53 protein-coding genes and 4 tRNA genes (1 of these 57 running past the window's edge) are annotated in these 57498 nt (G+C 56.9%); 17 read left to right on the forward strand and 40 right to left on the reverse strand.

Annotation, left to right across the window (positions count from 1 at the left end; translation table 11 throughout):
• Positions 1 to 97 (forward strand): IS1 family transposase (locus tag FHC51_RS04560; RefSeq protein ID WP_000851394.1); only part of this gene is annotated, 97 nt, incomplete at its 5' end.
• 231 nt (positions 98 to 328) lie between these two features.
• A complete protein-coding gene (locus FHC51_RS04565; protein WP_220436651.1) occupies positions 329 to 739 on the forward strand; it encodes a Shiga toxin A subunit in 411 nt (136 codons plus the stop codon).
• A gap of 64 nt (positions 740 to 803) precedes the next feature.
• On the opposite strand, the gene metE is transcribed toward FHC51_RS04565, so the two are convergent.
• Positions 804 to 3065 (reverse strand): 5-methyltetrahydropteroyltriglutamate--homocysteine S-methyltransferase, encoded by a 2262-nt coding sequence (gene metE, locus FHC51_RS04570; protein WP_220434987.1) that lies wholly within the window; start codon positions 3063 to 3065, stop codon positions 804 to 806.
• A gap of 117 nt (positions 3066 to 3182) precedes the next feature.
• Here metE and metR point away from each other — a divergent pair, with 117 nt between their 5' ends.
• Positions 3183 to 4136, forward strand: coding sequence for an HTH-type transcriptional regulator MetR (gene metR / locus FHC51_RS04575; RefSeq protein WP_156240006.1), 954 nt, complete (start codon positions 3183 to 3185; stop codon positions 4134 to 4136).
• Here the strand turns inward: metR and FHC51_RS04580 are convergent.
• The 3 genes from FHC51_RS04580 to pldB all read right to left on the reverse strand — a co-directional run bounded on the left by FHC51_RS04580 (position 4024) and on the right by pldB (position 6824).
• Complete coding sequence (locus tag FHC51_RS04580) at positions 4024 to 4923, reverse strand: carboxylate/amino acid/amine transporter (RefSeq protein WP_220434988.1); 900 nt, start codon at positions 4921 to 4923, stop codon at positions 4024 to 4026. The two genes, metR and FHC51_RS04580, sit on opposite strands and share 113 nt — an antisense overlap.
• A gap of 82 nt (positions 4924 to 5005) precedes the next feature.
• Positions 5006 to 5806: a sugar/pyridoxal phosphate phosphatase YigL gene (yigL, locus tag FHC51_RS04585; protein ID WP_103177433.1), complete on the reverse strand. Its 801-nt coding sequence runs from the start codon at positions 5804 to 5806 to the stop codon at positions 5006 to 5008.
• A 25-nt stretch (positions 5807 to 5831) separates the two neighbouring features.
• Entirely contained in the window at positions 5832 to 6824 is a 993-nt protein-coding gene (gene pldB, locus FHC51_RS04590; protein WP_114316427.1) for a lysophospholipase L2, read from the reverse strand.
• A 109-nt stretch (positions 6825 to 6933) separates the two neighbouring features.
• Here pldB and rhtB point away from each other — a divergent pair, with 109 nt between their 5' ends.
• Positions 6934 to 7554 carry a homoserine/homoserine lactone efflux protein gene (gene rhtB / locus FHC51_RS04595; protein ID WP_114388245.1) on the forward strand — a complete coding sequence of 207 codons (621 nt, stop codon included), beginning with the start codon at positions 6934 to 6936 and terminating at the stop codon, positions 7552 to 7554.
• Here rhtB and rhtC read toward each other — a convergent pair.
• From rhtC to pldA, 3 genes are all read right to left on the reverse strand, one after another.
• Complete coding sequence (gene rhtC / locus FHC51_RS04600) at positions 7551 to 8171, reverse strand: threonine export protein RhtC (protein WP_103177436.1); 621 nt, start codon at positions 8169 to 8171, stop codon at positions 7551 to 7553. The two genes, rhtB and rhtC, sit on opposite strands and share 4 nt — an antisense overlap.
• A 61-nt stretch (positions 8172 to 8232) precedes the next feature.
• The gene (gene recQ, locus FHC51_RS04605) at positions 8233 to 10062 is read right to left on the reverse strand and encodes an ATP-dependent DNA helicase RecQ (protein ID WP_220434989.1); all 1830 of its coding nucleotides are present in this window, start codon (positions 10060 to 10062) and stop codon (positions 8233 to 8235) included.
• A gap of 91 nt (positions 10063 to 10153) precedes the next feature.
• Positions 10154 to 11014, reverse strand: coding sequence for a phospholipase A (pldA, locus tag FHC51_RS04610; protein WP_103825340.1), 861 nt, complete (start codon positions 11012 to 11014; stop codon positions 10154 to 10156).
• 156 nt (positions 11015 to 11170) lie between these two features.
• On the opposite strand from pldA, the gene yigI reads away from it, so the two are divergent.
• A complete protein-coding gene (yigI, locus tag FHC51_RS04615) occupies positions 11171 to 11638 on the forward strand; it encodes an acyl-CoA thioesterase YigI (protein ID WP_103177439.1) in 468 nt (155 codons plus the stop codon).
• Between the two features lie 51 nt (positions 11639 to 11689).
• A complete protein-coding gene (gene rarD / locus FHC51_RS04620; protein WP_114316424.1) occupies positions 11690 to 12586 on the forward strand; it encodes an EamA family transporter RarD in 897 nt (298 codons plus the stop codon).
• Between the two features lie 86 nt (positions 12587 to 12672).
• On the opposite strand, the gene corA is transcribed toward rarD, so the two are convergent.
• The 8 genes from corA to FHC51_RS04660 all read right to left on the reverse strand — a co-directional run bounded on the left by corA (position 12673) and on the right by FHC51_RS04660 (position 19627).
• Entirely contained in the window at positions 12673 to 13623 is a 951-nt protein-coding gene (gene corA / locus FHC51_RS04625) for a magnesium/cobalt transporter CorA (RefSeq protein ID WP_039031208.1), read from the reverse strand.
• A 148-nt stretch (positions 13624 to 13771) separates the two neighbouring features.
• Positions 13772 to 13828: a YsgD/CorL family protein gene (gene ysgD, locus FHC51_RS04630; RefSeq protein WP_212743980.1), complete on the reverse strand. Its 57-nt coding sequence runs from the start codon at positions 13826 to 13828 to the stop codon at positions 13772 to 13774.
• Positions 13829 to 13977: 149 nt separating this feature from the next.
• Positions 13978 to 16140 carry a DNA helicase II gene (gene uvrD, locus FHC51_RS04635; RefSeq protein WP_156240009.1) on the reverse strand — a complete coding sequence of 721 codons (2163 nt, stop codon included), beginning with the start codon at positions 16138 to 16140 and terminating at the stop codon, positions 13978 to 13980.
• 107 nt (positions 16141 to 16247) lie between these two features.
• Positions 16248 to 16964 carry a 5-amino-6-(5-phospho-D-ribitylamino)uracil phosphatase YigB gene (yigB, locus tag FHC51_RS04640; protein ID WP_220434990.1) on the reverse strand — a complete coding sequence of 239 codons (717 nt, stop codon included), beginning with the start codon at positions 16962 to 16964 and terminating at the stop codon, positions 16248 to 16250.
• Positions 16964 to 17866, reverse strand: coding sequence for a tyrosine recombinase XerC (xerC, locus tag FHC51_RS04645; protein WP_114316422.1), 903 nt, complete (start codon positions 17864 to 17866; stop codon positions 16964 to 16966). The genes yigB and xerC overlap by 1 nt, the downstream gene beginning before the upstream one ends.
• Positions 17863 to 18570: a DUF484 domain-containing protein gene (locus FHC51_RS04650; RefSeq protein ID WP_103825334.1), complete on the reverse strand. Its 708-nt coding sequence runs from the start codon at positions 18568 to 18570 to the stop codon at positions 17863 to 17865. Before FHC51_RS04650 ends, xerC begins: the two co-directional genes overlap by 4 nt.
• On the reverse strand, positions 18567 to 19391 hold the full coding sequence (gene dapF / locus FHC51_RS04655) for a diaminopimelate epimerase (RefSeq protein WP_114388254.1): 825 nt from the start codon (positions 19389 to 19391) through the stop codon (positions 18567 to 18569). Before dapF ends, FHC51_RS04650 begins: the two co-directional genes overlap by 4 nt.
• Positions 19392 to 19423: 32 nt before the next feature.
• Positions 19424 to 19627, reverse strand: coding sequence for a lipoprotein (locus FHC51_RS04660; RefSeq protein WP_103177446.1), 204 nt, complete (start codon positions 19625 to 19627; stop codon positions 19424 to 19426).
• Positions 19628 to 19763: 136 nt separating this feature from the next.
• Here FHC51_RS04660 and cyaY point away from each other — a divergent pair, with 136 nt between their 5' ends.
• Positions 19764 to 20084 carry an iron donor protein CyaY gene (gene cyaY / locus FHC51_RS04665; protein WP_103177447.1) on the forward strand — a complete coding sequence of 107 codons (321 nt, stop codon included), beginning with the start codon at positions 19764 to 19766 and terminating at the stop codon, positions 20082 to 20084.
• 91 nt (positions 20085 to 20175) lie between these two features.
• On the opposite strand, the gene cyaA is transcribed toward cyaY, so the two are convergent.
• Positions 20176 to 22722, reverse strand: a complete 2547-nt coding sequence (cyaA, locus tag FHC51_RS04670) for a class I adenylate cyclase (RefSeq protein WP_103177448.1) — start codon at positions 22720 to 22722, stop codon at positions 20176 to 20178.
• Positions 22723 to 23067: 345 nt separating this feature from the next.
• Between cyaA and hemC the strand changes: the two genes are divergently transcribed.
• From hemC to FHC51_RS04695, 5 genes are all read left to right on the forward strand, one after another.
• Positions 23068 to 24009 carry a hydroxymethylbilane synthase gene (gene hemC, locus FHC51_RS04675; protein WP_220434991.1) on the forward strand — a complete coding sequence of 314 codons (942 nt, stop codon included), beginning with the start codon at positions 23068 to 23070 and terminating at the stop codon, positions 24007 to 24009.
• Complete coding sequence (gene hemD, locus FHC51_RS04680; RefSeq protein WP_220434992.1) at positions 24006 to 24746, forward strand: uroporphyrinogen-III synthase; 741 nt, start codon at positions 24006 to 24008, stop codon at positions 24744 to 24746. Before hemC ends, hemD begins: the two co-directional genes overlap by 4 nt.
• Before the next feature lie 21 nt (positions 24747 to 24767).
• Complete coding sequence (gene hemX, locus FHC51_RS04685) at positions 24768 to 25946, forward strand: uroporphyrinogen-III C-methyltransferase (protein ID WP_220434993.1); 1179 nt, start codon at positions 24768 to 24770, stop codon at positions 25944 to 25946.
• Between the two features lie 2 nt (positions 25947 to 25948).
• Positions 25949 to 27148 (forward strand): protoheme IX biogenesis protein HemY, encoded by a 1200-nt coding sequence (gene hemY, locus FHC51_RS04690; protein ID WP_103825327.1) that lies wholly within the window; start codon positions 25949 to 25951, stop codon positions 27146 to 27148.
• A gap of 159 nt (positions 27149 to 27307) precedes the next feature.
• Complete coding sequence (locus tag FHC51_RS04695) at positions 27308 to 28513, forward strand: MFS transporter (protein WP_220434994.1); 1206 nt, start codon at positions 27308 to 27310, stop codon at positions 28511 to 28513.
• A 501-nt stretch (positions 28514 to 29014) separates the two neighbouring features.
• Here FHC51_RS04695 and FHC51_RS04700 read toward each other — a convergent pair.
• The 17 genes from FHC51_RS04700 to trxA form a co-directional block, all read right to left on the reverse strand.
• Positions 29015 to 29091, reverse strand: a tRNA-Pro gene (locus tag FHC51_RS04700).
• Between the two features lie 43 nt (positions 29092 to 29134).
• Positions 29135 to 29220 (reverse strand) — tRNA-Leu (locus FHC51_RS04705).
• A gap of 21 nt (positions 29221 to 29241) precedes the next feature.
• A tRNA-His gene (locus FHC51_RS04710) sits at positions 29242 to 29317 on the reverse strand.
• A gap of 74 nt (positions 29318 to 29391) precedes the next feature.
• Positions 29392 to 29468, reverse strand: a tRNA-Arg gene (locus tag FHC51_RS04715).
• 105 nt (positions 29469 to 29573) lie between these two features.
• Positions 29574 to 30956, reverse strand: coding sequence for an amino acid permease (locus FHC51_RS04720; protein ID WP_220434995.1), 1383 nt, complete (start codon positions 30954 to 30956; stop codon positions 29574 to 29576).
• A 266-nt stretch (positions 30957 to 31222) separates the two neighbouring features.
• Complete coding sequence (gene wecG, locus FHC51_RS04725) at positions 31223 to 31963, reverse strand: lipopolysaccharide N-acetylmannosaminouronosyltransferase (protein WP_220434996.1); 741 nt, start codon at positions 31961 to 31963, stop codon at positions 31223 to 31225.
• A gap of 12 nt (positions 31964 to 31975) precedes the next feature.
• Complete coding sequence (gene wzyE, locus FHC51_RS04730; protein ID WP_220434997.1) at positions 31976 to 33328, reverse strand: ECA oligosaccharide polymerase; 1353 nt, start codon at positions 33326 to 33328, stop codon at positions 31976 to 31978.
• Positions 33325 to 34404, reverse strand: coding sequence for a TDP-N-acetylfucosamine:lipid II N-acetylfucosaminyltransferase (locus FHC51_RS04735; RefSeq protein ID WP_220434998.1), 1080 nt, complete (start codon positions 34402 to 34404; stop codon positions 33325 to 33327). Before FHC51_RS04735 ends, wzyE begins: the two co-directional genes overlap by 4 nt.
• Complete coding sequence (gene wzxE, locus FHC51_RS04740) at positions 34401 to 35651, reverse strand: lipid III flippase WzxE (RefSeq protein WP_220434999.1); 1251 nt, start codon at positions 35649 to 35651, stop codon at positions 34401 to 34403. The genes FHC51_RS04735 and wzxE overlap by 4 nt, the downstream gene beginning before the upstream one ends.
• A 1-nt stretch (position 35652) precedes the next feature.
• Positions 35653 to 36783: a dTDP-4-amino-4,6-dideoxygalactose transaminase gene (gene rffA, locus FHC51_RS04745; RefSeq protein WP_220435000.1), complete on the reverse strand. Its 1131-nt coding sequence runs from the start codon at positions 36781 to 36783 to the stop codon at positions 35653 to 35655.
• A 4-nt stretch (positions 36784 to 36787) separates the two neighbouring features.
• Positions 36788 to 37465: a dTDP-4-amino-4,6-dideoxy-D-galactose acyltransferase gene (gene rffC / locus FHC51_RS04750; RefSeq protein WP_220435001.1), complete on the reverse strand. Its 678-nt coding sequence runs from the start codon at positions 37463 to 37465 to the stop codon at positions 36788 to 36790.
• Positions 37462 to 38724 carry a UDP-N-acetyl-D-mannosamine dehydrogenase gene (gene wecC / locus FHC51_RS04755; protein ID WP_220435002.1) on the reverse strand — a complete coding sequence of 421 codons (1263 nt, stop codon included), beginning with the start codon at positions 38722 to 38724 and terminating at the stop codon, positions 37462 to 37464. The genes rffC and wecC overlap by 4 nt, the downstream gene beginning before the upstream one ends.
• A complete protein-coding gene (wecB, locus tag FHC51_RS04760; protein ID WP_114316407.1) occupies positions 38721 to 39851 on the reverse strand; it encodes a non-hydrolyzing UDP-N-acetylglucosamine 2-epimerase in 1131 nt (376 codons plus the stop codon). Before wecB ends, wecC begins: the two co-directional genes overlap by 4 nt.
• 57 nt (positions 39852 to 39908) lie before the next feature.
• Positions 39909 to 40955, reverse strand: a complete 1047-nt coding sequence (wzzE, locus tag FHC51_RS04765) for an ECA polysaccharide chain length modulation protein (protein WP_114316406.1) — start codon at positions 40953 to 40955, stop codon at positions 39909 to 39911.
• Positions 40956 to 40967: 12 nt separating this feature from the next.
• A complete protein-coding gene (wecA, locus tag FHC51_RS04770) occupies positions 40968 to 42071 on the reverse strand; it encodes a UDP-N-acetylglucosamine--undecaprenyl-phosphate N-acetylglucosaminephosphotransferase (protein ID WP_114388280.1) in 1104 nt (367 codons plus the stop codon).
• Between the two features lie 240 nt (positions 42072 to 42311).
• Complete coding sequence (rho, locus tag FHC51_RS04775; RefSeq protein WP_001054528.1) at positions 42312 to 43571, reverse strand: transcription termination factor Rho; 1260 nt, start codon at positions 43569 to 43571, stop codon at positions 42312 to 42314.
• A 337-nt stretch (positions 43572 to 43908) separates the two neighbouring features.
• Positions 43909 to 44238, reverse strand: a complete 330-nt coding sequence (trxA, locus tag FHC51_RS04780) for a thioredoxin TrxA (RefSeq protein WP_006179218.1) — start codon at positions 44236 to 44238, stop codon at positions 43909 to 43911.
• Positions 44239 to 44382: 144 nt separating this feature from the next.
• Between trxA and rhlB the strand changes: the two genes are divergently transcribed.
• Both rhlB and gppA read left to right on the forward strand, forming a co-directional pair.
• On the forward strand, positions 44383 to 45648 hold the full coding sequence (gene rhlB / locus FHC51_RS04785) for an ATP-dependent RNA helicase RhlB (RefSeq protein WP_103825314.1): 1266 nt from the start codon (positions 44383 to 44385) through the stop codon (positions 45646 to 45648).
• Between the two features lie 4 nt (positions 45649 to 45652).
• Positions 45653 to 47137, forward strand: a complete 1485-nt coding sequence (gene gppA / locus FHC51_RS04790; RefSeq protein ID WP_220435003.1) for a guanosine-5'-triphosphate,3'-diphosphate diphosphatase — start codon at positions 45653 to 45655, stop codon at positions 47135 to 47137.
• Positions 47138 to 47182: 45 nt separating this feature from the next.
• On the opposite strand, the gene rep is transcribed toward gppA, so the two are convergent.
• Positions 47183 to 49204: a DNA helicase Rep gene (rep, locus tag FHC51_RS04795; protein ID WP_220435004.1), complete on the reverse strand. Its 2022-nt coding sequence runs from the start codon at positions 49202 to 49204 to the stop codon at positions 47183 to 47185.
• 112 nt (positions 49205 to 49316) lie between these two features.
• Between rep and ppiC (FHC51_RS04800) the strand changes: the two genes are divergently transcribed.
• On the forward strand, positions 49317 to 49598 hold the full coding sequence (gene ppiC, locus FHC51_RS04800) for a peptidylprolyl isomerase PpiC (protein WP_103825311.1): 282 nt from the start codon (positions 49317 to 49319) through the stop codon (positions 49596 to 49598).
• 49 nt (positions 49599 to 49647) lie between these two features.
• Positions 49648 to 49929, forward strand: coding sequence for a peptidylprolyl isomerase PpiC (gene ppiC / locus FHC51_RS04805; RefSeq protein ID WP_004886861.1), 282 nt, complete (start codon positions 49648 to 49650; stop codon positions 49927 to 49929).
• 86 nt (positions 49930 to 50015) lie between these two features.
• Here ppiC (FHC51_RS04805) and ilvC read toward each other — a convergent pair whose 3' ends face one another.
• Positions 50016 to 51491 (reverse strand): ketol-acid reductoisomerase, encoded by a 1476-nt coding sequence (gene ilvC / locus FHC51_RS04810; RefSeq protein WP_114316402.1) that lies wholly within the window; start codon positions 51489 to 51491, stop codon positions 50016 to 50018.
• A 151-nt stretch (positions 51492 to 51642) separates the two neighbouring features.
• Here ilvC and ilvY point away from each other — a divergent pair, with 151 nt between their 5' ends.
• On the forward strand, positions 51643 to 52533 hold the full coding sequence (gene ilvY / locus FHC51_RS04815; protein ID WP_220435005.1) for an HTH-type transcriptional activator IlvY: 891 nt from the start codon (positions 51643 to 51645) through the stop codon (positions 52531 to 52533).
• A 38-nt stretch (positions 52534 to 52571) separates the two neighbouring features.
• Here the strand turns inward: ilvY and ilvA are convergent, their stop codons facing one another.
• The 5 genes in view from ilvA to ilvG are tightly spaced (at most 60 nt apart) and all read right to left on the reverse strand, a layout consistent with a single transcriptional unit that may run on beyond the window.
• A complete protein-coding gene (ilvA, locus tag FHC51_RS04820; RefSeq protein WP_220436652.1) occupies positions 52572 to 54116 on the reverse strand; it encodes a threonine ammonia-lyase, biosynthetic in 1545 nt (514 codons plus the stop codon).
• Between the two features lie 2 nt (positions 54117 to 54118).
• Positions 54119 to 55969, reverse strand: coding sequence for a dihydroxy-acid dehydratase (ilvD, locus tag FHC51_RS04825; RefSeq protein WP_103177471.1), 1851 nt, complete (start codon positions 55967 to 55969; stop codon positions 54119 to 54121).
• Positions 55970 to 56029: 60 nt separating this feature from the next.
• Entirely contained in the window at positions 56030 to 56959 is a 930-nt protein-coding gene (ilvE, locus tag FHC51_RS04830; protein ID WP_103825309.1) for a branched-chain-amino-acid transaminase, read from the reverse strand.
• Between the two features lie 17 nt (positions 56960 to 56976).
• Positions 56977 to 57246, reverse strand: a complete 270-nt coding sequence (gene ilvM / locus FHC51_RS04835) for an acetolactate synthase 2 small subunit (RefSeq protein ID WP_103177473.1) — start codon at positions 57244 to 57246, stop codon at positions 56977 to 56979.
• Positions 57243 to 57498: the 3' portion of an acetolactate synthase 2 catalytic subunit gene (gene ilvG, locus FHC51_RS04840; RefSeq protein WP_220435006.1), read on the reverse strand. 1391 nt of this gene lie beyond the right edge of the window; the window shows 256 of its 1647 coding nt (coding positions 1392-1647); its start codon lies beyond the right edge, outside the window; it ends in the stop codon at positions 57243 to 57245. The genes ilvM and ilvG overlap by 4 nt, the downstream gene beginning before the upstream one ends.

Below are 57498 nucleotides of genomic sequence, written 5' to 3' on the forward strand. Positions count from 1 at the left end.
GGCAAGGCTGGGACGGAAGTCACTGTCGTTCTCAAAATCGGTGGAGCTGCATGACAAGGTCATCGGGCATTATCTGAACATAAAACACTATCAGTAAGTTGGAGTCATTACCAGCATGGACAATGAGATTAACTCCCTACGCCGGGAACGATATGTGCGGTCGGGATGGCTTCATGATACATGGGGAAAGTTCATTGCACCCGGGAGAGGCATCCGACGGATGTATCATCCTAAATTTATCCAGTCGTAAAATCATTGCTGCAAGCAGTGATAAAATACTCGTTGTGGAGGATTAATGTTTAATAAAAAATCTTTCTACATATTAATTATGTATCCTTTTCTTGCGCACGCGAATAATAATGGATGTGCTATTGTCGGTGCGTCAATGGAGACCGCTTTATTCAATGCCATTTCGCGAGACTTACAAATCGATACGTCGACTATTCAGCGGAACAAAACAACCATTAAAATCATTGACCTTTCTCCTGTATCAAAACTGTACGCGCAATCATTAGCAAAAATCGATTATGAAATGGCTGTGGCACAGGGTAAAGCGACAATACCCGAGGGTGCTTACATGGACAGTTATTATGAAAATAATACTCAATCCCTGACGGTAAAATACACATACATCAACAAGGAGAAAAAGGAAGATATATTCATTACTTCTGGCCTTATAAATGACGATGAGTGCTCAGTCAGGTTTAATGGGTATATGGTAATAGCAAGAGAGTTTTAATTATTCAGGAAGGTCGTACGTAGGCCGGGCAAGCCTCACGCCGCCCGGCAATCGTGTACCAGGGTTAACCCTGACGCAGGTTCTGCGCCGCTTTCACCATGTTCGCCAGCGCGCTTCGGGTCTCAGGCCAGCCGCGGGTTTTCAGGCCGCAGTCCGGGTTCACCCACAGGCGCTCAGCCGGAATACGCTGGGCCGCTTTTTGCAGCAGGCTTTCAATCCACTCCACGCTCGGGACGTTCGGGGAGTGAATGTCATAGACGCCCGGCCCGATCTCGTTCGGGTAGTCGAACTCTTCAAACGACTCCAGCAGCTCCATATCCGAGCGTGAGGTTTCGATGGTGATCACGTCGGCATCCAGCGCGGCGATGGCGTCCATAATGTCGTTGAACTCGCAGTAACACATATGGGTGTGGATCTGGGTCTCATCCTTCGCCACCGCGGCGTTGATGCGGAACGCTTCCACGCCCCACGCCAGGTAGGCATCCCAGTCGCTGCGACGCAATGGCAGGCCCTCGCGCAACGCCGGTTCGTCAATCTGGATGATGCCGATGCCTGCGGCTTCCAGATCCGCCACTTCATCACGCAGCGCCAGCGCGATCTGCTTCGCAATGGTCTCACGGGACACATCTTCACGCGGGAAGGACCAGCAGAGAATGGTCACCGGCCCGGTCAGCATGCCTTTTACCGGTTTGTCGGTCAGGGACTGGGCGTACTTCGCCCACTCGACGGTGATCGCTTCCGGTCGGCTGACGTCACCGATCACCACCGGCGGCTTCACGCAGCGGGAGCCATAGCTCTGCACCCAACCGTTCTGGGTAAAGACGAAACCGTCCAGATGCTCACCAAAATACTCCACCATGTCGTTACGCTCGGCTTCGCCGTGGACCAGCACATCCAGCCCCAGGCGCTCCTGCTCCACAATCGCCTGCTTGATATGTTCGGCGATGCCGGTGCGGTAGTTGCCTGCATCCAGATTGCCCTTTTTGAAGTCCAGACGCAGGCCGCGGATCTCGGTGGTCTGCGGGAAGGAGCCGATAGTGGTGGTCGGCCAGGCCGGGAGCTTAAAGCGGGCACGCTGGGCTTCAGCACGCACCTCATAAGGACTCTGACGCTGGCTCTCCTTCGCGGTGATGGCGGCCAGACGTTTCTCTACCGCCGGGTTATGCACGCGGGTAGAGTGGCGGCGGGCCTGAATTGGCGCGCTCCATGCGGAAATCGCCGCCGTATCGCCGCTGTTCAGCGCATCGCGCAGCAGGGCCAGCTCTTCGCATTTTTGCAGGGCGAAGGCAAACCAGCTCTTCACTTCGGCATCCAGACGGGTTTCGACGCTGAGGTCGATGGGACTGTGCAGCAGGGAGCAGGATGAGGCGATCCACAGATCGCGTTTGCCGACGATGTCTTTAATCTGACCATATTTTTCTGTCAGATCGGCGCGCCAGACGTTGCGACCGTTCACCAGCCCGGCCGAGAGCAGCCAGTCGGACGGCAGACGGGAATGGAGTTCTGCCACGTCATCTTTACCGTGGACCAGATCCACGTGCAACCCCTGCACTGACAGGGCGGTGATGGTATCAAGGTTTGGCGTTACCCCTTCAAAATAGGTGGTCAGCAGCAGCTTAACCTGCCCCGCGAGCGCGTCGTATGCCGGTTTGAAGGTATCCAGCCACGCCTGCGGCAGCTCCAGCACCAGCGCCGGTTCGTCGATCTGTACCCACTCAACGCCGCGTTTCGCCAGTTCGCCCAGCACCTGCTGGTACACCGGCAGGATCTCATTCAGCAGGCTCAGGCGATCAAACTGTTCGCCCTTCACTTTACCCAGCCACAGGTACGTTACCGGCCCCAGCAGAACAGGTTTCACCTGATGGCCGAGGGCCAGGGCTTCGTCCACTTCCTCCAGCAGCTGGGTCCAGGTCAGTTTGAACTGCTGGCCCTTCACGAACTCCGGCACCATATAGTGATAGTTGGTGTTAAACCATTTGGTCATTTCCGCCGCTGCCGCGGGTTCACCGGTCGGCGCACGGCCACGGCCAATGCGGAACAGGGTGTCGATATCTACCGATCCATCTTTGCTCTGATGACGAGCCGGCACGTTGCCAAGCAGCAGGCTGGTGGTCAGAACATGGTCGTACCAGGCGAAATCGCCCACCGGCAGCAGGTCAATGCCCGCCTGCTTCTGCTGATCCCAGTGGCGGGAACGGAGTTCACGTCCCACCGCCAGCAGTTCATCACGGGTGGCATTACCCGCCCAGTAGCTTTCGAGCGCTTTTTTCAGCTCGCGGCGCAGGCCGACGCGCGGGAAACCGAGGGTATGGTTGCGAATTGTCATGATGTGCCCCTTATGGAATTTTCAGTATTTAGCCGTCCAGATGTTTACACTTCCATAATGTGTAGGTACTGTATATTCCTCAAGCGCAAATTGTTCATGGCGAAGTGAAGGACATTCATGATCGAGATAAAACACCTGAAAACGCTCCAGGCGTTGCGGAACTGCGGCTCTCTTGCGGCGGCGGCGGCGGCGCTGCACCAGACGCAATCCGCCCTTTCCCACCAGTTCAGCGATCTGGAACAGCGCCTTGGCTTTCGTCTGTTTGTGCGTAAGAGTCAGCCGCTACGCTTCACGCCACAGGGTGAGATCCTGCTGCAGCTGGCGAATCAGGTGTTGCCGCAGATCGCCAGCGCGTTGCAGGCCTGCCATGAGCCTCAGCAAACCCGGCTGCGCATCGCCATTGAGTGCCACAGCTGTATCCAGTGGCTGACCCCCGCGCTTGAGAACTTCCGCCAGAGATGGCCGCAGGTGGAGATGGACTTTAAATCCGGCGTGACCTTTGACCCGCAGCCGTCACTCCAGCAGGGCGAGCTGGATCTGGTCATGACCTCGGATATTCTGCCGCGCAGTGGCCTGCACTATTCGCCAATGTTTGATTTTGAAGTACGCCTGGTGCTGGCCCCGGATCATCCGCTGGCTGCCAGAACGCGCATAACGCCGGAAGATCTGGCGACCGAAACGCTGCTGATCTACCCGGTCCAGCGCAGTCGTCTGGATATCTGGCGTCACTTCCTGCAACCGGCGGGTATCAGCCCGCAGCTGAAAAGCGTGGACAATACCCTGCTGTTAATTCAGATGGTGGCAGCGCGCATGGGGATTGCCGCATTACCACACTGGGTGGTGGAGAGTTTTGAACGCCAGGGCCTGGTGGTGACCAGAACCCTGGGTGAGGGATTGTGGAGCCGGTTGTACGCCGCCGTGCGCGATGGCGAGCAGCGTCAACCGGTTACCGAGGCCTTTATTCGCTCAGCGCGGAATCACGCTTGCGATCATCTGCCGTTTGTCCGGAGCGCGGAGCGACCCAACGGCGATGCACCCACAGTGAAGCCAGGATCACCGTCCCCCCAATAATGAAGCTCGGCCAGTGCGGTTGTTCCTGCCAGATGGCGAGGTTCACCAGCAGGCCTGCCGGGACGTGAACGTTGTTCATGATCCCAAGCGTCCCGGCGTCCACCTGCGTGGCGCCGTAGTTCCACATGAAGTAACCCAGCCCGGATGCCACCACTCCCAGCCAGACCAGCACGCTCCACTGCAGCGTCGTGGTCGGCAGTTTTTGTGGATTCCCCAACATAAACCATGCCGCCACTGCCACAATCGCTGCCCCCATATAAAACCAGGCAAAGGCGTTGTGCTGCGGCATCGGACGGGTTTCCATCAAACGCTTATACCCCACCATGCCGATGGCAAAGCTGATGTTGGCGAGCTGGACGAACATCAGCCCGGTCCAGAAGTGATCGCTCACTTTGTCGTAGCGAATGATCGCCGCGCCTACCACCGCCAGCGCCGCGCTCAGCAGATAGCCCCAGCGCAAACGGCGTTTGCTCAGCAGGTCATAGATCAGCGTGATATAGAGCGGCGTGAGCACGGTAAACAGCAGGAATTCCGACACCGACAGGTAGACGTAAGCGCGGAAGCTGAACAGGTACATGATGCCAAGCTGCATCGCACCCACCAGCATGTACAGCAGAAGGGTTTTCAGCGTTTGTCCGCGCGTACGCAGGAACGGCAGGAACACCAGCGCCGCCAGCCCTACGCGCATCAGCACCGAGAAATAGCTGTCGACATGTCCGGCGAGATATTCACCGATCAGGCTAAAAGAGAAGGCCCACAGAATAGTGGTGATAATGAGTAGCGCCACAATGCTTGTCTCTTGAAAAGATGGACAGGCATTGTAGCGAACTCCGCGGTTGACAACTGAACGTTAAACAACCAAATGAAGATTATTCAAGGAACAGCTTACGCAGATATTTTGGTACCGCGTTATCACCGTTGGTGCCGATCACTTCCAGCTCCGGGTGCAGATCTTTCAGGCGCTGGTGGGCGTTTTCCATGATGCAGCCCTTGCCCGCCATGGAGAGCATTTCGGCGTCGTTCATGCCGTCGCCAAAGGCGATGCAGTCCTTAAGATCAAAGCCCAGGCGTTTGGCTACCGCTTCCAGGGCGTGCCCCTTGGAGACGCCGCCCGCCATCACTTCCAGGCAGGTCAGCGTGGAGAAGCTGACGTTAACCCGATCGCCCCAACGGGCGTTAATCGCCTGCTCCAGCGGCAGCAGCGCTTCGTGGCTGTCGGTGGTAAAGAACACCTTGCTGATGCCTTCCGGCTCCAGCAGGCCCGGCTCATACAGCGAATAGTTAAATACCGCCTCTTTAAAGAAGCGCATCTCGTCCGGGCGGTGACGGTTCATAAACCACTCGTCATCGCGATAGACGTTGGTGATGATGTCGGGGTTGTTGTGCATGATCCCGAACAGATCGGTGGCGATGTCGCGATCGAGGTTATGGGTGAAGATCAGATTACCGTCCAGATCGTGCACGCGGGCGCCGTTGGAGGTGATCATGTAGGATTTGATCTCCAGATTATCGCGGATCTGCCCCACATCAACGTGGTGGCGGCCGGTGGCGAAGACAAAGTTCACGCCACGGGCAGTCAGGAGTTTTAAGGTCTCTTTCGCGTAGGGCGATAAAGTGTGATCGGGGGAGAGCAGCGTGCCATCTAAATCAGACGCGACAACCTGGTACATAGAAAAATTTAACCTCTGGTGAATATCAGTTATGCCTGTCGAAAAAGTCGACGATGGCGTGGAGTGCGACTGAGCGCATGGCGTCCTTTTCGAAAAGGATCTCATGGTACGCGCCGTTTATGACCAGCGGTTTACCCCCTTCGCAAGGGTGACCGGCTGCGGCTCGCAGTTCACAGAAGCGGTCGTGCATGCGGTTATCCACTACCCGCTCCTCTTCAGCCTGAAGGATGAGCGTGGGCGTATCGTCCTGACCGGCACCCGCCAATACCTCTTCACCCGCCAGAATACCTTCGCGAACCCAGTGCCAGGTGGGGCCGCCAACGCGCAAGCGCGGTTCATCGGCATAGAAGCGCAGGTTGCGGCGATAACGCTGCTGGCTGTGGGTTAAGACGTTGATGGCAAAAGGCAAAGCCCGCCAGCGTCCTGTTCCGATGGCGTAGCCTTCACGAATGCGCTGATGGCCCTCAGCCCAGTCGAGAAGATGGCGCACCATCCAGTCCGGAAAACGTATCACAATGCCATACATCGGCGCGGTAAGCGCAATGGCATCGCACTGGTGATCGTAGCGCTGCAAAAAGAGCGTAGAAATGGCGCCGCCCATGGAGTGCGCAAGAATATAGCGCTTGCGCCACGGGCCGGGCTGCACTTCCTGCTGCCAGAATGCGGCCAGATCGTCGACGTAATCGCTGAAGTTTTCCACGTGACCACGATGGGTATCCGGCAACATCCGACCGGAAAGCCCCTGCCCGCGATGGTCGATAATTAACACATCAAAACCCAGATGGAACAGATCGTACGCCAGCTCGGCATATTTGATGTAGCTTTCGATACGCCCGGGGCAGACGACAATCACCCGGTCATTTTTTTCATCACGGAAACGAACGAAGCGTACCGGGATATCCCCGACGCCCGTAAACTCATCTTCCTCGCGCTGGCGCCAGAAATCGGTCAACGGTCCCATGGAGAAAGCAGCAAATGCCTTTTCTCGCGTTTCCCAGTCCTTATTCAGCTGAAACATCGGGTTTACGCCCCTGTAAGCCAAGGAATATCGTTTTTTTGTGACAGGTCGTAAAATGACGCAACATTAGCGTATTGTGGCATAAAAATAGACGATTCGGGAGTTTCAAATGACCTTTGAGTGGTGGTTCGCCTACCTGCTGACATCCATTATCCTCAGCCTTTCACCGGGCTCAGGGGCGATCAATACCATGACCACCGCCATGAACCACGGCTATCGCGGCGCAGCGGCGTCGATTGCCGGCTTGCAAACCGGGCTGGCTATTCACATTGTGCTGGTCGGCGTGGGGCTCGGCACGCTCTTCTCCCGTTCGGTGCTGGCCTTCGAAGTGCTGAAATGGGCCGGGGCAGCCTATCTGATCTGGCTGGGTATTCAGCAGTGGCGCGCCGCAGGGTCCCTTGACCTCAACACGCTCGCCCAGACGCAAAGCAGGGGAAAACTGTTTAAGCGGGCGGTGTTTGTGAACCTGACCAACCCAAAGAGCATCGTCTTCCTGGCGGCCCTGTTTCCGCAGTTTATCGTGCCGCATCAGCCCCAGATCATGCAGTACGTGGTGCTTGGCGTGACCACCATTGTGGTCGATATCATTGTGATGATTGGCTATGCGACGCTGGCTACGCGGATTGCGGCATGGATTAAAGGGCCTCGTCAGATGAAGGCCCTGAATAAAGTGTTCGGTTCGCTGTTTATGCTGGTGGGTGCGCTGCTGGCATCAGCAAGGCACGCTTAACGCGACAGGATCAGGTGAATGCCGAAGCCGGCGAATAACGCGCCGGCAACGCCGTCAATCCACTTCGCCAGACGTTGGTAGCCGCGTCGCATGGAGGGTAACGCAAACAGGCTTGCTACCACGGTGAACCAGGCAAACGTCTCCAGGACGATCAGCAGGAAGATGCCCCAGCGCGCCCCGGCACCGACATCCTCACCCACGAACAGTGAAAATACCGAACCAAAATAAATAATGGCTTTTGGATTAGCCAGGTTCGTCAGCAGCCCTTTCACAAAGCTGCGTCCGCTGGCCGCCAGCTCCATTTTAGGCTCAGACGCTTCGTTATCCTCTTTTTTGAACGCCCCGCGCAGCATCTGATAGCCCATCCAGCACAGATAGAGACCGCCGCCGACCATGATGATGTTATGCAGCCAGGCCATCTTAGCGAGGATCAGGTTCAGGCCCAGCAGTGCCAGGGCAGCCCAGACCATAACGCCAAGGGTAATGCCCAGCACGCCCATCATCGCCTCTTTGCGCGAACGGCTCACCGCCGTTTGGGAAACAAAGAAAAAGTCGGGGCCAGGGCTCATCAGCGCCACAATATGCACCAGCGCCACGGTCAGAAACAGGGTTAACATAATTAACTCGCGGGGAAATAGTTCAGGGAGCAATCATCCTGGCACTTTTTTGCCGGGCTGACTACTCCTCATCATCACCATCGGTATGAGAACGAATAAGCGCCATAAACTCTTTGCCGAAGCGCTCCAGTTTGCGGGTGCCCACGCCGTTGACGCTGAGCATTTCGCTGGCGCTAAGCGGCATCTGCTCGGCCATCTCAATCAGCGTGGCATCGTTGAACACTACATAAGGCGGGATATTCTCTTCATCCGCGATGGCTTTGCGCAGCTTACGCAGCTTGGCAAATAGCTTACGGTCATAGTTGCCGCCGTAGGATTTCTGCATCACACGCGGTTTCAGCGCCACCACGCGCGGCACGGCGAGCTGCAATTCCACTTCGCCGCGCAGCACCGGACGGGCGGCTTCGGTGAGCTGCAGCGCGGAGTGCTGGGCAATGTTCTGGGTGGCAAAGCCCAGGTGGATCAGCTGACGGATAACACTCACCCAGTGCTCATGGCTCTGATCGCGGCCAATGCCATACACCGGCAGCTTGTCATGGCCCATCTCGCGGATGCGCTGATTGTTGGCGCCGCGCAGCACTTCCACCACGTAGCCCATGCCGAAGCGTTGATTGACGCGGCCAATGGTGGAGAGCGCCTTGCGCGCGTCCATAAGCCCGTCGTACTGCTTCGGCGGGTCGAGACAGATATCGCAGTTGCCGCACGACTCCTGACGTCCCTCGCCAAAATAGTTCAGCAGCACCAGACGGCGGCAGGTTTGCGCTTCGGCAAAGGCGCCCATCGCGTTGAGCTTATGACGCTCGATATCCTGCAACTGCCCCTGGGGTTTCTCTTCCAGGCAGCGACGCAGCCAGGCCATATCCGCCGGATCGTAGAAGAGCATCGCCTCGGCGGGCAGGCCATCACGCCCGGCGCGGCCTGTCTCCTGGTAGTAGGATTCGATATTGCGCGGAATGTCGAAATGCACCACAAAGCGCACGTTCGGCTTGTTGATACCCATACCGAAGGCGACAGTCGCCACCACAATTTGCAGATCGTCGCGCTGGAATTTCTCCTGCACGTCGGCACGGATGTGGTTTTCCAGCCCCGCATGATAGGCGGCGGCGCTGAAGCCGCGGCTTTGCAGACGGGCGGCGGTGTCTTCGACCTTCGCCCGGCTGTTGCAGTAGATAATGCCGGATTTGCCGCGCTGCTCCTGCACATAGCGCAGCAGCTGATCCAGCGGCTTAAATTTCTCCATCAGCATATAGCGGATGTTCGGGCGGTCGAAGCTGCTGACCTGAACCAGCGGGTCGTTGAGCCCCAGCAGACGCACAATATCCTGCCGGGTGGTGTCGTCGGCGGTAGCGGTAAGGGCCATAAACGGCACCGACGGGAAGCGCTGACGCAGCTGACCGAGGGCGGCATACTCCGGACGGAAATCATGCCCCCACTGGGAGATACAGTGCGCTTCGTCTACCGCCAGCAGCACCGGGTTCCAGTGCGCCAGATGCTCAAGGAAGTTATCCAGCATCAGGCGTTCCGGGGCGATATAGAGCAGACGAACCTGCCCGGTGCGGCACCCGGCCATCACCTCCTGCTGCTGCTCGCGGGTCTGGGTAGAGTTGAGGCAGGCCGCCGCCACGCCGTTCGCCAGCAGCTGGTCGACCTGGTCTTTCATCAGCGAGATCAGCGGTGACACCACCACCGTCAGGCCATTCAGTACCAGCGCGGGAACCTGATAGCACAGCGATTTACCGCCGCCTGTCGGCATGACCACCAGACAGTCACGCCCCTCAAGGGCCGTGTTGATGATGGTTTCCTGGCCCGGGCGGAACTGGTGATAGCCAAAGGTTTCATGCAAAACCTGTTTAGCCAGCGACTCCTGATTAACGACTTCCGCCTGCACCACATCAACCCCATTTGCCCGAAATTAAAACAGGCGCTATTTTCAGCGCCTGCGAGAGAAACTTCAACGTTTAAGAGAAAAACATTCGAGGAGGCTAGAAAAGATCGTTCAGCATCACGCCCACACCCACGCGGGTCTGGTTGAAGTTGTAGTCGATGAGAGATTCGCCATAGCCGCTGTAGACCTGGGTATACAGACGAACATGTTTGGTCAGCGGGTAGCTGACGCCCATCTCTGCACCACCATAGCCGGTGTTCCAGTTGTACTGCCCCTTCACGCTGAGCACCGCTTCACCCAGCTGATAGCCCACCCGCAGCTGGTAGTAGCCCATGTATTTGGTGATATCCGGATTATCGTCGGTGTTACCCACCACATACCAGGGTTTCACCTCCACCAGCCAGTTGCCGTTCTGCGCCATCAGGCGGCTATAGATACGGTTCCAGCTGCGCGAGGTGGGGTCGGAGCGCCCGTTGGATTGATGGTTGTAGCCAAACTCCACGTCCCGCAGCGTCCAGCCCGCCAGCGAGTAGTCGGTGGCAAACCCGAGAAAGAGCTGGGGCTCGTAGTTGGTCTCGCGGAACGGTGACGATTCATCGCTGTTAGATAACTGCCACCATGACTTCTGCGTGTAAGAGCCACCCAGAATCGAATTTGGCCCCAGAATACCGCGCCACAGCGGGAAGGCGAGACTCAGCTGGAATTTCACCTCATCTTTCTGCGAATCGTCGGCCCAGTCATAAGTTTTGATCGCCTCTTTATTGAGGTCGCTGGTCACGGTATAGATCAGGTAATTGCTGTCATAAGGATAGAGCGTAAAAGGATTATCGTGCTCCTCCAACAGGTTAGCGATGATGCTGCCCCGCACGGCAGGCACCTCCTGAGTTGTCGCGTCCTGCGCAAATGCCGAAAGAGGCAGCGCAGCCGCCGCCATGAGTACGGCCTGATATGTCCGCATCGGTGATGCTCTCCTGCAAAGCGTTTTAATGAGAAATATTTTGATCCCTTTTAGCATATTTAATGGTGAGTGGCTTCACCTGTGCTCCGAATCTGGCAATTCAATTTGATGGGGCATAAAATCAACATTCTTTTAACAATAAGGATGTGACGTGTTATGTCTGCCACGCTTACTGCCGAAGAAGCGCTGAAGCTTGTCGGCGAGATTTTTGTCTACCACATGCCGTTCAACCGTGCTCTGGGGCTGGAGCTAGAGCGCTACGAAAAAGATTTCGCCCAACTGAGCTTTAACAACCAGCCAATGATGGTCGGTAACTGGGCACAAAGCATACTGCATGGCGGCGTTATTGCCTCCGCCCTCGACGTTGCAGCCGGTCTGGTCTGCGTTGGTAGCACCCTGACCCGCCACGACACCATTAACGAAGATGAGCTGCGTCAGCGCCTGTCGCGAATGGGAACCATCGATCTGCGCGTCGATTATCTGCGCCCGGGTCGCGGCAATCGCTTCACCGCCAGCAGCAGCCTGCTGCGTGCGGGCAATAAAGTCGCCGTCGCCCGCGTGGAGTTACATAACGAAGAGCAGCTCTATATCGCCAGCGCAACTGCCACATATATGGTGGGTTGAGACGGTAAAATCGGGTAAAATTGCGTGACATATTTGTAACGGATTTTCCTGATGGATGCTAAACAGACGCGGCAAGGCGTTTTACTCGCGCTTGCCGCTTATTTTATTTGGGGTATCGCGCCCGCGTACTTCAAGCTGATTCACTACGTTCCTGCCGATGAAATTCTCACTCACCGCGTAATCTGGTCGTTTTTCTTTATGGTGGCGCTGATGAGCGTAAGCCGTCAGTGGTCAGGGGTTAAAACGCTTCTGCAAACGCCTAAGAAAATTTTCCTGCTGGCGCTCTCCGCCGTACTGATTGGCGGCAACTGGCTACTGTTCATCTGGGCGGTAAACAACCAGCATATGCTGGAGGCGAGCCTCGGCTATTTCATTAACCCGCTGGTGAATATCGTGCTGGGGATGTTGTTCCTCGGCGAGCGCTTCCGCCGGATGCAGTGGCTGGCGGTGCTTCTGGCCTTTTGTGGCGTGCTGGTTCAGCTGTGGACCTTTGGCTCGCTGCCGATCATCGCTCTGGGGCTGGCGTTCAGCTTCGCCTTTTATGGTCTGGTGCGTAAAAAAATCGCCGTCGAAGCGCAAACCGGGATGCTGTTTGAAACCCTGTGGCTGCTGCCGGTGGCCGCCATTTATCTGTTTGCTATCGCCGACAGCAGCACCAGCCACATGGGCAGCAACCCGTGGACGCTGAATGTGATGCTGATGGCGGCTGGCGTCGTCACCACTATCCCGCTGCTCTGCTTTACCGGTGCGGCAACGCGCCTGCGCCTGTCAACGCTGGGCTTCTTCCAGTATATCGGCCCGACGCTGATGTTCCTGCTGGCGGTGCTGTTCTACGGCGAAGTGCCGGGGGCTGATAAGATGGTGACCTTTGCGTTTATCTGGGTGGCGCTGGCGGTGTTTGTGGCGGATGCGATTTATACCCAGCGCAGGACGCGCAGAGGACTATAGTATTGCCCTCACCCTAACCCTCTCTCACAGGGAGAGGGAATACGATCGTAGGCCGGGTAAGGCGTAGCCGCCACCCGGCACAACTCTCAAAGCCAGTTACGGCGCTTGAAGTAGAGATACGGCGCCAGCCCGGCAAGCACCATAAAGACAATCGCCCCCGGGTAGCCAAAGCTCCATTTCAGCTCCGGCATAAACTCGAAGTTCATTCCATAGCTGGACGCCACTAATGTAGGCGGCAGGAAGACCACCGACACCACCGAGAAGATCTTGATGATGCGGTTCTGCTCGATGTTGATAAAGCCCATCGCCGCCTGCATCAGGAAGTTCACCTTCTGGAACAGGGATTCGTTGTGCGGCAGCAGGGATTCGATATCGCGCAGGATCTCACGCGCCTGCTCCAGCTGCCCACCCGGCAGACGCGCCTTGCGCACCAGGAAGTTGAGCGCGCGCTGGGTATCCATCAGACACAGCCGGACTTTCCAGCCGATATCTTCCAGCTCTGCCAGCGTTGACAGCGCTTCATCGTACTCATCGCCCTGATGCCCTTCCATGATCACCCGGCTCAGCTCTTCCAGGTCGCTGTAGATGTTCTCAATCTCATCCGCCAGCTGTTCGATTTTGGTTTCAAACAGGTCGAGCAGCAGCTCGTAGGCGTTACCGTCCACCATCGCCTGGTTACGGGCGCGCATACGGTAGAGGCGGAACGCAGGCAGCTCACGCTCACGCAGGGTAAACAAGCGGCCATCGCGGATGGTGAATGCGACGGTGGAGTTACCGGCGTGATCTTCTGCATCTTCAAAGAAGAAGAAGGAGTGAATATGCAGGCCATCTTCGTCTTCAAAGAAACGGGCCGATGCTTCGATATCTTCCAGTTCCGGGCGGGTGGCCAGGCTTTGTCCGAGCTCAGATTGTACGCGCAGGCGTTCGTCGTCATCCGGTTCGACCAGATCCACCCAAACGGCATCAATGAGGGGTTGTGACTCTTCAGCTTCAAGCCGAATCAGTCGGTTTTTTTCCAGTTGAAATGCGCTCAGCATGACCGGGACTCCCAATGCAAAAAATATCGGACAGTTCGGTGGGCACACAGAAACAATTTGGGTTTCAGACCATTAAACAGCCTGACTCAGCGCGACGGGAAGAATTGTCGCTGACAACCACTAAGGCCATCAGCGTGAGGAGATAGCCTTAGGAGTTGTTCCTGGATGACAGGGAATTGAGCCAGTATCTACTGGGTGTGTCCAAGGCGAATGTCCTCTTAGCGTAATCGTGCGCGCATGTTACGCCAGCAGTAACGGCGGCGTCAACTCGCAACGGAACGCTGAAGGGTAATAAATAGCCTTATACATATAAGGCTAGCAGATAGTTACAAAATAGTGATATTTTTCTGAAAGTTACACGGTTTCCAGCTTGGCGTAAGCGGCCACCAGCCATTTGATGCCCTGCCCCTGGAACGCCACCTGCAGACGGCTGTGCTCGCCGCTACCCTCCAGATTGACGATGGTGCCTTCGCCAAATTTGGCATGACGTACACGCTGGCCCAGCTTAAAGCCGCTGTCGCTTTCCGAGACCGGCGTCCCCAAACGCTGATGGCTCACAGGGCGGCTGATGCTGGCGCGCAGGCGTACCTCTTCCACGCACTCCTCCGGCAGCTCGCCGACAAAGCGTGACGGGCGGTGATAGACCTCTTTGCCGTACAGACGGCGGGTTTCGGCATAGGTCAGGGTCAGCTTTTGCATTGCGCGGGTCACGCCCACATAGGCCAGACGACGCTCCTCCTCCAGACGTCCGCCCTCATCCAGCGACATCTGGCTCGGGAACATCCCCTCTTCCATGCCGACGATAAATACCTGCGGGAACTCCAGACCTTTGGCCGAGTGGAGGGTCATCAGCTGCACCGCGTCCTGCCAGGTGTCGGCCTGCCCTTCGCCCGCCTCCAGCGCGGCATGGGACAGGAACGCCTGCAGCGGCATCAGGTCTTCATCTTCTTCGTTGTAGCTGAACTGACGCGTGGCGGTCACCAGCTCCTCTAAGTTCTCAATACGGGTCTGGCCCTTCTCGCCTTTCTCCTGCTCATACATCATGCGCAGGCCGGAGTCTTTGATCACCCGGTCGGTCTGAACGTGCAACGGCATGTCGGCGGTTTCCTGGGCCAGAGCTTCGATAAGCTCCAGGAAGCGCTGCAGCGCGCTGGCTGCGCGTCCGGCAAGCGCCCGCTCCTGCAGCAGCTCGCGACACGCCTGCCACAGCGTCAGCTGGCGATCCCGGGAGGTCTGACGCACCACGTCCAGGGTACGATCGCCGATGCCGCGGGTTGGCGTGTTAACCACGCGCTCGAAGGCTGCGTCGTCGTTGCGATTGGCGATCAGACGCAGATAGGAGAGCGCGTCTTTGATCTCCTGACGTTCGAAGAAGCGCATGCCGCCGTAGATGCGGTAGGGCATGCTGGCCTGTAGCAGCGCCTCTTCCAGCACACGCGACTGGGCGTTGCTGCGATAGAGAATGGCGCACTGCTCCAGCGCCCCGCCGTTGTCCTGCCAGGTTTTGATCCGGTTGACCACAAAGCGGGCTTCATCCAGCTCGTTAAAGGCGCAGTAGAGAGAGATCGGCTCGCCGTCGATGCCCTCGGTCCAGAGCTTTTTGCCCAGGCGGCCATTGTTATTTTCAATCAGGGCGTTGGCGGCGCTCAGAATGTTGTTGGTGGAGCGGTAGTTCTGTTCCAGGCGAATGGTCTCTGCGCCCGGGAAATCCTTCAGGAAGCGCTGGATGTTCTCGACCTGCGCGCCGCGCCAGCCGTAGATTGACTGATCGTCGTCACCGACGATCATCACCTTGCTGGAGTCGCCCGCCAGCAGGCGGATCCACGCGTACTGAATGTTGTTGGTATCCTGGAATTCATCCACCAGGATGTTGGTAAAGCGTTCGCGATAGTGCTGCAGAATATGCGGTTTGTTGAGCCACAGTTCATGGGCGCGCAACAGCAGCTCGGCAAAATCCACCAGTCCTGCGCGATCGCAGGCTTCCTGATAGGCCTGGTAGACTTTCTGCCAGGTCTGCTCAATCGGATTACCAAAGCTCTGGATATGGTGCGGACGCAGCCCTTCGTCTTTCTGGCTGTTGATGTACCACATTGCCTGACGCGGCGGCCACTGCTTCTCGTCGAGGTTCATGGCCTTGATCAGGCGCTTCAGGAGACGCAGCTGATCTTCGCTGTCGAGGATCTGAAAATCCTGCGGCAGGTTAGCGTCCAGATGGTGCGCACGCAGCAGGCGGTGCGCCAGCCCGTGGAAGGTGCCCACCCACATGCCGCCCTGGCTGGTGCCCATCAGCTGAGCGATACGGTGGCGCATCTCTGCCGCCGCTTTGTTGGTGAAGGTCACCGCCATAATGGAGTATGGCGAGCAGTTCTCCACGCTCTGCAGCCAGGCGATACGGTGCACCAGCACGCGTGTCTTACCACTGCCCGCCCCTGCCAGCACCAGCATATTGGTGCGCGTCGCGGCAACCGCGTCACGCTGTTTGTCATTGAGGCTGTCGAGCAGGTAAGAAACGTCCATTGGCACCGTCACGTAGTAATCAGGAACACTGCAAAACGCCCGCTGGCGCTTCGCTTACCGGGCCTTCGACTGCAAAACCCTGGTAATTTATACAATATTACTGGTGATTATATCAGCGTGGTGAGGGATGCCAACCGTGAAATTTCCAGGTGCGGCAGCAGACGGCTGTCCAGGGTGGTCATCAGATCGGCATTTTCAGGCTTGATCCAGCAGGCCTGCATGCCGCAGCGGATCGCCCCTGCAACGTCGGTGGTCAGATCATCGCCCACGTGAAGAATATTCCCCAACGGCAGGTCGAGCTTCTCCGCCGCCAGATGGTACATATCGTTAAAGGGCTTCGAGCGCCCGTGCGGGCCTGCGCGCAGCACAAACTGGAAGTAGTCGCCAAGGCCGAACAGTTCCGGCTGGGCATTGCCGTTGGTGATAGCCACCAGCGGCCACTTTTCGGCAAGCGCAGCCAGCGTGTCGTGCGTCTCCTGCGGGACGTCGATACGGCTGCGCCATGTCGCGAAGTGCGCCATCGACGCTTCTGCGCCAAGCGCGGCCTCGGCAGCGGTCAGACCCGCGTTGAGCATAGCCAGCTCAACGGCCCGACGGCGCCATTCCGTAACATCGTGATAGATTTCCGGTTCGGTCTGCCGTAACGCCTGGCGCAGGCGGTGAAACTCTTTGTTTTCCAGCGTTTTTAACGCCGGATGGTAGTTTTGTACAAAGGCCAGTGCTTCCTGCTCGGTTCGCAGGATCACCTGGCGGTTGTCGTAAAGGGTGTCATCAAGGTCAAACGTCAGGGCAGAGATTTGGCCTAATGGACGATAAAAACGCATTATTTCCCCCGTTTGGCGCGTGGATGCGCCGCGTCGTACACCGAGGCAAGGTGTTGAAAATCGAGATGGGTATAGATTTGGGTGGTGGACAAGTTGGCGTGGCCCAGCAGCTCCTGGACGCCACGCAGGTCACCGCTGGACTCCAGCATGTGGGTGGCGAACGAATGGCGCAATTTATGGGGATGAACATGGCTGTTCAGCCCCTGCTTAATCCCCCACTCGGCAAACCGTTTTTGCACGTTACGCGCCGAGATGCGCTTGCCCAGCTTCGAGAGGAACAGCGCATCGTCTTCGGTACCGAACAGGCCGCGCAGATCGAGCCAGTGCTCAATCCATACCACGGCATTGCGGCCAATGGGCAAGCGCCGCTCTTTGCTGCCTTTGCCCATCACCCACACCTCCCCGGTATCCAGATCGAGATGTTTGATATCCAGGTTAACCAGCTCGGAAAGACGCAGGCCGGCGCCGTACATCACCTCCAGCATGGCGCGGTCACGCACCGCCAGCGGATCGTTGAGATCGATATCCAGCAGGCGGTTAACGTCATCCACGTCGATATTTTTGGGCAGATGGCGCGGCGCTTTCGGGGCGGCGATCCCTTTGGCCGGATTGGCGCTGAGTTCGCCCTGGCTGACCAGCCAGTCAAAGAAGCTGCGCAGTGCTGAGAGCCGAAGCGCAAGGCTGGCCGGGCCAAGCCCTTTACGGCGGCTGCGCACAGCAAACGTGCGCACCGTGGCGGCATCACATTGTTGCCAGCTCGTCAGGCCGATTTCATCGGCTAACTGCATGATGGCATCAAGCTGACGCTGATAGTTCAACAGGGTGATCGGGCTGAGCTGGCGCTCAACGCCCAGATAGCGCAGAAAACGGGTAACGGCAGGTGCCAGCTGAGCGTCCGTCATACGCGTTCAATCCAGCGCTCCAGCAGCTCGGGCAGCATCTGCGCAATCTCCTGCAGCAGTTGTGTGCCTTGTCCCTGCTGGTAATGATGCGGATCGCGGCTGGTAAACAGCATCACACCAAGCTCGCCGTCGCGCCCCATCAGGGACATGGCTACCGACCCGATAGCTTTGGCCTCTGGCAGTACCACCAGGAGCTCAGGACCATTCAGCTGCCCAAGATAGTGGTTCGCTTGTCCCATACGCTGAATGCGCAGCGGCTCAAACGCCTGACGCGACAGGGCCAGATGGGTAAAACGTGAGGGCGCGCCAATGCGCCAGCGGTCCGGGAAGAGGCGTATCGTGGCACCCGCCAGCCCCAGATCCCGCGCCCAGCGATGCAAACGAAGAAGAAATTCGTCCAGGCTGCTGGCCGACGCCAGCCGGGATTGCAGGTGCAGGAGGCGATAGAACAGCCCTTCATTACTGCTTGCCTGCTCCATCAGCAGGGAGATGTTCTCTTCAAGATGGTTTATATGGTTGCGCGCGCGCGCCATATGCCACTCAACCAGCGAGACCGTACCGCGGACCGGGTGCGGGACGCGCATCTCTTCAACGACACGCGCATTGCGAATAAAGAAATCAGGATGGCGCAGCAGGTAATCAACAACCGCCCGGTCGTCCATTGCCGTCAGCGTCTCCTGCAGTTCTTCTCCTGGTTGTTTCATAGATGGATAAACCCGTCATAAACTTGTGTCGCCGGGCCGGTCATATAGAGCGGCTGGCCCGGGCCTTTCCAGGCGATATCAAGACGCCCGCCTGGCAAATCCACGCGAACCTCTGGTGCCAGTAAACCCTGCGTAATCCCCACCGCGACGGCCGCACAGGCACCGCTGCCGCACGCCTGCGTCTCGCCTGCGCCACGTTCAAAAACGCGCAGACGAATGTGTTCGCGGGTGAGAACCTGCATAAATCCAATGTTGGCGCGTTCCGGAAAACGCTCATGGCTCTCCAGCACCGGCCCGAGGGTTTCGACGGGCGCCGTCGCCACGTCATCAACCTGAATCACGCAGTGCGGGTTCCCCATGGAGACCACGCCGCACAAGACTGTCTGTTCCGCCGCGCGCATGATATAGGTCTTTTCCGCTTTGTTGGCGCGGAACGGCACCTGCGAGGGTTCGAAGTTCGGCTCGCCCATATTCACCCGCACCAGCTCATCGTCGGTCACGCTCAGTACCATCCGTCCGTTGGCGGTGCTGACGCGAATATCGCGCTTGTTAGTGAGCCCCTTCAGACGGACAAAACGGGCAAAACAGCGCGCGCCGTTGCCGCACTGGGAGACTTCGCTGCCGTCGGCATTAAAGATACGATAGTGAAAATCGAGATCCGGATCGTAGGGCGGCTCAACCACCAGCAGCTGATCAAACCCCACCCCCAGGTGCCGATCGGCCAGACGGCGGATCAGCTCCGGGGAAAAGAAGACATTCTGCGTTACCGCGTCGACGACCATAAAGTCATTGCCAAGGCCATGCATCTTAGAAAACTGCATTATTTACTCCATTGCGCGGACAGGAGCGCTTGTCAGTAATTGACCTGGCTTGGACCGTTGTTATCGCCGCGATCGTTACGATCCGGCATGGTGGTTTGCACTGGGCTTTCCACTTTTTTGGTCGGTGGCGGCGCGGTTTCATCTGCTGGCGGGAAATAGAGCGGCCCTTTCAGACCACATCCGGTCAGGCTAAACAGCGTAAGGAGAACGGCAAGCGTTCGAAAAACGTTTTTCATTATCATGTTGCCTGTAAGTTCAAATCTGTTTTCTATCATCGCAGGAGAAGGCACAAAAGCAAGAGTTTGCCGCTAACCTGCAACCGGAATTATTTAGCGTTATACTGCCGCCATCACGAAAAACAGGAACAGAACCATGAATGACAGTGAATTCCATCGCCTTGCCGATAACCTGTGGCAAACCATCGAAGAACGCCTGGATGACTGGGACGGTGACAGCGACATCGATTGTGAAATCAATGGCGGCGTGCTGACCATCAGCTTCGAAAACGGCAGCAAAATCATTATTAACCGCCAGGAGCCGCTTCACCAGGTGTGGCTGGCCACTAAACAGGGCGGCTACCACTTCGACCTGAAAGGCGACGAGTGGATTTGCGATCGCAGCGGTGAGACCTTCTGGGATCTGCTTGAGCAGGCTGCGACGCAGCAGTCAGGTGAAGAGGTGAGCTTCCGCTAAGGCTGTTTTGCCGGATGGCGCTTCGCTTATCCGGCCTACGGGTTCGTGCCTTTGTAGGCCCGGTAAGCGTAGCGCCACCGGGCAATGGCCGTCAGGAGAAATACTGCTGCAACAGCGGGGTGCTGGCGTCCTGTCTGTCAGGGACGACCGGGGTAATCGCCTGGGTGCGGAACGGGATCACCTGCGCACGGCCATCCACCTTCACAATCTGATAGAACTGCGGCAGGTTGAAGTTAATAAAACTTGAGCCGTAAGTGAAGCGGTCATGGGAAGAGGAGTAGAAGCGGCTGACGTCGCGCACCAGCTCCTCTTTGCTGCCTTCACAGTGGTGATACACTTCGGCGCGGTTGGTTTCGTCGAGGATGTAGATATTGAACCCGGCATCCTCCCCCGTCTCCTCAAAGAAGAACTGAATAATCCCTTCACTGGCGAAGCCGTCCACCACCTGCGGCAGTTTGACGTGGTTGGTCTCTACCTGTACCGACAGACCGTGCAGTTTGTTGTGCGAAATGGCGCCGTAGAACTCGATAGCGTTTTCCAGCTTCTGCACCGAGACGTTCAGACGTTCAAAGAAGAGGCCCCAGGTCTGGCCGGAGACGCGCAGCGCTTTAAAGCGCCCGGTTTCCTGACGGGTACTGGAGAGGCGCAGATCGATACATTCAGAGACCAGCTGCTGCACGCGGGTACGAATCAGGCCGCGCAGATGCTGGCTATAACAGAACACCTCGACGCTGTCCGGCGGCGCGGCATCCTGGTGCATTTTGCCGAGAATCGTTTTCAGCGCTTCGATCATCGCCTGCTCGCCGTTGAAGTGCAGGGTACGCACTTCGTTCCACGAGTTGCGGTAGAGCAGATCGACGCTGCCCACCAGGCAGTTTTGCTGCTCGCCAAAGCTGAAGACGTCCAGCTTGCGGAAATCGAAATGGACCACCTGATTGCGGAACGCCGCCGTCGGGTCATATTCCAGGTTGACGATAATCGCCAGATGGCGAATTTCGCACGGGCTGTAAAGCGCTTTCGGCGTCGGCGCAGGCAGACGCAGCGGGAAGTGGTGCGACACATCGGCGACCATTTCCTGCAGCTTGGCTAAATCGACAATCTCGTTACCTTTAATAAACAGACGCGTGCGGGAGGTCAGCAGGCCGTTAAACCAGGCCCACGCCACCAGCTTGTTCAGGTAACGGTTATATTCCAGCGGCTGATGGCTGATGATCGAATCCATGCTTGGGGCACGGTTGTAGAGATACCAGCCGGTACGGTTCGCACGACCCGGTGGAACATAGATAAAGGTCAGGTTCGGTTCAGACAGGTCCGGCGAAATCTGTGGGTTCACCAGCGTCACTTTACCCGGCAGCGCTTCAAACGCCGCGTACAGCTTACGGGTCAGCACCCCAATGTCCTGCGGGCTGGCGGAAACGCTGAGGTTGTTACGACGAGCAAAGCGGATCAGGTTACGGTAGCTCTGCATCATCGCATCGAGCAGTTCGTTGTGCGCTTCACGCACCTGATCGATCTTCCAGTTGGCGCGGTTATCGAGCATCGACAGGCGCTCTTCGTCCCATCCCCACTCTTTGACTAACTGACTGACCACTTCACGACGCCAGCCAACGCAGGCGCGCTCACGGCTGAGCTTCTCACAGACTTTGAGGTAGAAACATCGACGGACCAGATCGAGACGGGTCGGATCGTCGATGGCTTTCAGGTATTCGGTGACGCGCTCGAGCATCATGCAGTAGGCATCAAGACCGAAAGAGACGATCTCGCCATCATGCAGACGCTGTTTAATGTCTTTTGCCAGCAGGCGCGGGGTCGGGTATTCCCAGGAATAGGCTTCGAGCAGCAGCGTTTTCAGCACCGCTTTGTATGGGGAATCGATACTTTTATAGAGCTGCCACAGGCTGGCGCCAAAGTACTCTTCCGCAGAGAGCGAGCTTAAGCCCCCCAGGTCCAGCCACTCGTTTGGCGTCAGGACACCCTGGGCATAGAGCTTCATGACGTAGTCGTCGTAATGCTCTTCTTCGTCGCACGGCACCATACTCCACAGGATACGCTTCCCGGCCAGGCGCACGGCGGTACGGTAAAATTCATCCAGCAACAGGATGTGCTGGGTCGAGCCGCAGTCTTCGCCCCCCAGACTGCCGCTTTCATTATGACGGAAACGGTTTTCATCAATCAGGAAGAAGCTGACTTCCACGCCGAGCGATGCCGCCCAGCTCTCCAGCAGGCTGCATTTACGCTGCAGCAGTTGACGTTCTTCATTATCAAGCCAGGATTGATGACAGACCCAGATATCGAGATCCGACGAGCAGCTTTGCCCTACCGAAGAGGTGCTGCCCATGGTGTAGACGCCGGTGATAGGCAGTTCGCCTTTTGGCGACTCCTGCGCTGGCATACCGCGATAGAGTTCCAGCTCTTTCAGATAGTGCTGTTGGGTTTCATCAGGCGTGAAAAGGCAGATGCCTTTGGGAACGTTACCATCAAGGTAACCCGGCATCAGCGGATGGTGATAATGCAACAATGTCGGCAGTAGACTGTAAACCTGCTGGAAAGCAGGTCCCATGGCAGCAAGCGCGCGATCGACGCGCAGTTGATTGATGGCATCCAGTCGCTGTTTCAGAGTCTCAATATAGAGGTACAAGACGTATCGCCTGATGTTCAGAAAGCGCTCACCTTCAGCAAGACCGAGGATTACGCATTCACAGTATTTCGAAAGTAGCCGTCGCCCTTTTTCGCCCTTATCTTTATGGTCTCGGAGACGAAAAAATGGTCTAAAACGTGATCAATTTAACACCTTGCCGTTTGACCGTAAAGAAAGATGCGCTACATACAAGTGTAGCACCGTTCTGTACGTGTAAATTCCTGAATACGGCAGCAGGCAACCTGTATCGCAGCCCTGTCCTGAACCCCTTCTACGTCCGTAAACCTGACAGTCCTGAGACAACAATGTTAGGATGGTCAGCAGACGATTAAGACGGTAACAAGCATGTTAGACAATGTTTTAAGAATTGCCACACGCCAAAGCCCCCTTGCGCTCTGGCAGGCACATTATGTTAAGCAGCGCCTTGAGGCCTGCCATGCAGGTTTGCGTGTAGAGCTGGTACCAATGGTGACACGCGGTGATGTCATCCTTGATACACCGCTGGCGAAAGTGGGCGGGAAAGGCCTGTTCGTAAAAGAGCTTGAGCTGGCACTGCTTGAAGGTCGCGCCGATATCGCGGTTCACTCCATGAAGGACGTCCCGGTTGATTTCCCTGAGGGGCTGGGTCTGGTCACGATTTGCGAGCGGGAAGATCCGCGCGATGCCTTTGTCTCGAATCACTACGACTCCCTGGATGCTCTGCCACAAGGGAGCATCGTTGGCACGTCAAGTTTACGCCGCCAGTGCCAGCTGGCCGAGTATCGCCCGGATCTCATCATCCGCTCCCTGCGCGGTAACGTCGGCACCCGCCTGAGCAAGCTGGACAACGGTGAATATGACGCCATTATTCTGGCGGTGGCTGGCCTGAAACGCCTGGGACTGGAGTCGCGTATCAAGGCGGCGCTCTCCCCGGAACAGTCGCTGCCGGCCGTGGGGCAGGGCGCGGTGGGCATAGAGTGCCGGCTCGACGATACCCGTACCCATGCGCTGCTGGCGCCGCTCAATCACGACGAGACCGCAATCCGCGTGCAGGCGGAGCGCGCCATGAATACCCGCCTGGAAGGGGGATGTCAGGTGCCGATTGGCAGCTATGCTGAATTAACAGATGGCGAACTGTGGCTGCGCGCGCTGGTTGGCGCGCCGGACGGTTCGCAGATGGTACGCGGCGAACGTCGCGGCAAACCGCAGGACGCCGAACAGCTGGGTATTTCGCTGGCGGAAGAGCTACTGGACAATGGCGCCCGTGAAATTCTCGCGGAAGTCTATAATGGAGAACCCCCGGCATGAGTATTCTCGTCACCCGCCCTTCTCCCGCAGGAGATCAGTTAGTGAGCCGTCTGCGCGCACTGGGGCAGGTGGCGTGGAGCTTTCCGCTGATTGAGTTCACCCCGGGCCGGGAACTTCCCCTGCTCGCGGGCCATCTTGGCGCGCTGCAGACCGATGACATGCTGTTTGCCCTGTCACAACATGCCGTGGCATTTGCCCACGCCCGGCTGCAGCAGGAGGGCCAGCGCTGGCCGGATGCGCCGTGCTATTTCGCTATCGGCAGAACCACCGCCCTGGCGCTGCACACCGAAAGTGGCAAGCATGTTCGCTACCCGCTGGATCGGGAAACCAGCGAAGTGTTGCTACAATTACCTGAATTACAAACCGTTGTGGGGAAGCGTGCCCTGATTTTACGCGGCAACGGTGGACGAGAACTGCTGGGCGACACGCTGCGTGAGCGTGGAGCAGAAGTGACATTTTGCGAATGTTATCAACGTTGTAATAAATACTATGACGGTGCAGAAGAGGCGATGCGCTGGCAGTCGCGCGGCGTCACTACCCTTGTGGTGACCAGCGGCGAAATGTTGCAACACCTCTGGTCGCTGATCCCACAATGGTATCGTGAAAACTGGTTACTCCGCTGTCGGCTTCTGGTCGTCAGTGAGCGTCTGGCGAACCTCGCCCGGGAACTGGGCTGGCAAGATATTCGGATCGCTGATAACGCCGACAACGATGCGCTGCTGCGCGCATTACAATAACTCTCATAATGGGAAGCCATAATGACGGAACAAGAAAAATCCTCCGCCGTGGTTGAAGAGACCAGGGAGACTGTGGACACCACGCCACAGCCAGAAACGACAGAGAAAAAGCATGGCAGCAATAAAACCAGTCTGGCGTTAAGCGCAATTGCCATCGCCATTGCGCTGGCCGCTGGCGTCGGTCTGTATGGGCTGGTGAAAAAACAAGCTACCAATCAGGTTGCCACCAACGACGAGCTGGTGACGCAAATCACCGCCTTGCAACAGGCGCAGCAGTCGCAAAAAGCCGAGCTGGATGGGGTGATCAAACAGCAGGCCGATCAGCTGGCCGCCGCCACCCGTAAGCAGGACGAGCTGACCAAACAGCTGGATGAAATGCAGCAAAAAGTGGCGGCCATTTCCGGTACCGATGCCAAAACCTGGCTGCTGGCGCAGGCTGATTTCCTGGTCAAACTGGCCGGGCGCAAGCTGTGGAGCGATCAGGATGTCACCACCGCTGCCGCGCTGCTGAAAAGCGCTGATGCCAGCCTGGGCGATATGAACGACCCAAGCCTGATCACTGCCCGCCGGGCACTCACTGCGGATATCGCCAGCCTGGCGACCGTTTCCCAGGTGGACTACGACGGCATCATTCTGAAAGTGAATCAGCTGTCGAACCAAATCGATAACCTGCGTCTGGCAGATAATAATGACGACGACTCCCCGATGGATTCCGACAGCAGCGAACTCTCCAGCTCCTTGAGCGAGTGGCGCATCAACCTGCAAAAAAGCTGGCAGAACTTTATGGACAGCTTTATCACCGTTCGCCGCCGCGATGAGACCGCCGTACCGCTGCTCGCGCCGAATCAGGACGTCTACTTGCGCGAGAACCTGCGTTCACGTCTGCTGGTGGCCGCGCAGGCTGTGCCTCGTCATCAGGAAGAGACCTACAAACAGGCGCTGGATAACGTCTCCACCTGGGTACGCGCTTACTACGATACCGACGATGCCACCACTACCGCCTTCCTCGAAGAGGTGGACAAGCTGAGTCAACAGAACATCACCATGAACGTACCGGATAAGCTGGAGAGCCAGCCGATTCTGGAGAAGCTGATGCAGACGCGCGTGCGTAACCTGCTGGCACAGCCGGGCGAAGCGGCGGAGCAGTCTCCTGCTCCAGCCCCTGCTCCCGCCCCTGACAGCGCACCGCAAGGAGAGTAATTATGTTAAAAGTTTTATTACTCTTCGCACTGCTGCTCGCCGGGATCGTGCTGGGCCCTATGCTGGCGGGTCATCAGGGCTACGTGTTGATCCAGACCGATAACTACAATATCGAAACCAGCGTCACCGGGCTGGTGATCATTTTGATCCTGGTAATGGTGGCGTTTCTGGCGATCGAGTGGATCCTGCGCCGCATCTTCCGTACCGGGGCCCATACCCGCAGCTGGTTTGTCGGCCGCAAGCGCCGCCGTGCCCGCAAGCAGACCGAACAGGCCCTGCTGAAACTGGCTGAAGGAGACTATCAGCAGGTTGAGAAGCTGATGTCGAAGAATGCCGATCATGCTGAACAGCCGGTGGTCAACTATCTGCTGGCGGCGGAAGCCGCACAGCAGCGCGGCGACGAAGCACGCGCCAATCAGCATCTGGAGCGTGCCGCTGAGCTGGCTGAAAACGACCCGATCCCGGTGGAGATCACCCGGGTACGTCTGCAACTGGCGCGCAACGAAAACCATGCCGCCCGCCACGGCGTCGATCGTCTGCTGGAGATCGCGCCGCGTCATCCGGAGGTGCTGCGTCTGGCTGAGCAGGCCTATATCCGCACCGGCGCCTGGGGCTCGCTGCTGGACATCATCCCGTCGATGGCGAAAGCCGACGTCGGTGACGAAGAGCAGCGCGACAGCCTGCAACGTCAGGCCTGGATCGGGCTGATGGACCAGGCGCGTGCCGATCAGGGCAGCGATGGCCTGAAAGCCTGGTGGAAAAATCAGAGCCGCAAAACGCGCCAGCAGGTGCCCCTGCAGGTGGCGATGGCGGAACACCTGATTGAATGTGACGATCACGATACCGCCCAGAGCATCATCCTTGATGGCCTGAAACGCCAGTACGACGATCGTCTGGTGATGGTGATCCCGCGCCTGAAAACCAATAATCCGGAGCAGATCGAGAAAATGCTGCGCCAGCAGATCAAAACCGTGGGCGACCGCCCTCTGCTGTGGAGCACTCTGGGACAGTCGCTGGCCAGACATGGTGAATGGAAAGAGGCCAGCCTCGCCTTCCGCGCCGCGTTAAAACAGCGCCCGGATGCGTTCGATTATGCCTGGCTGGCGGATACGCTGGATAAACTGCATCTGCCGGAAGAGGCTGCCGAAATGCGCCGCGACGGTCTGCTGCTGACGTTGCAGAATAATCCCCCGCAGCAATAATTGCACAGGAGGCCTGACGGCCTCCTTTTTTATTTGCTACATTCTTAGCATCTTCTTCAGAGACCCACTCCGCCAATGTAACGATCTCCTTTCATTGAACATTTTTTCTGTACACGCCTTTTACGGCGTGGATTAAATCGTTTTTGAAAGGATCGTTTCATGAACACGCTTTTGTATGCGCTTTTTCACGCGCTGCGCTGTCATCGCTGGCTGCGCCTGCTGGCCTGCGCTTTTCTGTTTACCTCTGTGGGGAATGGCTTAACCCAGGTGATGGTCTTTGGTCTGCTGCTGGAGTGGCAGGCTCCCGCCTCTTTACTGACCCTGGCATATCTGTTTGCCCTGCTACCGGGATTTCTGGGCAGCCTCGTCGGAGAGAAGTTCTGTATGCGTTTTTCACCCATCGACCTGCTGCTCCTGACCGAGTGGCTGGGCCTGCTCGCCCTGCTTTTTCCTCTGCTGGGCATTCAGTTTCACAGCATGATGGCGCTGCTGGCGGTGCAGTCCACCGAGGCCTTTCTGACGGGCATGAGCTGGCCCGCGCTGGCCCTGCTGTTCCGGCGGGGATTGTCCGAAGCCGAGCTACCTGCAGCGACCTGCCTGGAGACGATGATTTTTGCTTCGCAGGTGCTACTGGGCACCGGGCTGGGTATGGTGCTGTTTCATCATCTGCCCACGCTGGCACTGCTGGGGATCGACGCGCTCACCTTTGCGGGCTCCTTGCTGATGCTGCGCCTCACCGGCAGCGCGTTGCCTTCTCTGGCGCCTGAGCAGGCAGCAGAAACCGAAAGACCGGTGGCGATGCGCTGGCAGGCACTGGGAGCGCAGCAAAAACGCAGTCTGTTGCTGCTTCCTGCCCTCGCCGCCGTGGGTTCACCCGCTATGGCGCTGCTGCCTGCACTGGCGCAGCAGATTGAGCCGAATGATGCTGCCGGGCTGGCCCTGCCTCTGCTTTTTGCCCGCAGCATGGGACAGCTTTGCGGCCCGCTGCTGTTGAAAAGAGAGAGCCTGCCCCGCTACGCCGGACAAAACCGCCTCCTGCTGACCTGCCTCGGCCTCTTTTTACTCGCCTACGGGACGATCCCGCTGCTATCGGGGATGCAAGCGCTGGGAGCCGTGTTTGTCGCCCATCTCGCTTCGAACGTCGTTTTTGCGGTGGGCACTTTTAGCCTGTTAAGCAGCTTTCAGGCTGACCTGATCTCCTCGGCCAGCGGCAGGGTCTGGCGATGGCAAACCGCCAGCGCATCGCTCTTTACCGGCCTCACGGCACTGGTTGCTGACGTGCTGGGGCCGCTACAGGCACTGTATGGCGTTTCGGGCTGTGCCCTGCTGATGGTGGTGGGGATCCTGACGCGCTACTGCAGATAAGGCATAAAAAAACGCCTGCTAAAAAGCAGGCGTTAAACAGGTCTGTTTGACAACTTGTGGTGCTTCACTCAACGTTGTGTCCATGGTGTTTGATGAGGCCGAAGCGACATCTGTCAGTGGACGATAAGCACCGTAAATGGCTCTGCGTCATTCCGGAGTTTATGAGGCACTAAGGCGAACATAAGAGGTGGAATGAGCATCTACATGTATATTATTGCATGCAATGTGCCAATGTTGCATCACGAAGTTGTATGGATCTCAACTTTTTAAGATAAAAGGAAATTATCCCTTTCAGCCAGGAAACGGGCAGCAGATTGGGCCGATAACCAGGTCAAAGTGTCTCCAGGAAGAGACAGGCTGACGGGTAAAGAAATATATTGATTCATTTCAAGAGGTTATATGTCACTTATTCGCGACAGGCCAGGATATCGCTGTCGGCAATAAACAACAGGGACAGGAAAAGCAGAAAACAAAAAACCCCGCCGAAGCGGGGTTCAAAATTGGTCGGCGAGAGAGGATTCGAACCTCCGACCCACTGGTCCCAAACCAGTTGCGCTACCAAGCTGCGCTACTCGCCGTTGTACTGCTTTTTGAATTTTTAGTTCAATTCATTAAAAGTCGTGGTGCGAGGGGGGGGACTCGAACCCCCACATCCTAAGGACACTAACACCTGAAGCTAGCGCGTCTACCAATTCCGCCACCTTCGCATTTCACAACTCTTTAAATAATGGGGTGGCTAATGGGATTCGAACCCACGACAACTGGAATCACAATCCAGGGCTCTACCAACTGAGCTATAGCCACCACTACTTGATTCTTTACTCTTTCACGCGGTTCTGCCTACTTAACAGACCACCGCAGCTCCAGCACCGGGTGAATGGTGCGCCCGACAGGATTCGAACCTGAGACCTCTGCCTCCGGAGGGCAGCGCTCTATCCAGCTGAGCTACGGGCGCTTAGCGCCGTTGCGGGGCTGGATATTACGGAGGTCTCGGTCTGCTGTCTAGTGCTTTTTTAAAATAAATGCGCGTTTGATTAGACTTTGCGCACTTTGCCGCATATTACTGCGTTTTGGTCCTTTCCACGTGTCGCCCCAGGCCAAAAATCTTGTATCCCGCGCTAACGGCCGCCAGGAATATCGCCCCGACATACAGCGACATGCGGGTGTCTTCGTTGAAGTACATGCCGATCAGCACACAGATCAGGAACGCCATCGTTAAATAGTTAGCCCACGGGAAGAGAATGGAGCGGAACGGATGGCTGGCGATCGCGTTTTTATGCGCCTGCCGAAAACGCAGCTGGCTAATCAGGATCACAAACCACGGCACCATACCTGGCAGAACGCTGGCGCTGTAGACATAAACGAAGACACGCTGTGGGTTCGGGATGATGTAGTTCAGGCATGACCCCACCAGCAGAATAATAATCGAGATGGCAACGCCCACCACCGGCACTCCGGCGCGGGAGACTTTCCCCACCGCCGCCGGCAGCTGGCGGTTGTTCGCCAGCGCGTAGAGCATACGTCCGCAGCTGTACATGCCGCTGTTACAACCGGAGAGCGCCGCCGTCAGCACCACAAAGTTGATAATCGCCGCTGCTGCGGTAATGCCGATTTTGGCAAAGGTGAGCACGAATGGGCTGCCGTTACTGCCAATCTCATTCCACGGGAAGATAGTGACGATGACAAAAATCGCGCCGACATAGAAGATGAGGATACGCCACAGCACCTTGCCCACCGCGCTGCGCAGGGTCACCTGCGGGTTTTTCGCTTCGCCGGCGGTGATCCCGATAAGCTCAACCCCCTGATAGGACGCCACCACAATGCAGAGCGCGGTCAGGAAGCCCTTCCAGCCGCCAGCAAAGAAGCCGCCGTGCTCGGTCAGGTTGCCAAAGCCAATCGCCTGGCCGCCGTTACCCAGGCCGAAGAAGATCACCCCCACGCCGATGACAATCATCACGATAATGGTGGTTACTTTAATCATCGCAAACCAGAATTCGATCTCACCGTACAGACGCACGGCGGCGAGGTTCGCCAGCGCCACCAACCCCACGGCGATAAGCGCAGGTATCCACTGCGCCATTTCCGGGAACCAGAACTGCACATAAACCCCAATGGCGGTGATCTCCGATATGCCCACCGCCATCCACATAAACCAGTACGACCACGCCGTGAGATAGCCAAAAAACGGGCTCATGTAGCGATGCGCATAAACGGCGAACGAACCGGCGACCGGCTCGAGGAACAGCATCTCCCCCATGGAGCGCATGATAAAGAAGACGAACAGCCCGGCGATGATATACGCCAGCAGGACCGACGGCCCGGCCCATTTCAGGGTGCTGGCGGAGCCCATAAACAGGCCCACGCCAATCGTCCCGCCAAGGGCGATAAGTTCGATATGACGAGCTTCCAGCCCACGCTGAAGCTCCGGTTTTTTCTCTGACATAAATCCTCGGTTGTGCTTGCGACTCTCCCGGCCTGCGCCGGTTATTGTTATAGGTACAGATGCGCTATCACAGGCTGTGCGTTATGGGCCGTTTATGTTTACGGTTGATGCTAAAACAGCCTGGTACGGTAGTGACGGGGGAATGGTTTCTTAAATTTTGTAAAATGGCAAACGATGCGTTAAATAAATGAATGTATTGTTGAGAAAAGCAGCAGATTTACGGGGGGATCGCAGCGCGAGCAGTATATCGCGCTGCGTTTCAGATATTACAGGCGACCGGAGTAGTGCCAGCCGAGATAACGCAGCAGACGGAGCTGGCGGGTGATCCGGCTCGGCTGGGATAACAGGCGATACAGCCACTCCAGCCCCAGGTTCTGCCACACTTTGGGCGCGCGCTTTACGTGGCCGGTAAAGACATCGTAAGTGCCGCCCACGCCCATATAGAGCGCATCCGGATAGACCTGACGGCAGTCGCGCATCACGATCTCCTGGCGCGGTGAACCCATCGCGACGGTGATGATCTTCGCCCCGCTGTCACGAATGCGGGCGAACAGCGCCTGCTGATCGTCAGGGCTGAAATAGCCATCCTGGCTGCCGACGATATTCACCTGCCACTGGTCACGCAATTTCTGCTCGGTTTGCGCCAGCACCCCAGGTTTGCCGCCGACGAGGAAGACCGGCGTACCGTCTGCCCCCGCCCGCGCCATCAGCGCTTCCCAGAGATCGGCCCCCGCGACGCGAGAGATGTTCGCCCTCGGGTACTTCTTACGCACGGAGCGCACCACGCTTATCCCGTCCGCATATTTAAACTCGGCCGCCTCGATGAGTTCGCGCACCTGGGCGTTATCCTCAAGGGTAAGCATTTTTTCTGCATTGATGGCCACCAGCGTGCCGGTTTTGATCCCGTCCCCGGCACAGAGATAGTCCAGCGCATGCTGCATATCACGCCAGCCGATCAGCTTCAGGCCCCGCAGGTCATACTGCGGTGCTGAGGTATTATCAATCATTATTATCCTTACTCAGACTCGCGAAAGCGCCCTGCCGTTTGCCGGTTCGCGCTTATGCACTAACCCGGCGCTGTCGAACAGCCAGTACAGCAGCTTCGCCATCAGCAGACAGGCGCCAAAAACCACCATGAAAAAGACCACGCGGGAGACGAACGAATCCAGCCCTTCTCGCGCCAGCACGATCATATTGAAAATGGCACCGAAACAGAAACTATGCAAAATCGCTGCCTTATAGCGGTTGGTCTCTTGATTGCCCAGCGTATAGAGCCAGTCGAACCATTTGATAATCAGCCCGACGGCAATCGCCCCCGGCAGGATAAACCAGCCGCCGCCCATCACCACCAGCGAACCGATCAGCGTCGGTGAGATGGCCAGCCCGGAGTGGTTGTTCAGCACTTCCCAGGTAAAGTAGTTTGCCGTATTCAGCACCACGCCCGGTCTGTCCGGCCACAGCCAGGTGGGGATAAAGACATAAAAATCGCGAACAATGGGCGCCAGCCCCTGAAAATCGATTTTGTCGTAGTTTTGCAGCAGCAGGGCTAAGTTTTCCCACGGCGAGAAGGTGTCGCGGGTGAGGTACAGGAAGGTGTAAAACGCTTCGTCGCCGCTGACATCCATGCCGTAGCGCTTCAGCGCCAGCCAGAACATCCCCACAATTCCCAGCACGCCTGCCGCAGCCAGCATCCACAGCGAGATCCAGCCGCGAATAATGCCGATAAACAGGAAGATCGCGAAGGCGATAATGATGTTTGCGCGCGTGCCGCCGACAATCATGTAGGTCAGCAGGCCAAACGCCACGGTACTGACCAGAAAGAAGAGCCACGCCCGGGCACTCTGATGCAGAAAATAGACCACCAGCATCGCCGGAATGAAGAAATAGAAGAAGCGCTTGAGCGCTACCCCGGAGACTTCGCTGGAGAAGATCTGGCTGTAGGAGTGCAGCTTAAAGAGCAAAAAGCCGTTGTGCATGAAGAAGATACCGACAGTGACAAGGGCAATGCCCATCAGCATCATCCAGGTCAGATGCGTCTCAACCCGGTTCATGGTGAACAAAGGCCGTCGCGATGCGTCACTGCTGGCCGGTTTTAGCCGCGTCTTATAGGCGACGTAATAGACCCCATAGAAACAGGTCGCCGACAGCAGCGCCTGCATGAGTATCTCCGGCGGTACGACGGCCACATCGAAGCGGAACACCAGCACACTGGTCAGCGGAAAGCCGAAGTAAAAGGTCAGCAGAAACAGCAGCGAGAAGAAGACGTTGAAGTTAAAACGCACCCGGCGGAATTCAAACCACGTCAGCGTGGCGATAAACAAGGCGCTCAGAAGCCAGATGACCAGCAGGCCGCTAAATTGCAACTGGCTCATGTATTCTCTCCTGAGGCGATCCGCAGCGCCTGATGCCACGGCGTAAGGTAGTTCGGGCTGAAGAAGTCGATGGCGTTTTTATTCACCTGCGCAAGCTGTCGCTGGGCTTCACGCACCACCTCTTCGTTCAAGTCATCGGTGGTAAACAGCACCGGAATGTGCTGTTCAGCCATGTCCTGCCAGAACGGGTTTTCGCGATTAAGCACGCAGGGAATGCCCGCCTGAATCAACAGACAGAGCGTGCCGATCCCCTGCTGGCGTGCAAAAATGAAATAGCCCAGATCGCACTTACGCAGCAATGCCAGGTAGTCATCAAAGGCCAGCTTATCGCTGAGGATCTGCAAATTGTCCGGGCTGAATAATGCCAGTCCGCTCTGACGGACTTCATCAATGTATGCCGCGTTATTAGCAGGATAGCCCATCGGCACGATCACGTTGACCGTATCGCCAAACTGCTGATGCACCGCCTTTAATGCCGCAATATGTTCGTTACTGCGATCCCCGGAGTTACCCACCAGAATCGTCAGTTTACCCTCGCGTTTCACCTCCCGGGCTAACCCGTTCAGCGACGGGTCCATACGGGTCGGGAAATAGAGCAGTTCACCGCGCACGTTCGGATGCTGTTTTGCGAAATAGTTCAAATCGCCGCGAGTGGCAAAGATGCAGCCCACCCGCCCCTGCGCCATGCGCCGCAGCGGGTAGAAGAGACGGAACTTCCAGCCCCGGGAGACTTCATACAGGTCGGCGCCCCAGATATGCCAGTTAAACTGCGCGGGCCTGATCCCACCACTCAACAAGGCCAGCCACAGGCCGGTATTGAACTGCCCGTGAAAAAAGAAACGCTGCTGGCGGTTGGCCTTGGCTTTGGCGATCACCGCTTTCGCAAGCGTGGCTTTGTCCGGCCAGAAGGTCAGCTGCAGTGCCGGAAAGGCGGCGCTAAGGTCGGTGTCCTTACCCACCACCATAAATTCCCGCGCTAGCTCGCTGCCGGGAGCCAGTTCATCGTTAAAGAACCGCAGTACGGTCTGGTTATGGTGTGGGATATCCGATCCCAGGACGTGAATCAGTGCAGTCATGCGCGTTTATGCCAAAGTAAAAAGACGCCGCAACAGGCAGCAAAATAGACTATATAGGTGGCCATATAGGCCTGAGCCGCTCCCAGCGCGCCGTGCACGGGGATCAGCCAGTGAGAGAATGCCGTCAGCAACGCAAACTGGCTGATTTCCGCCAGAATGTAGAGCCGCAGCGACGCTTTAGCAATCACCAGATAGCCAAAGACGTAAGCGCCTACTTTCAGTACGTCCCCCACCAGTTGCCAGGCGAACAGGTCGCGCATCGCGGTAAACTTGGCGGAAAACAGCAGCCAGATGGCGACATCGCGCAGCAACCAGACGGTAAAGCTGGCAACAGCCACCGCCGGTAAGACGAAGCGCAGCGAACGGAGGATTTCGCGGGTGATCTCCTGCCGGGCGGTGAGCCGTGAGAGCGTAGGCAACAGGTAGACGCTAAAGGAGGCGGTAATAAACTGCAGGTAGGCATCCGAGATACTGCTGACCCCCTGCCAGATCCCCACCTCATCCCAGCTGTAATGCGCCGCCAGCAGGTTTCGCATCATCACATAGGCCACCGGCAGGGTGACGGAAGTAATCAGCGCCATCAGGGTAAACTTTCCCAGCTGTCCCGCCAGAAGCCGATCCCATTTGGGCTTCAGATAGTGCAGCGGGATGGTGCCCCTGCGCATCAGCATAAACGCCGCCGGAACGACCACCAGCGCGGGCACCAGCGCCAGCCCCAGCATTGCGCCTTCATAGCCGCCCAGCCGGTAACAGAAGTAGTAAGCAATTACCCCTATGACGCTACCGACGATCAGCGCTAGCGCATTACCGGCGGCATCGCGAAAGCCTTTCATCAGTGCCAGCAGCAGGTTCGCCCAGGCGATGCCCATCTGCACCAGCGCCACCAGCCGCACCAGACCCTGATAGCCCGTGTGACCGAACAGCCCCTGGCTGATGGGCGCGGCCGCCAGTAAAAAGATGACCGCCAGCAGGGTGGAAAAGCCCAGCACCATTGCCGACGAGGTCCCGACAACCGTGCGCAGCTGCGCCGCATCATCATGATACTGCGCCACGTACTTGGTCACGCCGTTGAAGATCCCCGCCCCGGCCAGTACACCGAGGACGGTGACCAGCTGACGGAAGTTACCCGCCTGCCCGACGCCCGCCGGGCCAAAGGAGACGGCCAGCAGTTTGACGACCAGCAGTCCCGCGCCGATCTTGACGAGTGTGGACGCGGCGGTCCACACCGATGCTTTCGCCAGAGACATATCAGCCGAAATAACTCAGCAGAGTATTGATCACCGTGCGCTGGTTGACCGCAGCGAGGTTGTAGAACAGCGGTAAGCGGAGTAACCGCTCACTTTCTTTGGTGGTAAAGCGATCTTCACCCACGAACTGACCAAAGGCTTCTCCCGCCGGGCTGGAGTGGAGCGGAATATAGTGGAACACCGCCAGGATTTCGGCCTCTTTCAGATACGCGATAAGCGCGCTGCGATCGTCGTTATCCCGCAGCTTGATGTAAAACATATGGGCGTTATGGACGCAATCTGCCGGAATGGTCGGCAGCTCGATACGGCCCTTACGCGCCAGCGGAGCCAGCGCATCGTGATAGGTCTGCCACAGCGCCAGACGCTGCTGGTTGATCCGGTCTGCCGCCTCCAGCTGTGCCCACAGGTATGCTGCCTGCAGATCCGCCATCAGATAGCTGGAGCCGATATCGCGCCAGGTGTACTTATCCACCTGCCCGCGGAAGAACTGGCTGCGGTTGGTCCCTTTCTCGCGGATGATCTCCGCACGCTCCACCAGGGCGCGATCGTTAATTAACGTCGCGCCGCCTTCACCGCCAGCGGTGTAGTTTTTGGTTTCGTGGAAGCTAAAGCAGCCGATGTGCCCGATGGTGCCCAGCGCGCGGCCCTTGTAGGTGGACATCACCCCCTGCGCGGCATCTTCCACCACGTACAGGTTATGCTTTTTGGCAATCGCCATGATGGTGTCCATCTCGCACGCCACCCCGGCATAGTGTACCGGCACGATGGCGCGGGTCTTGTCGGTGATCGCCACTTCAATCAGCGTCTCGTCGATGTTCATGGTATCCGGGCGGATATCGACAAAGACGATTTTCGCCCCGCGCAGCACGAAAGCGTTGGCGGTGGAGACAAAGGTGTAGCTCGGCATGATCACTTCATCGCCAGGACCAATGTCCAGCAATAGGGCGGCCATCTCCAGCGAGGCGGTGCAGGAGGGGGTCAGCAGGACCTTCGCGCTCTGAAAGCGCTGCTCCATCCACTGCTGGCAACGGCGCGTATAGCCGCCATCGCCGCAAAGTTTGCCGCTGCCCATTGCAGACTGCATGTAATCGAGTTCGGTGCCCACCACGGGAGGCGCATTAAATGGGATCATCTTGTCACCTGTATAGCCAGTAAGCGGTCGTTTCGATGTTGCCGCCGCTTGCGATATAACGTTTAAGCGCGGCGGTGTTGCCCATCTGGGTCGCCACCCGCAAAGTAGAAATCTGCTGTTGCTGCGCCCAGTGCAGCGCCGCCTGCATTAACTTCTCGCCCATGCCGCGCCCGGCCAGCAGACCGATACGCGCCTCGTTGTCGCTGAGCTTGCGCAGGGAGACAAAGCCCTGGATGGTGCCATCCGGCGCGCGGAACACCAGGCAGAGATGGTCGAAGGTGCCTTTTACCGCATTTTCGATCCACCGGGCATAGAAGCGACCGCTGTCGTCAGGGGCGTACCACGGCGCGCGAAAGCGGCTCTGCGCAAAGGCTTGAGCGGCCAGCTGGCGCAGCGCCGGGATATCCTGCTCCGTCGCAGGTTCCGCGCCAGGGCAAGCGTATTGCGTTACGGTAATGGCGAGATCGGCTTCGCCTTCCACCAGCCTGAAGCCCTGCGCCTGTAACGCCTCCAGCCAGTCGGCACGGGTGGCCGGAACTTTGGCCTGCAGCCGCTGCCAGGCGTCCAGCTCAGATGCCTCCAGCAGCGGAGCATCATCAGAGAGGCGCACAAGCGCCGTGGGAAGGGCAAAAAACTCGCTTTCCCACTCCAGCGGCTGTAACGCACCGTGCAGCTGACTCAACGCCAGACCCCTTTGGTATCGACGATAAATTCCTGACGGACGGCCTCGCCCTGGATCGCTTTGAACTCGTTATGGTCCACCAGCAGCACCAGCACATCGGCGGTTGCCAGCGCATCGTCCAAGCTTGTCAGGGTGCAGTGACCAGCCAGTTTTTTCGGCAGTTCATGAATATTCGGTTCCACCACCTGCGTTTCACCGCTGTGCCACTGGGCGATCATCTCGGCAATTTCCATCGCCGGGCTTTCCCGCAAATCGTCGATGTTCGGCTTAAAGGCGAGACCAAAACAGGCGATGGTCACCTCGTTCGCCCGCTTACCGCTTTGGGTCAGGTAATCTGCCACGGTGGCTTTCACCTGGTTCAGTACCCAGTGCGGCTTGCTGTCGTTGACTTCGCGAGCGATACGGATAAGACGCGCCTGCTGCGGGTTCTGCGCCACGATAAACCACGGGTCGACCGCGATGCAGTGACCACCTACCCCCGGCCCCGGTTGCAGGATATTAACGCGCGGATGACGGTTCGCCAGACGAATCAGTTCCCAGACGTTAATCCCCTGATCGGCGCAAATCAGCGACAGTTCATTGGCAAACGCAATGTTCACATCGCGGAAGCTGTTTTCGGTGAGTTTGCACATCTCAGCGGTACGGGAGTTGGTCACCACGCATTCGCCTTCGAGGAAGATGTTATACAGCTCGCTGGCGCGGGCGGAACAGACCGGGGTCATGCCGCCAATAACCCGATCGTTTTTAATCAGTTCGACCATCACCTGCCCCGGCAGCACGCGCTCCGGGCAGTAGGCGACGTTGATATCGGCCTGCTCGCCCGCCTGCTGCGGGAAAGTGAGATCCGGGCGCGCCTCAGCCAGCCACTGGGCCATTTGCTCGGTGGCACCCACCGGTGAGGTGGATTCGAGGATCACCAGCGCCCCTTTTTTCAGTACCGGGGCGATGGATTTCGCTGCCGCTTCGACATAGGCCATATCCGGCTCATGCTCGCCTTTGAATGGCGTCGGCACGGCAATCAGGTAAGCATCGGCAACCACCGGTGTGGTACTGGCCCTGAGGTATCCCCCTTCAACGGCGGTTTTTACCACCTTGTCGAGATCCGGCTCAACGATATGAATTTCACCCTTGTTGATCGTCTCAACCGCATGCTGGTTGATATCAACACCCACTACCTGTTTTTGACGGGAGGCAAATGCCGCCGCCGTGGGCAGCCCAATATAGCCAAGACCAATGACAGAAATGGTAGTAAAACTCATAGCGATACCCGATTGTGTTTAAGTGCGTACAAAATGCGGTCACAGGCCTGGCCGTCACCATACGGGTTATGGGCCCGGCTCATGGCCTGATACTCTTCATTGTTATGCAGCAGGCGCGTCACCTCTTCGACGATAGTTCGTGAATCGGTCCCCACCAGCCGCACCGTTCCCGCTTTAACCGCCTCAGGACGCTCGGTGGTTTCACGCATCACCAGCACCGGTTTCCCCAGTGAAGGCGCTTCTTCCTGAATACCGCCTGAATCCGTCAGGATCAGCCAGGCATGGTTCATCAGCCAGACGAATGGCAGATAGTCCTGTGGCTCAATAAGTATGACGTTTTTGACATGCCCCAGGATGCGGTTGACCGGCTCGCTGACGTTAGGGTTCAGATGCACCGGATAGACGATCTGGACATCTTCATTACGCGCGGCGATTTCAGCCAGCGCATGGCAGATTTGCTCGAAGCCCTGGCCAAAACTTTCCCGCCGGTGTCCGGTAACCAGAATCATCTTTTTACCGTTGGCGAGGAACGGATACTGTTCAGCCAGTTGCCCACGCAGGCTCTCGTTCGCCAGCACCCGGTCGCGCACCCAGATTAGCGCGTCGATCACCGTATTGCCGGTGACAAAGATGTGCTGGTCGTTAACGTTTTCGCGCAGCAGGTTTTGGCGGGAGTTCTCGGTTGGCGCAAAGTGATACATCGCCAGATGCCCGGTCAGAGTCCGGTTCGCCTCTTCCGGCCACGGGGAGGAAAGATCGCCCGTACGTAAGCCAGCTTCAACATGCCCAACCGGAATACGTTGATAGAAGGCCGCCAGACTGGTGGCGATGGTGGTGGTGGTATCGCCATGCACCAGCACGACATCCGGCCTGAACGACTCCAGAATAGGTTTTAACCCTTCCAGAATACGGCAGGTAATTTCGGTTAGCCCTTGTCCCGGCTTCATAATATTGAGGTCGTAGTCGGGAACAATGGAAAAGAGTTTAAGGACCTGATCCAGCATCTCCCGATGCTGCGCGGTAACGCAAACTTTCGCCTCAAAATGAGGGTCACTTGCCAGCGCATGGACCAGAGGCGCCATCTTGATGGCTTCCGGCCTTGTACCAAAGACAGTGAGTACTTTCACATCGATTCTCTTCGATTAAGCGATGAAGGCCAGGTGCCTTCATCGTAGATGGCGTTCTTAAATTTTGCGACGACGGGTTAATGCCACGCCTGCGCCAATTAAAGCACCCACAATCCCCCACATAATCATCAGGAATGCGCGACGTGGACTATCGCGTTTTACAGGTTCTTCAGGTGTTCGCAAATAACGATAGGTCTGAAAACGCGGGTCCAGTGTCGGACCTACGTTGAGGGTGTTGAGCATGGCGCGGTTCTGGTCGTAATCAAGGTCAAAATCTGGCCCTACGGCCTGCAGATTTTCCAGGCGCGCCTGGAGCATAGGACGACCCAGCAGGAACATTTCAGAATCGGGCAGTTCATCGGCAGGCACGTCGGTTTCGCTGCGCGAGATATTGCTCTTTTCAGCAATCTTCAGCGCCTGATCGATGTTATGCACCCGGCGGTTAAAGATGGCTTTGGCCACCTCTTCCTGACGTTTGACCTGCGCTTTCATCTGCACGGTACGTGCCGCCCAGGCGCCTTTCAGCTCATCATTAAGATGGCTTGCCGCGCGCTGGCTGGCAAAAGCGACATACTGACGCAGCAGGTTGTTAGCATCCGGCGCCGTTTCAGCGATCAGCTTGACGCTGTCGTTGATGTTGCGCAGCGGATCGCCCGCCATAAACTGGATGTTGTTGATCAGCTCATCCAGCAGGGCAGCATCGGCTTTGCTGTTGCCGACCATTCGCTGTTTGAAATAGTCGGTTTGGTTCCAGAAATCGCGGCGCGTATCCCAGGAGGCGAGCTGCATAACAAACTCTTTGTAGGACTCGTCCATTACCGAGGACTGGTCGGCGGTCGCAGGATTCGCTTTTACATCCAGATTCCGCAAAAACTGTTGCTGAGAGTAGAAGCCTCCGAGCATGTTCACTGTTGGACGGTCGGTAATCGCCGTCGCGCTCCACTCTTGTCTGGCGAAAAAGGTATAGGCCAGGGCGATAAGTGCAAAGCCCAGCGCAATGCCTGCAATCCAAAACTTGCCCGCCCATAACACGCGGAACAAGCCACGAACATCCAGCTCATTCTCAGTTACCACTGATTTTGCTCCCGCCAACGGTTGAGTCATTACAGTCCCGATTTACTTAGTTAAAGTTGGGTTGTTGCCATTATTTCTACGCATACGGCGTTTTACGCGTTTAATAAAGCGCGCCACTTTCCATGCGCGTTTAATACAGTAGCCGTACAGGAAAAATGCTAGCAAGAATAATACCAACATTACCCATTCAGGAATGAAATGTGCATATTCTGCGGCAACGCCAATCCCGGCTAACAGCGCAGCGGCCAGCGTAATTAAGACAAATGCCTGACGTGAGGTGAAGCCAGCGCGCATAATAAGATGGTGAATATGCTGGCGGTCCGGGGAGAAGGGACTCATGCCTTTACGCAGACGGCGGTACATAATTGCCACCATATCCATCAGCGGAATGGCGATGATCCACAGTGCCGTCACCGGACTGATTGGATGGGTATTACCCTGGGTGGTTTCCAGCAGGATCCAGATAACGGTAAAGCCAATCAGCGTACTTCCGGCATCACCCATAAAGACTTTGTAGCGACGCCCCAGTACACCGAGGTTAAGGCAGATATAAGGCAGAATGGCGGCGATCATCGCGAAGCACCACATCGACAGGCTGTATTGGCCGTCGAACCAGAGGATGATGCCGATAGCCGCGAAGGAGACGCTGGAGAGCCCACCAAGCAGACCGTCAATACCGTCTACCATGTTAAAGGCGTTAATCGCCGCCCACACGGCAAATAGCGTCAGGAAGTAGCCGAATGGCCCCAGTACCATCTCCCAGGTGCCAAAAATGTAGCCAAGGCTGCTGAGATACAATTTCCCCACTACCATCATGATGACGCCGATAGCCGCCTGAACCGCGGCGCGGAATTTGACGCTGATGTCGTATCGGTCGTCCAGTGCCCCAACCAGCACCAGCACACCGGCGCAGGCCAGGTAGAGTGCTGCATGAGGAATGTAATAATCCGCAATGGCGAAGGTGAAACAGATACCCGCGTAAACAGAGATCCCACCAACCAGCGGAATCAAGCCTTGATGGCGTTTACGATAATTGGGTTTATCCACCAGTCCGACTCTCTTCGCGACCTTACGGGCGAGGAATAAAAAGCAGGTGGTGAAAAGAAAAATACTGATTAGCTCAGTCACCGCAGTGAGTAGATTCACAATGGATGCTCTCAAAAAATGTTAATCCCGAAAGTATAACCTTGAAGGCTCGGCTCCAGAAGGAAAAAGCAGGCCTCGCCCAAGTCCCTTTGTTTATTTTTCAGACAATTACTTTTCTACTTTGACGAACATTCCGATTTTCGTCCCTGGCAGAATAATTTGACAGCTTACAATTACAGCGTATAAGCCATAAAAGAAAAACGCCACGTAAAAACGTGGCGTTTCGGCGCTTTATTTATATTACGAGCGTTTCATCATATCGAAGAAATCATCGTTAGTTTTCGTCATTGCCAGCTTGTTAATGAGGAATTCCATCGCGTCGATTTCACCCATTGGATGGATAATTTTGCGCAGGATCCACATTTTCTGCAGCTCTTCCTGAGTGGTGAGCAGCTCTTCTTTACGGGTACCGGAACGGTTGTAGTCGATAGCCGGGAAGACACGTTTTTCAGCGATTTTACGCGACAGGTGCAGTTCCATGTTGCCTGTACCTTTAAACTCTTCGTAAATCACTTCATCCATCTTCGAACCGGTGTCGATCAGCGCGGTTGCGATGATGGTCAGGCTACCGCCCTCTTCCACGTTACGCGCAGCACCGAAGAAACGCTTCGGACGATGCAGGGCGTTGGCATCCACACCACCGGTCAAGACTTTACCGGACGCCGGAACCACGGTGTTGTAGGCACGCGCCAGACGGGTGATGGAGTCGAGCAGGATGATAACGTCTTTCTTATGTTCAACCAGACGTTTCGCCTTCTCGATAACCATTTCAGCGACCTGAACGTGGCGGGAGGCAGGTTCGTCAAAGGTCGAAGCAACAACTTCACCTTTCACCAGACGCTGCATCTCGGTCACTTCTTCCGGACGTTCGTCAATCAGCAGTACCATCAGTACGCAGTCTGGGTGGTTGTAAGCGATGCTCTGGGCGATGTTCTGCAGCAGCATGGTTTTACCCGCTTTTGGCGGAGCGACAATCAGACCACGCTGGCCACGACCAATTGGCGAAGCCAGATCCAGAACGCGAGCGGTTAAGTCTTCGGTAGAACCGTTACCACGCTCCATGCGCAGGCGAGAGTTCGCGTGCAGCGGCGTTAAGTTTTCGAACAGGATCTTATTGCGCGAGTTTTCTGGTTTGTCGTAGTTAACTTCGTTAACTTTCAACAGCGCAAAGTAGCGTTCACCCTCTTTAGGAGGACGAATCTTACCTGAAATGGTGTCACCAGTGCGGAGGTTGAAACGGCGGATTTGGCTGGGAGAAACGTAGATATCATCAGGACCGGCGAGGTAGGAGCTGTCTGCAGAGCGGAGGAAACCAAATCCGTCCTGCAATATCTCCAGCACACCGTCGCCAAAGATATCTTCGCCACTCTTTGCGTGCTGCTTCAGGATGGCAAAAATGATGTCCTGCTTGCGCATACGAGCCTGGTTTTCCAGCCCCATATTTTCGCCGAGAGTGATCAGCTCAGAAACCGGCGTATTCTTTAATTCGGTAAGATTCATAATGGTGTGGGTTCTTAAACTCGGGGTAATACTCGAACTTAATTTGTGAATGGTATGGCAGGGTCATCCATGCCTGTTAACGGCTATCAACTCATGTCTGTTCGCTGTCTGCTCACAGGGAAAGCACAGAACTGAAACGACAAGACGGATTGAGTGACAAGCCCGGAATCTATCCACTTCTCGCGCTGTTTATGTCAACAACGGGAAGTATCGGGTAAAACAAGATTCAAACAACAAGGTATGTTTAAAACGAAGTCATAGCTAACTTAGCACGACTCAAGCCGGGCGTCCAGAGATCCAAACAATTTAGAAACCCTGGACGCACAGACGAGAAGCCTTACGCCAGATTGGCGTCCAGGAACTCTTTCAGCTGACCTTTGGACAGTGCGCCCACTTTAGTCGCTGCCACTTCACCGTTCTTAAACAGCAGCAGAGTCGGGATGCCGCGGATGCCGTATTTTGGCGCGGTGCCCGGGTTCTGGTCGATGTTCAGTTTAGCCACGGTCAGTTTGCCCTGATATTCGTCGGCGATCTCATCCAGAATCGGGGCGATCATTTTGCAAGGACCACACCATTCAGCCCAGAAATCGACGAGGATCAGCCCGTCAGCTTTAAGTACGTCCGTGTCAAAACTGTCGTCAGTCAGGTGAATAATTTTATCGCTCATATATAACTCCACAGGAATAAGCCTGGCGCGTTGATCTCGCATCCATCAACGACCTGTTGATGTAGCATTAACCAACTAAAGGTTGACTTTATTTCACCGGATACGCTTTCGTAAAGCAATAGTAAGCTGATATTCTACCACACTATGAGCAAAACACATTTAACAGAACAGAAGTTTTCCGACTTCGCCCTGCACCCAAAGGTGATTGAAGCCCTTGAAAATAAAGGGTTTCATAACTGTACGCCCATTCAGGCTCTCGCCCTTCCGCTGACGCTGGCGGGTCGCGACGTTGCAGGGCAGGCGCAAACCGGTACCGGCAAAACGATGGCGTTTTTAACGTCAACGTTTCATTATTTACTCTCTCATCCGGCAATTGCTGACCGTAAAGTTAACCAACCGCGCGCGCTGATTATGGCACCGACGCGAGAACTGGCGGTACAGATCCACGCTGATGCAGAACCCCTGGCGCAAGCTACCGGCCTGAAACTCGGCCTGGCCTACGGCGGTGACGGTTATGACAAACAGCTGAAAGTGCTGGAAAGCGGCGTCGATATTCTGATCGGCACCACCGGCCGTCTTATCGATTACGCGAAGCAGAACCACATTAACCTCGGCGCTATCCAGGTTGTGGTGCTGGACGAAGCCGATCGCATGTACGATCTCGGCTTTATTAAAGATATCCGCTGGCTGTTCCGCCGCATGCCTGCCGCTAACCAGCGTCTGAATATGCTGTTCTCGGCCACGCTCTCTTATCGCGTCCGTGAACTGGCGTTCGAACAGATGAACAATGCCGAATATGTCGAAGTGGAACCGGAACAGAAAACCGGCCACCGTATTAAAGAAGAGCTCTTCTACCCTTCTAACGAAGAGAAAATGCGTCTGCTGCAGTCGCTCATTGAAGAAGAGTGGCCGGATCGCGCGATCGTTTTCGCCAACACCAAACACCGCTGTGAAGATATCTGGGGCCACCTGGCTGCGGATGGACACCGTGTTGGTCTGTTGACCGGCGACGTCGCACAGAAAAAACGTCTGCGCATTCTTGAAGAGTTCACCCGTGGCGATCTGGATATTCTGGTTGCAACGGATGTCGCTGCGCGTGGTCTGCACATCCCGGCGGTTACGCACGTCTTCAACTATGACCTGCCGGACGACTGCGAAGATTACGTTCACCGTATCGGGCGTACCGGTCGTGCGGGCGCCAGCGGGCATTCCATCAGCCTGGCCTGTGAAGAGTACGCGCTGAACCTGCCAGCAATTGAGACCTATATTGGCCACTCAATTCCGGTCAGCAAATACAACCCGGAAGCGCTGTTGAGCGAACTTCCACCGCCGAAGCGCCTGACCCGCGCGCGTTCTGGCAATGGTCCGCGCCGTAACAGCGCACCGCGTAATCGTCGTCGTTCAGGCTAAAAATATGCTCCGGTCTACCTCGCTCTATGCAGCTATTGATTTAGGTTCGAATAGTTTTCATATGCTGGTTGTACGCGAGGTGGCGGGCAGTGTTCAAACGCTGACGCGTATTAAGCGCAAGGTCCGCCTCGCGGCGGGCCTGAGTGCTGGTAATCAGCTCTCTCCAGAAGCCATGGAGCGTGGCTGGCAATGTCTGCGCCTTTTTGCCGAACGCCTGCAGGATATCCCTTCTCAGCAAATCCGCGTTGTCGCTACCGCAACCCTGCGTCTGGCGGTGAATGCCGGTGAATTTATTGCCACGGCCCAGCAGATCCTCGGCTGCCCGATACAGGTGATCAGTGGTGAAGAAGAAGCCCGCCTGATTTATCAGGGAGTAGCGCATACCACGGGCGGTGACGAGCGTCGTCTGGTGGTGGACATCGGTGGCGCAAGCACTGAGCTGGTCACCGGTAATGGCGCCCAGGCGACATCCCTGAACAGCTTATCGATGGGTTGTGTCACCTGGCTTGAACGCTACTTCACCGATCGCAATCTGGCGCAAGAAAACTTTGATGACGCGGAAAAAGCCGCGCGCGAAGTGCTGCGTCCGGTGGCGGATGAGCTGCGTTATCACGGCTGGAAAGTCTGCGTCGGTGCTTCCGGCACCGTTCAGGCGTTGCAGGAAATCATGATGGCGCAGGGGATGGATGAGCGCATCACGCTGGCGAAACTTCAGCAGTTAAAACAGCGCGCGATCCTCTGCGGCCGCCTGGAAGAGCTGGAAATTGAAGGACTCACCCTTGAGCGCGCACTGGTCTTCCCGAGCGGGCTGGCGATCCTGATTGCCATTTTCACCGAACTGAATATTCAGTGCATGACCCTTGCGGGCGGCGCCCTGCGAGAAGGTCTGGTCTACGGCATGCTGCATCTGGCGGTCGATCAGGATATTCGCGACCACACGCTGCGCAACATTCAGCGGCGGTTCATGGTCGATATTGAACAGGCGCACCGGGTAGCGAATCTGGCGACACGTTTCCTCGATCTCGTCGAAAATGAGTGGCATATTGAGCCTATCTGCCGCGAATTACTGCTTAGCGCCTGCCAGTTACATGAAATGGGGCTGAGCGTCGATTTCAAACAAGCACCGCTACACGCGGCGTATCTGGTGCGCAATCTCGATTTGCCCGGCTTTACCCCGGCGCAAAAGAAATTGTTGGCCACGCTGCTGTTAAACCAGACCAACCCTGTCGATCTCTCTTCGCTCCACCAGCAAAACGCGGTTCCGCCGCGCGTGGCGGAACATCTGTGCCGCCTGCTGCGTCTGGCGATCCTCTTTGCCAGCCGTCGCCGGGACGATCTGTTGCCGGCCATCACGCTGAAGGCGGAAGGTGAGAAGCTGACGCTAACCTTGCCGGAAAACTGGCTGGAGACGCATCCGCTGGGTGCCGAAATGCTGGTACAGGAGTCCCAGTGGCAGAGCTACGTACACTGGGCGCTTGAGGTTCATTAATCACGACGATATGCCCGGTAGCGCAACGCTTACCGGGCCTTCAGACTAGCGGTTTTTTGCCTTTTCCATCATCGCACGAATATTGGCGATACTGGCCTGGCCTTTATGCATCCGCTCTTCAGCGGTAATCACTTTGCGCTCCTGCTCCCAGAGTACATCATCCTGCGGTAACTCCAGCAGGAAACGGCTCGGCTCCGGACGCACCAGCTCTCCATACTGACGCCGCTCCTTACACAGCGTAAATGTCAGCTCTTTTTGCGCCCGCGTGATGCCTACATAGGCCAGACGACGCTCTTCATCGACGTTATCCTCATCAATGCTGCTCTGGTGCGGCAGTAAGCCCTCTTCCATGCCCACCAGATAGACATACGGGAACTCAAGTCCTTTCGAGGCATGCAGGGTCATCAGCTGCACCTGATCCGCCTCCTCTTCGCTTTCGCCGCGCTCCATCATATCGCGCAGGGTAAAGCGAGTGACGACCTGGGTCAGGGTCATCGGCTCGTCGATATCGGAACCTTCCAGCATCTCGGTCATCCAGGTGAAGAGCTGGTTAACGTTCTTCATCCGCATCTCGGCCGCTTTCGGGCTGGCGGAAGTTTCATACAACCAGGATTCATAGTCGATGCCGCGGATCAGATCCCGCACCGCATTAATCGGTTCCCGCTCGCTGAGCTGCTGGATTTCACGCAACCAGTAGGTAAAGCGGGTCAGCGATTCATAGCCGCGCCCGGTTAAGGTCTGGCTCAGGCCCAGATCAAAGCTGGCGTTCAGCAGGCTCTTGTTGCGGGTCATCGCCCACTCGCCCAGTTTTTGCAGTGTCGCCGGGCCAATCTCGCGCTTCGGCGTATTGACGATCCGCAGAAAAGCGCTGTCATCGTCCGGGTTGGTCAGTACCCGCAGGTAGGCGAGCAGATCCTTGATTTCCGGGCGCGAGAAGAACGACGTCCCGCCGGAGATTTTGTACGGGATGCGGTTCTGCATCAGCATCTTTTCAAAGACGCGCGACTGGTGATTTCCGCGATAGAGAATGGCGTAATCTTTGTAGTTGGTTTTGTTCACGAAGTGATGGGCAATCAGTTCGCCCGCCACGCGCTCGGCTTCGTGATCTTCATTGTTGGCGCTGAGCACCTTCAGCTCCGTGCCGTATCCCAGTTCGGAAAAAAGGCGTTTTTCAAACACATGTGGGTTATTGGCGATCAGGATGTTGGCCGCCTTCAGAATACGCCCGGATGAGCGGTAGTTCTGCTCCAGCTTGATCACCTGTAGCGCCGGGAAGTCCTTACTGAGCAGGACCAGGTTCTGTGGACGAGCGCCGCGCCAGGAGTAGATCGACTGGTCATCGTCGCCCACCACGGTGAAACGCGCCCGCTGACCCACCAGCAGTTTCACCAGCTCGTACTGGCTGGTGTTGGTGTCCTGATATTCATCCACCAGCAGGTAGCGGATCTTGTTCTGCCAGCGCTCACGCACCTCTTCATTACTTTGCAGCAGCAGCGTAGGCAGCAGGATCAGGTCGTCAAAGTCGAGCACATTGCAGGCTTTGAGATGATCGTTATACAGGCTGTAGCAGTGGGCAAAGATCCGATCCCGCTCCCCCTTGGCGCTTGCGGCGGCCTGGGCAGGGCTCATCAGATCGTTTTTCCAGTTTGAGATCGTGGAGATCAACTGCTGCAGCACCACTTTGTCATCTTCGATCAGCCCTTCGGTCAGCTCTTTCAGCAACGCCACCTGATCGGTATCGTCAAACAGTGAGAAGTTGGCTTTCATCCCCAACGCCGCATATTCGCGCTTAATGATATCCAGACCCAGGGTATGGAAGGTGGAGATCATCAGGCCGCGGGCCTCTTTGCGCCCTAACGTCTGCCCGACACGCTCTTTCATCTCGCGCGCCGCTTTGTTGGTAAAGGTCACCGCGGCAATGTGGCGTGCCTGATAGCCGCAGCCGCGGATCAGGTGGGCGATTTTGTTGGTGATGACGCGGGTTTTACCGGAACCCGCCCCTGCCAGCACCAGGCATGGTCCAGTAACGAATTCGACCGCTTGTTGTTGTCCAGGGTTTAAACGCATGGGAATATTGCTCAATCTTCGAACGGGGTGGGGATTGTAGCAGAAAGCCGGGCGCAGATTTACCGGCTAATGATAAAGTGAACAAAACGCGATTAACCCCGAGAGCAGAACCATGAAAAAGAGCGCAGCGGCCCTGCACATTCTGGTAAAAGAAGAGAAGCTGGCGCAGGAGATCCTTGCCAAACTGGAACGCGGCATCAGCTTCGATCATCTGGCGAAGCGCTACTCTAAATGTCCCTCCGGGCGCAACGGCGGCGATTTAGGGGAATTTAAGCAGGGTGTGATGGTGGGCCCTTTCGATGAGGCAGTTTTTAGCTGCCCGCTGCTGAAACCCTACGGCCCGGTCAAAACGAAGTATGGCTACCATATCATTAAGGTGCTGTATCGCCGCTAACGCGTGGTATATTGCGCCCCGATTTAACTCAACCCTTCAAGGCACGATCATGGCAAAAACAGCAGCAGCACTGCATATTCTTGTTAAAGAAGAGAAACTGGCTCTGGATCTTCTGGAGCAGATTAAAAACGGCGCCGACTTCGGCAAGCTGGCGAAGAAGCACTCTATTTGCCCGTCAGGCAAACGCGGCGGCGATCTGGGTGAATTCCGCCAGGGTCAGATGGTCCCGGCGTTCGATAAAGTGGTCTTCTCCTGCCCGGTGCTGGAGCCAACCGGCCCGCTGCACACCCAGTTCGGTTACCACATCATTAAAGTGCTGTACCGCAAATAAAAAGCCGGGTGGCGGCTTCGCCTTACCCGGCCTACTTGATACAGCTTTGTAGGTCGGGTAAGCGCAGCGCCACCCGACATGAGGTTTTAGCCTGCTACTGCGATACGTTTCATATCGGTCATATAACCACGCAGCTTCTGACCCACTTTCTCGATCTCGTGGCTGCGAATCGCTTCGTTCACGTCACGCAGCTGGGCATTATCTACCGCACCTTCGGCAATCGCTTTGCCCAGATCGCCTGGCTGCAGGGTGGTCATGAACTCTTTCAGCAGCGGTACGCAGGCATAAGAGAACAGGTAGTTACCGTATTCTGCGGTATCGGAGATAACCACGTTCATCTCATACAGACGCTTACGGGCGATGGTGTTCGCGATCAGCGGCAGCTCGTGCAGGGATTCATAGTACGCAGACTCTTCGATGATGCCGGAATCCACCATGGTTTCGAACGCCAGCTCAACGCCCGCTTTCACCATCGCAATCATCAGAACGCCTTTATCGAAGTACTCCTGCTCGCTGATTTTGCCTTCATACTGTGGCGCAGTTTCGAACGCGGTTTTACCGGTCTCTTCGCGCCAGGTCAGCAGGTTTTTGTCGTCGTTGGCCCAGTCAGCCATCATGCCGGAAGAGAACTCACCGGAGATGATGTCGTCCATATGTTTCTGGAACAGCGGCGCCATGATGGTTTTCAGCTGCTCGGACAGGGCGAAGGCACGCAGTTTCGCCGGATTAGACAGGCGATCCATCATCAGGGTGATGCCGCCCTGCTTCAGCGCTTCGGTGATGGTTTCCCAGCCGAACTGAATCAGTTTTTCCGCATATGCCGGATCAGTACCCTCTTCCACCAGCTTGTCGAAGCAGAGCAGAGAACCGGCCTGCAGCATGCCGCACAGGATAGTCTGCTCACCCATCAGGTCAGATTTCACTTCCGCAACGAAGGAGGATTCCAGAACGCCCGCACGGTGGCCGCCGGTGGCGGCTGCCCATGCTTTGGCAATCGCCATCCCTTCGCCTTTCGGATCGTTTTCCGGGTGAACCGCGATCAGGGTCGGCACACCGAAACCACGTTTGTACTCTTCACGCACTTCGGTACCCGGGCACTTCGGCGCCACCATCACGACGGTGATGTCTTTACGGATCTGCTCGCCCACTTCAACGATGTTGAAGCCGTGGGAATAACCCAGCGCCGCGCCATCTTTCATCATAGGCTGTACGGAACGCACAACGTCAGAGTGCTGTTTGTCTGGCGTCAGGTTAACAACCAGATCCGCCTGTGGGATCAGCTCTTCGTAGGTACCCACTTTGAAGCCGTTTTCGGTCGCTTTGCGCCAGGAAGCACGCTTCTCAGCAATCGCTTCTTTACGCAGGGCGTAGGAGATATCCAGGCCGGAGTCGCGCATGTTCAGACCCTGGTTCAGGCCCTGGGCGCCACAGCCGACAATGACCACTTTCTTACCCTGAAGGTAGCTTGCGCCATCGGCAAATTCATCGCGCGCCATAAAGCGGCATTTGCCCAGCTGCGCCAGCTGCTGGCGCAGGTTCAGTGTGTTGAAGTAGTTAGCCATGGTGATACCTCGTGATGTTGTGTGTCTTATTGTTCGGTTCGCTGTTCAGCGAGAATGTACCCACATTACAACAGGAAATTTATTGCGGAAATTGATATATTCACAACGTCATGTTGCAATATTTGCAATGTAAAAAGGGGGAGTGGAATCGGTGGATTTACGCGATCTAAAAATGTTTCTGCATCTGGCGGAAAGCCGCCATTTTGGCCGCAGCGCGCGGGCGATGCATGTCAGCCCCTCCACGCTTTCCCGCCAGATCCAGCGTCTGGAAGAGGATCTCGGCCAGCCGCTGTTTGTGCGTGATAACCGCACGGTGACGCTCACCGAAGCGGGGGAAGAGTTGCGTACGTTTGCCCAGCAGACGCTATTGCAGTATCAGCAACTGCGCCACACCATCGACCAGCAGGGGCCCTCTCTGTCCGGCGAGCTCCACATCTTCTGCTCGGTGACCGCCGCCTACAGCCATCTTCCGCCTATTCTTGACCGCTTCCGCGCGGAGCATCCCTCGGTCGAGATCAAACTCACCACCGGCGATGCTGCCGATGCGATGGAAAAGGTAGTGACGGGTGAAGCGGCTCTGGCCATTGCCGGCAAACCGGAAACCCTGCCGGGGGCAGTGGCCTTCTCGATGCTGGAAAATCTGGCGGTAGTGCTGATTGCCCCGGCGCTGCCCTGCCCGGTACGCAACCAGGTGTCGGTGGAGAAGCCCGACTGGTCAACGGTGCCCTTTATCATGGCCGATCAGGGGCCGGTGCGCCGTCGCATTGAGCTGTGGTTCCGTCGTCAGAAAATCAGCAACCCTTCCATCTATGCGACAGTGGGCGGCCATGAGGCGATGGTCTCAATGGTGGCGCTCGGCTGCGGCGTGGCGCTGCTGCCGGAAGTGGTGCTGGAGAACAGCCCGGAGCCGGTGCGTAACCGTGTGATGATTCTGGAGCGCAGCGACGAAAAAACGCCGTTTGAGCTTGGCGTCTGCGCACAAAAAAAGCGGCTGCATGAGCCGCTTATTGATGCGTTCTGGAAGATATTGCCGAACCACTAAAGCCGGGTGGCGCTGCGCTAACCCGGCCTACGACTCACTTAACCCGCCAGGAAGAACCTGAACGCCGGGTTGTGGGTTTCGTCATGACACTCGTAGCCCAGTTCGTTCAGCCGCGTTTCGAAATCCGGCTCGTGCTCGCCCAGTTCAAACGCCGCCAGCACCCGACCGTAGTCGGTGCCGTGGCTACGGTAGTGGAACAGGGAAATGTTCCAGTGCGTGCCCAGGGTATGTAGGAACTTCAGCAGCGCGCCGGGCGACTCCGGAAACTCAAAGCTGAACAGACGCTCCCGTAACGGTTTAGACGGACGCCCGCCCACCATGTAGCGCACGTGCAGCTTCGCCATCTCGTCGTCGGAGAGATCCACCACGCTGTAGCCACCTTCATGCAGCAGGCTGAGGATCTCCTTACGCTCTTCCAGACCGCGGCTCAGACGCACGCCGACAAAAATGCAGGCATCTTTAGCATCGGCAAAACGGTAATTGAACTCCGTTACCGAACGGCCACCCAGCAGCTGGCAGAACTTGAGGAAGCTGCCCTTCTCTTCCGGGATGGTCACCGCCAGCAGCGCTTCACGCTGTTCACCCAGCTCGCAACGCTCGGAAACGTAGCGCAGGCCATGGAAGTTGACGTTAGCACCGGAAAGGACATGGGCCAGACGCTCGCCGCGAATGTTGTGCTGGGCGATATATTTTTTCATCCCCGCCAGCGCCAGCGCGCCGGACGGCTCTGCAACCGCGCGCACATCCTCGAAGAGATCTTTCATCGCCGCGCAAATCGCATCGCTGTCGACGGTGATGATGTCGTCGAGATACTCCCGGCAGACGCGGAAGGTTTCATCCCCGATGCGTTTCACCGCCACGCCCTCGGCAAACAACCCAACGCGCGGCAGGTCTACCGGGTGTCCGGCATCCAGCGCCGCCTTCAGGCAGGCAGATTCTTCCGCTTCCACGGCAATCACCTTGATCTGCGGCATCAGCTGTTTGATGAGTACCGCCACGCCTGCCGCCAGGCCACCGCCGCCGACCGGAACAAACACCCGATCAAGATGGGCATCCTGCTGCAGCAGCTCCAGCGCCAGCGTCCCCTGGCCGGCAATCACCATCGGATGATCGAACGGCGGCACCCAGGTGAAACCCTGCAGCTGTGCCAGCTCGATCGCTTTGGCTTTCGCTTCGTCAAAATTGGCACCGTGGAGCAGCACTTCGCCGCCAAAACCACGTACCGCATCCACTTTGATATCTGCCGTGGCAACCGGCATTACAATCAGCGCTTTTAACCCCAGACGCGCAGACGAGAACGCCACGCCCTGGGCATGGTTGCCCGCAGATGCCGTGATCACACCACGCGCTTTTTGCTCATCGGTCAGCCCGGCCATCATCGCGTAAGCGCCGCGCAGCTTAAAGCTGTGTACCGGCTGACGGTCCTCACGTTTTACCAGAATGACGTTATCGAGGCGCGCCGAGAGCTTGTCCATTTTTTGCAGTGGCGTGACCTGCACCGCTTCATACACCGGCGCACGTAGCACCGCCCTGAGATACTCCGCCCCCTCAGGGGCGGCGGATAAGGGTTGGGATTCGGCCATCATTAGCCCCCAAGTTTAGATTTATCGCGCACTGCGCCTTTATCTGCACTGGTCGCAAGGGTCGCGTATGCGCGCAGGGCGAAGGAGACTTCACGCTGGCGATCTTTCGGCGTCCAGGCTTTATCCCCACGCGCTTCCTGTGCTTCGCGGCGGGCTGCAATTTCCTGGTCGCTCAGTTTCAGCTGGATACCGCGATTCGGAATGTCGATTTCGATCAGGTCGCCATCTTCGATGATCGCGATGTTGCCGCCGCTGGCTGCTTCCGGCGAAACGTGGCCGATAGAGAGACCGGAGGTGCCGCCGGAGAAGCGACCGTCGGTGATCAGCGCACAGGCTTTACCGAGGCCCATCGATTTCAGGAAGGTGGTCGGGTAGAGCATCTCCTGCATTCCCGGCCCGCCTTTCGGCCCTTCGTAGCGGATCACCACAACATCGCCTTCAACCACTTTGCCGCCGAGGATCGCTTCTACCGCCTCGTCCTGGCTCTCGTAGACTTTTGCCGGGCCGGTAAATTTCAGGATGCTGTCATCCACGCCTGCGGTTTTAACGATACAGCCGTTTTCCGCAAAGTTGCCGTACAGAACCGCCAGGCCACCATCTTTGCTGTAGGCATGTTCCAGCGAGCGGATACAACCTTCAGCGCGATCGTCATCCAGGCTGTCCCAGCGACAATCCTGCGAGAACGCCTGGGTGGTACGGATACCGGCCGGACCGGCGCGGAACATTTTTTTCACTGACTCATCTTTGGTCAGCATCACATCATACTGATCCAGCGCCTGCGGCAGCGTCAGGCCCAGCACGTTTTTCACGTCGCGGTTCATCAACCCGGCGCGATCCAGCTCACCGAGGATCCCCAGCACGCCACCGGCACGGTGAACATCTTCCATATGGTATTTTTGCGTGCTTGGCGCAACCTTACACAGCTGCGGCACCTTGCGGGAGAGCTTGTCGATATCACTCATGGTGAAGTCGATCTCTGCTTCCTGCGCGGCGGCCAGCAGGTGCAGAACGGTGTTAGTGGAACCGCCCATGGCGATATCCAGCGTCATGGCGTTTTCAAATGCCGCTTTGCTGGCGATATTGCGCGGCAGCGCGCTGGCATCGTCCTGCTCGTAGTAGCGTTTGGTCAGTTCAACGATGCGTTTACCGGCATTGATAAACAGCTCCTTACGATCGGCGTGGGTCGCCAGCAGCGAGCCGTTACCCGGCTGAGATAAGCCCAGCGCTTCGGTCAGGCAGTTCATCGAGTTGGCGGTGAACATCCCGGAGCAGGAGCCGCAGGTCGGGCATGCTGAACGTTCAACCTGTTCGCTCTGCTCGTCGGAGACTTTCGGGTCCGCGCCCTGAATCATCGCGTCAACCAGGTCGAGCTTGATGATCTTATCGGAGAGCTTGGTTTTACCCGCTTCCATTGGGCCGCCGGAGACGAAGATCACCGGAATGTTCAGCCGCAGGGAGGCCATCAGCATCCCTGGGGTGATTTTGTCGCAGTTGGAGATACAGACCATGGCATCGGCACAGTGGGCGTTCACCATGTACTCCACCGAGTCGGCAATCAGCTCGCGCGACGGCAGTGAATAAAGCATGCCCCCGTGCCCCATTGCGATCCCGTCATCCACGGCGATGGTGTTGAACTCTTTTGCCACGCCGCCGGAGGCTTCAATCTGCTCGGCAACCAGCTTTCCGAGGTCGCGCAGGTGCACGTGGCCAGGCACAAACTGGGTAAAAGAGTTGACCACGGCGATAATCGGTTTCCCGAAATCGGCGTCGGTCATTCCGGTGGCGCGCCACAGCGCGCGGGCGCCCGCCATGTTGCGGCCGTGAGTGGTGGTGGCGGAACGGTACTTAGGCATGCGTTATTTACTCCCGTCTATCTGGTAAATGGGACGGTGCGTGCCGTCCCATATTTATGCTTATGGATTAACCTGGTCCAACCAACCCCATTTATCTTCGGTTTCGCCGGTGAAGAGGCCGAAGAAGGCTTCCTGGATACGTTTAGTGACCGGACCACGGCGGCCTTCGCCGACCTGGATACCGTCAACGCTGCGTACCGGGGTGATCTCTGCTGCGGTACCGGACATAAACACTTCATCGGCCAGGTACAGCGATTCACGGGACAGCACCTGCTCGCGCACTTCGATACCCAGATCCTGCGCCAGCTTGATAATGGCGTCGCGGGTGATGCCCGGCAGAGCGGAAGAGGTGAATGGCGGAGTGAACAGAACGCCATCTTTCACTTCAAACAGGTTCTCACCCGCACCTTCAGAGATATAGCCGTTCACATCCAGGGCGATACCTTCCTGATAACCGTGGCGACGTGCTTCGCTGCCAACCAGTAGGGAGGAGAGATAGTTACCGCCCGCTTTGGCTGCGGTCGGAATGGTATTTGGCGCCACACGGTTCCAGGAGGAGACCATCGCATCGATCCCCTGCTCCAGCGCTTCTGCGCCCAGGTATGCTCCCCACGGGAACGCGGCGATGATCACATCGGTGGTGTAACCGGCTGGCGGGTTGACGCCCATACCTACATCACCCACGAAAACCAGCGGACGAATATAGGCGCTGGTCAGGTTGTTTTTACGCAGCACCGCGCGGCAAGCTTCCATCAGCTCGTCGACGCTCTGAGAAACAGGGAAGCGATAAATTTTGGCTGAATCACGCAGACGCTGCATGTGTTCACGATGACGGAACACCACCGGGCCTTTGTGTGAGTCGTAGCAACGGATACCTTCAAATACAGACGTACCGTAGTGAAGCGCGTGGGACATCACGTGGACTTTAGCGTCCTCCCAGCGAATCATCTCACCATTGGACCAAATGAAATCAGCTTTTTTCGTCGTCATTTTTCTTCCTTTTGCGCTCAGGCGCGGATTTGTTGTGTTTGTGATGAAGCGGCACGCTGCTGGATATCAACCCGGGCGACGTCGACAAGTTTGCTCAACTGGCTAAACAGTAATTCGACGGGGCGCTGACTGGCAACGGTCAATTCAATATTTATGTTCTGCGCGTCGGTGGCGGTTTCCATGTTCATCGAACAGATCTGGAACCCACGATGGCGCACCACGCGCAATACACGTTCTAACGTTTCCGGGTTGAAGCGAGCCTGAACGGCGACCTGATGTTGCATCATGATAATTTCTCCAGCATTTGTGAGTTACTGGCGCCGGGCGGCACCAACGGCCAGACATTCTCAAGCTCGTCGATTGAGACATGAAGCAGGTAAGGCCCCTTGCTTGACAACATTTCATCAAGTGCCGCTTCAACCTGGTCTTTACGGGTGATGTGCTGGCCAGGGATGCCAAAGGCGCTGGCCAGAACGAGGAAATCGGGGTTATCGGTCAGGGTGGTTTCGCTGTAACGCTCCTGGAAAAAGAGCTGCTGC

Source organism: Leclercia sp. EC_58, from assembly GCF_019584355.1.
Lineage (GTDB): Bacteria > Pseudomonadota > Gammaproteobacteria > Enterobacterales > Enterobacteriaceae > Enterobacter.

Coding starts and splice junctions, on each gene's coding strand:
- FHC51_RS04565 (WP_220436651.1), top strand. CDS start 329: ATGTATCCTTTTCTTGCGCACGCGAATAATAATGGATGTGCTATTGTC.
- metE (WP_220434987.1), bottom strand. CDS start 3,065: ATGACAATTCGCAACCATACCCTCGGTTTCCCGCGCGTCGGCCTGCGC.
- metR (WP_156240006.1), top strand. CDS start 3,183: ATGATCGAGATAAAACACCTGAAAACGCTCCAGGCGTTGCGGAACTGC.
- yigL (WP_103177433.1), bottom strand. CDS start 5,806: ATGTACCAGGTTGTCGCGTCTGATTTAGATGGCACGCTGCTCTCCCCC.
- pldB (WP_114316427.1), bottom strand. CDS start 6,824: ATGTTTCAGCTGAATAAGGACTGGGAAACGCGAGAAAAGGCATTTGCT.
- rhtB (WP_114388245.1), top strand. CDS start 6,934: ATGACCTTTGAGTGGTGGTTCGCCTACCTGCTGACATCCATTATCCTC.
- rhtC (WP_103177436.1), bottom strand. CDS start 8,171: ATGTTAACCCTGTTTCTGACCGTGGCGCTGGTGCATATTGTGGCGCTG.
- pldA (WP_103825340.1), bottom strand. CDS start 11,014: ATGCGGACATATCAGGCCGTACTCATGGCGGCGGCTGCGCTGCCTCTT.
- yigI (WP_103177439.1), top strand. CDS start 11,171: ATGTCTGCCACGCTTACTGCCGAAGAAGCGCTGAAGCTTGTCGGCGAG.
- rarD (WP_114316424.1), top strand. CDS start 11,690: ATGGATGCTAAACAGACGCGGCAAGGCGTTTTACTCGCGCTTGCCGCT.
- corA (WP_039031208.1), bottom strand. CDS start 13,623: ATGCTGAGCGCATTTCAACTGGAAAAAAACCGACTGATTCGGCTTGAA.
- uvrD (WP_156240009.1), bottom strand. CDS start 16,140: ATGGACGTTTCTTACCTGCTCGACAGCCTCAATGACAAACAGCGTGAC.
- yigB (WP_220434990.1), bottom strand. CDS start 16,964: ATGCGTTTTTATCGTCCATTAGGCCAAATCTCTGCCCTGACGTTTGAC.
- xerC (WP_114316422.1), bottom strand. CDS start 17,866: ATGACGGACGCTCAGCTGGCACCTGCCGTTACCCGTTTTCTGCGCTAT.
- FHC51_RS04650 (WP_103825334.1), bottom strand. CDS start 18,570: ATGAAACAACCAGGAGAAGAACTGCAGGAGACGCTGACGGCAATGGAC.
- dapF (WP_114388254.1), bottom strand. CDS start 19,391: ATGCAGTTTTCTAAGATGCATGGCCTTGGCAATGACTTTATGGTCGTC.
- FHC51_RS04660 (WP_103177446.1), bottom strand. CDS start 19,627: ATGAAAAACGTTTTTCGAACGCTTGCCGTTCTCCTTACGCTGTTTAGC.
- cyaY (WP_103177447.1), top strand. CDS start 19,764: ATGAATGACAGTGAATTCCATCGCCTTGCCGATAACCTGTGGCAAACC.
- hemC (WP_220434991.1), top strand. CDS start 23,068: ATGTTAGACAATGTTTTAAGAATTGCCACACGCCAAAGCCCCCTTGCG.
- hemD (WP_220434992.1), top strand. CDS start 24,006: ATGAGTATTCTCGTCACCCGCCCTTCTCCCGCAGGAGATCAGTTAGTG.
- hemX (WP_220434993.1), top strand. CDS start 24,768: ATGACGGAACAAGAAAAATCCTCCGCCGTGGTTGAAGAGACCAGGGAG.
- hemY (WP_103825327.1), top strand. CDS start 25,949: ATGTTAAAAGTTTTATTACTCTTCGCACTGCTGCTCGCCGGGATCGTG.
- FHC51_RS04695 (WP_220434994.1), top strand. CDS start 27,308: ATGAACACGCTTTTGTATGCGCTTTTTCACGCGCTGCGCTGTCATCGC.
- FHC51_RS04720 (WP_220434995.1), bottom strand. CDS start 30,956: ATGTCAGAGAAAAAACCGGAGCTTCAGCGTGGGCTGGAAGCTCGTCAT.
- wecG (WP_220434996.1), bottom strand. CDS start 31,963: ATGATTGATAATACCTCAGCACCGCAGTATGACCTGCGGGGCCTGAAG.
- wzyE (WP_220434997.1), bottom strand. CDS start 33,328: ATGAGCCAGTTGCAATTTAGCGGCCTGCTGGTCATCTGGCTTCTGAGC.
- FHC51_RS04735 (WP_220434998.1), bottom strand. CDS start 34,404: ATGACTGCACTGATTCACGTCCTGGGATCGGATATCCCACACCATAAC.
- wzxE (WP_220434999.1), bottom strand. CDS start 35,651: ATGTCTCTGGCGAAAGCATCGGTGTGGACCGCCGCGTCCACACTCGTC.
- rffA (WP_220435000.1), bottom strand. CDS start 36,783: ATGATCCCATTTAATGCGCCTCCCGTGGTGGGCACCGAACTCGATTAC.
- wecC (WP_220435002.1), bottom strand. CDS start 38,724: ATGAGTTTTACTACCATTTCTGTCATTGGTCTTGGCTATATTGGGCTG.
- wzzE (WP_114316406.1), bottom strand. CDS start 40,955: ATGACTCAACCGTTGGCGGGAGCAAAATCAGTGGTAACTGAGAATGAG.
- rho (WP_001054528.1), bottom strand. CDS start 43,571: ATGAATCTTACCGAATTAAAGAATACGCCGGTTTCTGAGCTGATCACT.
- trxA (WP_006179218.1), bottom strand. CDS start 44,238: ATGAGCGATAAAATTATTCACCTGACTGACGACAGTTTTGACACGGAC.
- rhlB (WP_103825314.1), top strand. CDS start 44,383: ATGAGCAAAACACATTTAACAGAACAGAAGTTTTCCGACTTCGCCCTG.
- gppA (WP_220435003.1), top strand. CDS start 45,653: ATGCTCCGGTCTACCTCGCTCTATGCAGCTATTGATTTAGGTTCGAAT.
- rep (WP_220435004.1), bottom strand. CDS start 49,204: ATGCGTTTAAACCCTGGACAACAACAAGCGGTCGAATTCGTTACTGGA.
- ppiC (WP_103825311.1), top strand. CDS start 49,317: ATGAAAAAGAGCGCAGCGGCCCTGCACATTCTGGTAAAAGAAGAGAAG.
- ppiC (WP_004886861.1), top strand. CDS start 49,648: ATGGCAAAAACAGCAGCAGCACTGCATATTCTTGTTAAAGAAGAGAAA.
- ilvC (WP_114316402.1), bottom strand. CDS start 51,491: ATGGCTAACTACTTCAACACACTGAACCTGCGCCAGCAGCTGGCGCAG.
- ilvA (WP_220436652.1), bottom strand. CDS start 54,116: ATGGCCGAATCCCAACCCTTATCCGCCGCCCCTGAGGGGGCGGAGTAT.
- ilvD (WP_103177471.1), bottom strand. CDS start 55,969: ATGCCTAAGTACCGTTCCGCCACCACCACTCACGGCCGCAACATGGCG.
- ilvE (WP_103825309.1), bottom strand. CDS start 56,959: ATGACGACGAAAAAAGCTGATTTCATTTGGTCCAATGGTGAGATGATT.
- ilvM (WP_103177473.1), bottom strand. CDS start 57,246: ATGATGCAACATCAGGTCGCCGTTCAGGCTCGCTTCAACCCGGAAACG.